Source organism: Pseudomonas viridiflava (assembly GCF_003702045.1).
Lineage (GTDB): Bacteria > Pseudomonadota > Gammaproteobacteria > Pseudomonadales > Pseudomonadaceae > Aquipseudomonas > Aquipseudomonas viridiflava_C.
Genome location: NZ_RBTP01000065.1, coordinates 170,497 through 228,167 on the forward strand (window position 1 = coordinate 170,497; position 57,671 = coordinate 228,167).

At 59.4% G+C, this 57,671-nt stretch carries 41 protein-coding genes, 1 tRNA gene and 1 pseudogene (2 of these 43 only partly in view); 22 read left to right on the plus strand and 21 right to left on the minus strand.

The features are described 5' to 3' along the window. The 4 genes from ALP40_RS19430 to ALP40_RS19445 form a co-directional block, all read left to right on the plus strand. Nucleotides 1-690, plus strand: the 3' portion of a protein-coding gene (locus tag ALP40_RS19430; RefSeq protein ID WP_122209813.1) for an aldo/keto reductase. Its footprint begins 381 nt before the window's first position; only the last 690 of its 1,071 coding nucleotides appear in the window; its start codon lies beyond the left edge, outside the window; the stop codon is at nt 688-690. A gap of 109 nt (nt 691-799) precedes the next feature. Continuing rightward, the gene (locus tag ALP40_RS19435) at nt 800-1,654 is read left to right on the plus strand and encodes an oxidoreductase (protein WP_122209814.1); all 855 of its coding nucleotides are present in this window, start codon (nt 800-802) and stop codon (nt 1,652-1,654) included. A 90-nt stretch (nt 1,655-1,744) separates the two neighbouring features. Continuing rightward, nucleotides 1,745-2,464 carry a haloacid dehalogenase type II gene (locus ALP40_RS19440; protein WP_122209815.1) on the plus strand — a complete coding sequence of 240 codons (720 nt, stop codon included), beginning with the start codon at nt 1,745-1,747 and terminating at the stop codon, nt 2,462-2,464. 80 nt (nt 2,465-2,544) lie between these two features. Further along, a complete protein-coding gene (locus ALP40_RS19445; protein WP_122209816.1) occupies nt 2,545-4,296 on the plus strand; it encodes an OPT family oligopeptide transporter in 1,752 nt (583 codons plus the stop codon). Between the two features lie 224 nt (nt 4,297-4,520). On the opposite strand, the gene ALP40_RS19455 is transcribed toward ALP40_RS19445, so the two are convergent. From ALP40_RS19455 to ALP40_RS19465, 3 genes are all read right to left on the minus strand, one after another. Next, complete coding sequence (locus ALP40_RS19455; protein WP_122209866.1) at nt 4,521-4,964, minus strand: NUDIX hydrolase; 444 nt, start codon at nt 4,962-4,964, stop codon at nt 4,521-4,523. 115 nt (nt 4,965-5,079) lie between these two features. Next, a complete protein-coding gene (locus ALP40_RS19460) occupies nt 5,080-6,204 on the minus strand; it encodes an alkene reductase (protein ID WP_122209818.1) in 1,125 nt (374 codons plus the stop codon). Between the two features lie 115 nt (nt 6,205-6,319). Continuing rightward, complete coding sequence (locus ALP40_RS19465; protein ID WP_122209819.1) at nt 6,320-6,997, minus strand: type 1 glutamine amidotransferase domain-containing protein; 678 nt, start codon at nt 6,995-6,997, stop codon at nt 6,320-6,322. Nucleotides 6,998-7,204: 207 nt separating this feature from the next. Here ALP40_RS19465 and ALP40_RS19470 point away from each other — a divergent pair, with 207 nt between their 5' ends. The 6 genes from ALP40_RS19470 (at nt 7,205) to ALP40_RS19495 (ending at nt 12,759) form a co-directional block, all read left to right on the plus strand. Then, nucleotides 7,205-7,789, plus strand: a complete 585-nt coding sequence (locus tag ALP40_RS19470) for a TetR/AcrR family transcriptional regulator (RefSeq protein WP_122209820.1) — start codon at nt 7,205-7,207, stop codon at nt 7,787-7,789. 102 nt (nt 7,790-7,891) lie between these two features. Beyond that, complete coding sequence (locus tag ALP40_RS19475) at nt 7,892-8,614, plus strand: GntR family transcriptional regulator (protein WP_122209821.1); 723 nt, start codon at nt 7,892-7,894, stop codon at nt 8,612-8,614. Beyond that, the gene (locus ALP40_RS19480) at nt 8,611-9,399 is read left to right on the plus strand and encodes an SDR family oxidoreductase (protein ID WP_122209822.1); all 789 of its coding nucleotides are present in this window, start codon (nt 8,611-8,613) and stop codon (nt 9,397-9,399) included. The genes ALP40_RS19475 and ALP40_RS19480 overlap by 4 nt, the downstream gene beginning before the upstream one ends. An 87-nt stretch (nt 9,400-9,486) precedes the next feature. Further along, nucleotides 9,487-10,419, plus strand: a complete 933-nt coding sequence (locus ALP40_RS19485; RefSeq protein WP_122209823.1) for a 3-keto-5-aminohexanoate cleavage protein — start codon at nt 9,487-9,489, stop codon at nt 10,417-10,419. Nucleotides 10,420-10,476: 57 nt separating this feature from the next. Beyond that, nucleotides 10,477-11,355 (plus strand): SMP-30/gluconolactonase/LRE family protein, encoded by an 879-nt coding sequence (locus tag ALP40_RS19490; protein ID WP_122209824.1) that lies wholly within the window; start codon nt 10,477-10,479, stop codon nt 11,353-11,355. 81 nt (nt 11,356-11,436) lie between these two features. Further along, nucleotides 11,437-12,759 (plus strand): MFS transporter, encoded by a 1,323-nt coding sequence (locus ALP40_RS19495; RefSeq protein WP_122209825.1) that lies wholly within the window; start codon nt 11,437-11,439, stop codon nt 12,757-12,759. A gap of 36 nt (nt 12,760-12,795) precedes the next feature. Here the strand turns inward: ALP40_RS19495 and ALP40_RS19500 are convergent, their stop codons facing one another. After that, the gene (locus ALP40_RS19500; protein ID WP_122209826.1) at nt 12,796-13,713 is read right to left on the minus strand and encodes a LysR substrate-binding domain-containing protein; all 918 of its coding nucleotides are present in this window, start codon (nt 13,711-13,713) and stop codon (nt 12,796-12,798) included. A gap of 318 nt (nt 13,714-14,031) precedes the next feature. Here ALP40_RS19500 and ALP40_RS19505 point away from each other — a divergent pair, with 318 nt between their 5' ends. From ALP40_RS19505 to pgm, 5 genes are all read left to right on the plus strand, one after another. Then, entirely contained in the window at nt 14,032-15,054 is a 1,023-nt protein-coding gene (locus tag ALP40_RS19505) for a zinc-dependent alcohol dehydrogenase family protein (RefSeq protein WP_122209827.1), read from the plus strand. 579 nt (nt 15,055-15,633) lie between these two features. Further along, nucleotides 15,634-17,136: a hypothetical protein gene (locus ALP40_RS19510; RefSeq protein WP_122209828.1), complete on the plus strand. Its 1,503-nt coding sequence runs from the start codon at nt 15,634-15,636 to the stop codon at nt 17,134-17,136. Between the two features lie 93 nt (nt 17,137-17,229). Further along, nucleotides 17,230-18,636, plus strand: a complete 1,407-nt coding sequence (locus ALP40_RS19515) for a PLP-dependent aminotransferase family protein (protein WP_122209829.1) — start codon at nt 17,230-17,232, stop codon at nt 18,634-18,636. A gap of 156 nt (nt 18,637-18,792) precedes the next feature. Beyond that, nucleotides 18,793-21,069, plus strand: coding sequence for an ATP-dependent DNA helicase (locus tag ALP40_RS19520; RefSeq protein WP_122209867.1), 2,277 nt, complete (start codon nt 18,793-18,795; stop codon nt 21,067-21,069). 106 nt (nt 21,070-21,175) lie between these two features. Continuing rightward, nucleotides 21,176-22,822, plus strand: a complete 1,647-nt coding sequence (gene pgm / locus ALP40_RS19525; RefSeq protein ID WP_122209830.1) for a phosphoglucomutase (alpha-D-glucose-1,6-bisphosphate-dependent) — start codon at nt 21,176-21,178, stop codon at nt 22,820-22,822. A gap of 55 nt (nt 22,823-22,877) precedes the next feature. Here the strand turns inward: pgm and ALP40_RS19530 are convergent, their stop codons facing one another. Continuing rightward, a complete protein-coding gene (locus ALP40_RS19530; RefSeq protein ID WP_122209831.1) occupies nt 22,878-23,153 on the minus strand; it encodes a peptidylprolyl isomerase in 276 nt (91 codons plus the stop codon). A gap of 111 nt (nt 23,154-23,264) precedes the next feature. On the opposite strand from ALP40_RS19530, the gene ALP40_RS19535 reads away from it, so the two are divergent. Beyond that, nucleotides 23,265-24,431 carry a PilT/PilU family type 4a pilus ATPase gene (locus tag ALP40_RS19535; protein ID WP_122209832.1) on the plus strand — a complete coding sequence of 389 codons (1,167 nt, stop codon included), beginning with the start codon at nt 23,265-23,267 and terminating at the stop codon, nt 24,429-24,431. A 12-nt stretch (nt 24,432-24,443) separates the two neighbouring features. On the opposite strand, the gene ALP40_RS19540 is transcribed toward ALP40_RS19535, so the two are convergent. From ALP40_RS19540 to ALP40_RS19585, 11 genes are all read right to left on the minus strand, one after another. Further along, nucleotides 24,444-25,202, minus strand: a complete 759-nt coding sequence (locus tag ALP40_RS19540; protein ID WP_122209833.1) for a 3-hydroxybutyrate dehydrogenase — start codon at nt 25,200-25,202, stop codon at nt 24,444-24,446. Between the two features lie 10 nt (nt 25,203-25,212). Continuing rightward, complete coding sequence (locus tag ALP40_RS19545; RefSeq protein ID WP_122209834.1) at nt 25,213-26,604, minus strand: GntP family permease; 1,392 nt, start codon at nt 26,602-26,604, stop codon at nt 25,213-25,215. A 253-nt stretch (nt 26,605-26,857) separates the two neighbouring features. After that, the gene (locus ALP40_RS19550; RefSeq protein ID WP_122209835.1) at nt 26,858-28,270 is read right to left on the minus strand and encodes a sigma-54-dependent Fis family transcriptional regulator; all 1,413 of its coding nucleotides are present in this window, start codon (nt 28,268-28,270) and stop codon (nt 26,858-26,860) included. 57 nt (nt 28,271-28,327) lie between these two features. Next, a complete protein-coding gene (locus ALP40_RS19555) occupies nt 28,328-29,911 on the minus strand; it encodes an ABC transporter ATP-binding protein (protein WP_122209836.1) in 1,584 nt (527 codons plus the stop codon). Between the two features lies 1 nt (nt 29,912). Continuing rightward, nucleotides 29,913-30,935, minus strand: coding sequence for an ABC transporter permease (locus tag ALP40_RS19560; protein ID WP_181113332.1), 1,023 nt, complete (start codon nt 30,933-30,935; stop codon nt 29,913-29,915). Continuing rightward, entirely contained in the window at nt 30,935-31,999 is a 1,065-nt protein-coding gene (locus tag ALP40_RS19565) for a microcin C ABC transporter permease YejB (RefSeq protein WP_122209838.1), read from the minus strand. Before ALP40_RS19565 ends, ALP40_RS19560 begins: the two co-directional genes overlap by 1 nt. Further along, on the minus strand, nt 32,000-33,862 hold the full coding sequence (locus tag ALP40_RS19570) for an extracellular solute-binding protein (RefSeq protein WP_122209839.1): 1,863 nt from the start codon (nt 33,860-33,862) through the stop codon (nt 32,000-32,002). 211 nt (nt 33,863-34,073) lie between these two features. Then, on the minus strand, nt 34,074-34,355 hold the full coding sequence (locus ALP40_RS19575; RefSeq protein WP_122209840.1) for a peptidylprolyl isomerase: 282 nt from the start codon (nt 34,353-34,355) through the stop codon (nt 34,074-34,076). An 83-nt stretch (nt 34,356-34,438) separates the two neighbouring features. Beyond that, nucleotides 34,439-35,521 (minus strand): 3-deoxy-7-phosphoheptulonate synthase, encoded by a 1,083-nt coding sequence (locus tag ALP40_RS19580; protein WP_122209841.1) that lies wholly within the window; start codon nt 35,519-35,521, stop codon nt 34,439-34,441. Nucleotides 35,522-35,849: 328 nt separating this feature from the next. Beyond that, nucleotides 35,850-35,996: a hypothetical protein gene (locus ALP40_RS25605; RefSeq protein WP_181113322.1), complete on the minus strand. Its 147-nt coding sequence runs from the start codon at nt 35,994-35,996 to the stop codon at nt 35,850-35,852. Nucleotides 35,997-36,193: 197 nt separating this feature from the next. Beyond that, nucleotides 36,194-36,424, minus strand: coding sequence for a DNA-binding protein (locus tag ALP40_RS19585; RefSeq protein ID WP_122209842.1), 231 nt, complete (start codon nt 36,422-36,424; stop codon nt 36,194-36,196). 82 nt (nt 36,425-36,506) lie between these two features. Here ALP40_RS19585 and ALP40_RS19590 point away from each other — a divergent pair, with 82 nt between their 5' ends. The 5 genes from ALP40_RS19590 to ALP40_RS19610 all read left to right on the plus strand — a co-directional run bounded on the left by ALP40_RS19590 (nt 36,507) and on the right by ALP40_RS19610 (nt 40,327). Beyond that, a complete protein-coding gene (locus ALP40_RS19590; RefSeq protein ID WP_122209843.1) occupies nt 36,507-36,866 on the plus strand; it encodes a helix-turn-helix domain-containing protein in 360 nt (119 codons plus the stop codon). A 255-nt stretch (nt 36,867-37,121) separates the two neighbouring features. Continuing rightward, complete coding sequence (gene uvrY, locus ALP40_RS19595) at nt 37,122-37,766, plus strand: UvrY/SirA/GacA family response regulator transcription factor (RefSeq protein ID WP_181113319.1); 645 nt, start codon at nt 37,122-37,124, stop codon at nt 37,764-37,766. Nucleotides 37,767-37,768: 2 nt separating this feature from the next. After that, nucleotides 37,769-39,592, plus strand: coding sequence for an excinuclease ABC subunit UvrC (gene uvrC, locus ALP40_RS19600; protein WP_122209845.1), 1,824 nt, complete (start codon nt 37,769-37,771; stop codon nt 39,590-39,592). A 32-nt stretch (nt 39,593-39,624) separates the two neighbouring features. Next, nucleotides 39,625-40,185 carry a CDP-diacylglycerol--glycerol-3-phosphate 3-phosphatidyltransferase gene (gene pgsA, locus ALP40_RS19605; RefSeq protein ID WP_122209846.1) on the plus strand — a complete coding sequence of 187 codons (561 nt, stop codon included), beginning with the start codon at nt 39,625-39,627 and terminating at the stop codon, nt 40,183-40,185. A 66-nt stretch (nt 40,186-40,251) separates the two neighbouring features. Further along, a tRNA-Gly gene (locus tag ALP40_RS19610) sits at nt 40,252-40,327 on the plus strand. A gap of 269 nt (nt 40,328-40,596) precedes the next feature. Here the strand turns inward: ALP40_RS19610 and ALP40_RS19615 are convergent. The 5 genes from ALP40_RS19615 to ALP40_RS19635 all read right to left on the minus strand — a co-directional run bounded on the left by ALP40_RS19615 (nt 40,597) and on the right by ALP40_RS19635 (nt 57,114). Further along, the gene (locus ALP40_RS19615; RefSeq protein ID WP_122209847.1) at nt 40,597-41,757 is read right to left on the minus strand and encodes an FAD-dependent monooxygenase; all 1,161 of its coding nucleotides are present in this window, start codon (nt 41,755-41,757) and stop codon (nt 40,597-40,599) included. Then, entirely contained in the window at nt 41,754-52,340 is a 10,587-nt protein-coding gene (locus ALP40_RS19620; RefSeq protein WP_122209848.1) for a non-ribosomal peptide synthetase, read from the minus strand. Before ALP40_RS19620 ends, ALP40_RS19615 begins: the two co-directional genes overlap by 4 nt. A 497-nt stretch (nt 52,341-52,837) precedes the next feature. Next, nucleotides 52,838-53,917: an alpha/beta fold hydrolase gene (locus ALP40_RS19625; protein WP_122209849.1), complete on the minus strand. Its 1,080-nt coding sequence runs from the start codon at nt 53,915-53,917 to the stop codon at nt 52,838-52,840. Nucleotides 53,918-54,180: 263 nt separating this feature from the next. After that, the gene (locus tag ALP40_RS19630; protein ID WP_122209850.1) at nt 54,181-56,484 is read right to left on the minus strand and encodes an FdhF/YdeP family oxidoreductase; all 2,304 of its coding nucleotides are present in this window, start codon (nt 56,482-56,484) and stop codon (nt 54,181-54,183) included. A 201-nt stretch (nt 56,485-56,685) separates the two neighbouring features. Then, the gene (locus ALP40_RS19635) at nt 56,686-57,114 is read right to left on the minus strand and encodes a VirK family protein (protein WP_122209868.1); all 429 of its coding nucleotides are present in this window, start codon (nt 57,112-57,114) and stop codon (nt 56,686-56,688) included. Between the two features lie 244 nt (nt 57,115-57,358). On the opposite strand from ALP40_RS19635, the pseudogene ALP40_RS26230 reads away from it, so the two are divergent. Beyond that, nucleotides 57,359-57,671 (plus strand): annotated as a pseudogene (locus tag ALP40_RS26230) (MCP four helix bundle domain-containing protein) (its annotated part continues 218 nt past the right edge of the window); the annotation flags it as partial.

The following is a 57,671-nucleotide window of genomic DNA, read 5'->3' on the forward strand; positions in this document are numbered from 1 at the left end:
CTGCACCTGCACGCCTGGGACTTCACCACATCGGCCGACGAAGTCATGCGGGCGCTGGATGATCTGGTTCGCGCGGGCAAAGTGCTCTACCTCGGTATTTGCAATACACCGGCATGGAAGGTCGCCGAATTGCAAACGCTCGCCACGCTGCGCGGCTGGTCGCCATTGGTTGCCCTGCAAATCGAATACAGCCTGGTCGAACGCAGCGTCGAGCACGAGTTGATCCCGATGGCCGAAGCGATGGGGCTTGGCGTGCTGCCGTGGTCGCCGTTGGGCGGCGGCATTCTGACCGGTAAATACAGCCGTGACGATTTGCAGCAGGCCAGCGAAGCGGGGGTGTCGGCCACCCGCAAAGGCGTGATCAGTTCGTCGGGCCATATGACCGAGCGCTCTTTGGCGATGGCCAGCGTCGTGGGTGAGATCGCCAAAGACATCGGCGCAACGGCCTCGCAGGTGGCGCTGGCCTGGACACTGAACAATCCGGCAGTTGTCGCTCCCATTCTGGGTGCAAGGACACTGGCACAGGCGCTGGATAATCTGGGCGCGCTGGACATCAAGCTGGGAGACGAACATATCGTCCGACTGGACCAGGCCAGCGCGCCCGAGCCCATTTTCCCGGAGCGCTTCGTGTCGCGCCCGATGGTTCAGCACCTGATCTTCGGCGGGGCCCGGCTGCAAAGCCGGGTTTGACAGGGCGTGCGCAGTTAATGATGTCGATCAGCATCAAAGGGATTGACGGTAATGATTTCGATCATCATCATAGCGGCATCTTCAGTCACTTGCCCGCGAAGGAAATCCCATGACGATCCCTAAACCCGTAGCGTTGGTGACCGGTGCTTCATCCGGCATTGGCGAAGCCACTGCCCATGCGCTCGTCGCGGCAGGCTATACCGTGTACGGCACCAGCCGGAAAGGGACTCAGAGCGGCCAGCGCAACTTTTCGATGCTGGCCCTCGACGTGACGGACGATGCTTCTGTCGAGACGGCGATAAAGGAACTACTGGTGCTGGAAGGGCGCATTGACCTGCTGGTCAACAACGCCGGTTTCGGCCTCGCACCGGCGGCAGCCGAAGAGAGTTCGATCGAGCAGGCCAAGGCTATCTTCGACACCAACTTTCTGGGGATTGTGCGTACCACTCGTGCGGTGGTACCGCACATGCGTCGGCAGGGCAATGGCAGGATTATCAACATCGGTTCCATTCTGGGCATCGTGCCGGTGCCGTTCGTGGCGTTGTATGCGGCCAGCAAGCATGCGGTGGAAGGGTATTCGGAGTCTCTGGATCACGAATTGCGCATCTTTGGCATCCGGGTCACGATCATCGAGCCGGGCTACACCAAAACATCATTCGAAACCAACAACCTTGAAGCCGACGCCAAGCTGGAGATTTATCAGGACGTGCGGGCGAGGGTGTCCAAAGCGGTCAAGCACGCCATGACCAATGCCGACAGCCCGGATGTAGTCGCCCAGGTGGTGCTCAAGGCTGCGAATGCCGAGCGTCCTAAATTGCGTTATACCGCCGGTAAAACGGCTGGCCAGTTTCAGTTCATGCGCCGCTTTGCGCCAGCGGGTTTTCTGGATGCGGCCATCCGCAAGAACCTGAAACTGGACGCAAAATTGCCGTCGCAGGCACGCACGTCTCACCAGCCAGGTTGATCCGGCTGGCATTGCCCGGTCAATCCATGTTCGCCAGACACGCGTTTACTCACTACAGTGGTTCCCGATGGCAACTTCAGGAGGAACCCGATGATGCTTCCAAAAGCGCTGGCGTTTGATGTCTTCGGAACAGTCGTTGACTGGCATTCGGGCATTGCCCGCGAAACCGCAGCGTTCCTGGCGAGCAACCTGCCTTCGGTCAGTTCAGGTGAGTTCGCGTTGCAGTGGAGAAAGCTTTACGCCCCGGCGATGCGCGAGTGCATCAATGAGGCAAGAGGCTTCGTGGTGCTGGACACTTTGCACCATGAGACGCTGCAACAGTTGTTGACCAGCCACGGTCTGGACGTCAGTCGCATTCAGTCCGAAGAGCTGTGGCGGCTCGCCCACGCCTGGCGTCGACTGGATCCCTGGCCCGATGTGCCTCAGGGGCTGGTACGACTGCGTGAGGCACGTCCTGTCGTGACCTTGTCCAACGCCAACGTGGAACTGATGATCGCGATGAACCGCTATAACGGTCTGCAGTGGGACGCATTGCTGGGGGCGGAATTTGCCCAGACCTACAAACCGGAGCCTGCCGCCTACCTGACGACAGTCGACGCACTGGGCTTGAAGCCACAGCAGTTGTGCCTGGTGGCCTGCCATCACAGCGATCTGGCGGCGGCCAGGGATTGCGGCCTGACGACGGCTTTTGTCCATCGGCCGATGGAGTACGGTGGAGCCCCCGCGCCCGATGCGGATTATGCCCAGGACTGGGACTATGAAGCTGACAGTTTCATCGATCTTGCGCAGCAGCTTTCCCCGGGAATGTGAACCTTGCACCGATACAGCGCTCACTTGTTAAGCCGCTGCGCCAAGTGATAGCGCTGTTTCACTGCTGATAAGGAATTCGCATGCCTCAAGCCTCGCCACCGCTCTCGACCACGACATCGCTGGCCGGACCTGTCGAGCGCGAGCTCAGTCTGCGTGCTGTCGTCACCGGCATCGTGCTCGGTATCCTCCTGACGCCCTCCAATGTCTACGCAGGACTCAAGATCGGCTGGTCGTTCAATATGTCGATCATTGCCTTGCTGATCGGTTACGGCATTTGGCAAGGCCTTGCGCGACGCTCGACCGGCCAATTGCCCTGGACCCTGCACGAAAGCAATATCAACCAGACCGTGGCGTCTGCTGCTGCGTCGATCATTTCAGGCGGGCTGGTCGCACCGATTCCGGCCTATACACTGCTGACCGGTCAGCAACTGGATGCACTTCCGATGATTGCCTGGGTGTTTTCGGTGAGCTTTCTCGGCATCTGGATTGCCTGGTATCTTCGCCCCTCGCTGCTCAACGACAAGGCGCTGAAGTTCCCCGAAGGGATGGCCACGCTGGAAACCCTGCTCCACATCTACAACCATGGTCACGAAGCCGCGACGCGTTTGAAAGTGTTGCTGAGCGCGGCGCTGCTGTCGGCATCGGTCAAGTGGGTCGACACTTTCATGTGGGCGTTGCCACGCTGGTCGCCCAACGCTCAATTGGAACGCCTGACCTTTACCGCTGACCCCTCGCTGTTGCTGGTGGGGTTCGGCGCAATCATCGGCATCCGGGTTGGATTGACCCTGTTGCTCGGTGCGCTGCTGGCATGGGGCGGGCTGGCACCCTGGTTGCTGGAACAAGGCCTGGTGCAACTCCCACCCGACAGCAGCGGCCCGCAGTTCGCCGCACTGGTGGAGTGGTTGCTGTGGCCGGGGGTGAGCCTGATGGTCTGCTCGACGCTGGCTTCGCTGGCGATTCGGCTGTGGGCGCTGCACAAAACGACCAAGGCTGATGGCGGAAAAACCTGGACCCTGCCCAAGCCCGGACCTGCAGCAGGTTTCGCGCTGGCAATCGTTCTGGTGGTTACCCTGCAAGCGCTGCTGTTTGGCATCAACCTGTGGATGGCGCTGCTGACCATTCCATTGGCCATATGCCTAGCGGCGGTGGCCGCACGGGTGGTCGGCGCAACGGGCATTCCACCCATCGGTGCCATCGGGCAGTTGTCCCAGTTGAGTTTCGGCATCGTGGCGCCAGGGCAGGTGCCGATCAACCTGATGAGCGCCAACACCGCAGGCGGATCGGCCGGGCAGTGCACTGACCTGATGAACGATTTCAAAGTAGGCCGTGCCATTGGCGCGACGCCGCGCAAACAATTGATTGCTCAGACGCTCGGGATCTTCGTGGGCAGCATCGTCGGCGTTTTCGCGTACCTGGCCCTGATCCCGGATCCGCAGAGCATGCTGCTCACCGAAGAATGGCCCGCGCCCGCAGTCGCCACCTGGAAAGCAGTGGCACAAACCCTGACTCACGGGCTGGACTCGCTTTCCACCAGCATTCGCTGGGCGATTTTCATAGGCGGGCTTGCCGGTCTGCTGCTGGGCATTCTCGACAGCGTGTTGCCTGCACGCCGCGCCAGATTCCTGCCCAGCACCGCTGCGTTGGGGCTGGCGTTCGTGTTGCCCGCGTCGGTATCGCTGATGATGGCGCTCGGCGCAATCGTGACCTGGCTGGTGAGCTGCCGCTGGGCGGGCCTGACCGAACGGTTTGCGATTACCGCGGCGGCGGGGCTGATTGCAGGGGAAAGTATTACCGGGGTAGGGGCGTCTTTGTGGCAGATGTTCAGTCAGTGAAGGGGGGCTGCACCAGCTTCTGCCTGGAGAGTGTGCAGGTCGAAGTGCGATTGGTGGGAGCGGACTTGTCCGCGAATGCTGCATTTCAGCCGCTAGACTTTGTGGGCAGTACCGGCCTTTTCGCGGAAAACGAAACGCTGCCCGTTCCGCCCCTCCAAAGTTTGCTTCGCGACAGCGCTACGTTATACGTACAAGCCTCAGCGTTTCGCATGATGTAACGCCCCTTAAAGCAGCGAAGCTGACTTGAGCATTTCCAATAGACCTTCGGGTACGAGTGGTGATTCGGCCGAAAAGCGAGACTCTGGATGCCACGCTGCTTTAAAGCATGATCCGTCGCTCTCGTGCCCATCCAGAAAAAGCTTTTCATAAACCGCCACATCATCGAACGTCGCATCGTAAACCTGGACTATCTCGTGCCCAGGCTTGCCCGCGTAAATGAAAAGGCTTTCCAGCGTACCGATCAACCTTAGTTTGCCGATCGTCAGCCCCAGTTCTTCCTGAACCTCTCGCACGATAGCGTCGCTACTGCGTTCACCAAATTCAATGCCTCCGCCAATGGGCCGAAAGAAAGTCTGCTCTTTGACGGCGTCGTAGAACTCGTTGACCAGTATTTTTCCTTTGTGGCTGAAGAGGCAGATCGCGATAGGGCGGACGCGTGGTACTGACATAAAAGTTAAGTCCCTTTGAATTAAAGCGCGTAGGGTGCTTAGCGTTATACCAAGCTGAGCACCCTGAACCGTAGAGACCGCCATCATACTGCCTCGGTATGATCAGCTCAGCCAATCAACCGCGGTACACAGGATAATCCGTATACCCCTCGGCACCGCCGCCATATACCGTTTCCGGGTTCAATGCATTCAGCGGCCAGTCATTTTTAATGCGCGCAGGCAGATCGGGGTTGGCCATGAACGGGCGGCCGAACGCCACGAAGTCTGCGAGACCCGATTCCAGCAATTTTGCACCCGACTCAGCGTTGTAGCGACCGGCGTAGATGATCGCGCCCTTGAAGGTGTCGCGCACTGCGCGGCGGAAGGTTTCCGGCATGGCAGGGGCGTTGTCCCAGTCGGCTTCGGCGATGGACAGGTAGGCGATGCCCACGTCCTGAAGCACCTTGATCGCTTCGATGTAGGTGGTGTGTGGATCTTCCTCGACCATGCCCAGGTAGGTGCGGGCCTCGTCGGTGGTCGTGAACAGAGGTGCAAAGCGCACACCGACTTTTTCCTTGCCGATGCATTCGGCGACACCCGCTACCACTTCGCGCAGAAAACGCAGACGGTTTTGCAGGGAGCCGCCGTATTGGTCCGTGCGCAGGTTGCTGTGCGCGGAGATGAACTGGTTAACCAGATAGCCGTTGGCGCAATGCAACTCGATCCCGTCAAACCCTGCCTCCATCGCGTTGCGGGCAGCTTGAATATAGAGCTGGATCAGTTCCTGGACCTCGTCGGTGGTCAGCGCTCGTGGCGCGGAAGGTGGAACTAGTTCGCCTGCGCCGGGGGCCGTTTCGATGAACACGCTGACGCGGTCTGTGGCCACTGCGGAAGCCGACACCGGCGCGTCGCCATTTGGCTGGAGCGCGGTGTGGGACACACGGCCGACGTGCCAGAGCTGAGCAAAGATCACGCCGTTTTTAGCATGCACGGCGTCGGTGACTTTGCGCCATCCGGCGATCTGCTCGGCTGTATGAATCCCCGGTGTCCACGCATAACCCTGGCCACGCGGTTCGATCTGTGTACCTTCAGTGACCAGAAAGCCGGCACCCGCGCGCTGTTGGTAGTACTCGGCCATCAGGTCATTGGCGACGTTGCCCGGTTGCGTACTGCGCTGACGGGTCAGCGGCGGCAGAACGATACGGTTTTTCAGTGTGTGAGAACCCAGTGTAGCGGGGGTGAAGTAGCTGCTGTTGGTCATGGGTGTACCTTGAATATTGAGTTAATTAGACCAGTCGACTAAAGGCCTGATAAAAATAAAACCGTGTGACAGGCACACGGTTTTCATGAGCTGCTTAGCGATGAAGATGAAGCGCTCAGCCAAGCATTTTCAGCAGCTTTTCAGCCACAGCTGCGGAGCTGGCGGGGTTCTGGCCGGTCACCAGTTGTCCGTCCGCGACAACATGCACCTGCCAGTCAGAGACTTTGGAGTAACGCCCACCCAGACGTTGAAACTCGTCTTCGATCAGAAACGGTACGACGTCGGTCAAACCGACCGCAGCCTCTTCGGCGTTGGTGAAACCGGTGACTTCACGGTGCTGGATAAGCGGTTTGCCGTCAGCGGCAACTACATGACGCAACACACCGGGTGCGTGGCAGACAAAACCATGTGGCTTGTTGCTGCGATCAAAAGCTTCGATCAAGGCAATCGAATGCTTGTCTTCAGCCAGGTCCCACAGCGGACCGTGGCCGCCTGGGTAGAACACCGCATCGAAGTCATCAGCGCTGACATCAGCCAGACGTCCGGTATTGGCGAGTGCCTGCTGCGCGGCTGTATCGTTGCGGAAACGGTCGGTTTCGGCGGTCTGCGCATCCGGTTCGTCGCTTTTTGGATCGAGCGGCGGTTGGCCACCGGCTGGCGATACCAGCGTGACGTCTGCGCCAGCGTCCTGGAAGGCGAAGTAGGGGGCGGCGAATTCTTCCAGCCAGAAGCCGGTTTTCTTGCCGGTGTTGCCGAGCTGATCGTGTGAGGTCAAAACCATCAAGATTTTCATAGCGCACCCTGTCATTGGTTGAGCGTCAGTGGCATGCAATGAATTTGCATGTCCCGACTGCCTGTGGAATAGGTTGACGGGGCGCAGCATAGTTTCAGAATAGACCAGTCGTCTAGTATTTTTTTCAACCAAGGGTTTTTCGTGGGCGGATGTGGCAAACTCTCGGTCCTTCGAATACGACTGGTCTATTGCCTGGTAATCGCCCCCATGAAACCGACCTACGATGACACCCGCCAACACCTGCTGGACACTGGCCATCGAATGATGGCCGAACGAGGCTTCACCAGCGTCGGCCTGAACGAACTCCTGCAAGCGGCAGGCGTGCCAAAGGGTTCGTTCTACCACTACTTCAAGTCCAAGGAGCTGTATGGCCAGGCCTTGCTGGAGGATTACTTCGTCGGTTATCTGGCTGACATGGAGCGACGCCTGACACTGCCCAAGCTGAATGCCTACGAGCGACTGTTGGATTACTGGCAGGGTTGGCAGGATCGCTGCGTGCCTGATGGGCATGGCGATGAGTGCCTGGTGGTCAAGCTCAGCGCCGAAGTCTCCGACCTGTCCGAAACCATGCGCCTTACCTTGCGTGATGGCACAGAGCGGGTGGTGTCGCGCATTACTGCTTGCATCGAGCAGGGCCAGGTCGAGCAATGCCTGCCGACAGGTGATGCGCGTGAGTTGGCGGAAACGCTCTATCAGCTTTGGCTGGGGGCCAGCCTGTTGAACAAGTTGCAACGCACCGGGGAGTCGTTGGGCAGGGCAATGGCGACGACGAAGCGGTTTTTGGGTGTTTGAGTGTCGGTGACTTCATTGCCAAAACTCGGCCAAAAACAATTTGACATATGTTATTTGTGATCACATATTGAGCGCATAAGAACGCCAATATGAGCCAGAGCCATGACAGACAGTCCGACCCTCCTGCCCAGCATGCGTCAGGTTTCTCGCGACACCTTGCAGGATCAGATCTATCGTCAGATCCGCGAAGCGCTAATGAGTGGCCGCTTCCAGCCGGGCCAGAAGGTGACCATTCGGGGGCTCGCTGAAGCGCTGGGCTCAAGCCCGATGCCGGTACGTGAAGCGCTCAATCGCCTCGGCGCAGAGAATGCCTTCGAAGTCACCGAAACCTCACGTCTGCGTGTGCGCATGATGACGCCCGAGCGACTGCGCGAGATACGCGACGCCCGGGTTGCGCTTGAAGGCCTCCTGGCCGAGAAAGCAGTCCTCCTGCTCAAGGACATCGACCTCAAAGAAATCACCCACCTGTGTGACCAGATGCAGCAAGCCGCCGACAGCGTCGATGTGGCCCGCTATCTGTGGACCAACTTTGCCTTCCACCGGCGCATCTATGCGGTTGCGAAAGCAGAGCTGACCATCGCCGCCGTGGAGAACTTCTGGCTGCACATGGGGCCGTGTTTTGCGCTTGTCGCACCCGATAAGGTGCATCTTCAGCGTTCGATGGAGGCGCACAACCGCATCGTCGAAGCGCTTGCCGCACGCGATGGAGCTGCCGCCCGAGCAGCCGTCACCGACGACATCATGCAGGCCGCCGATTCCCTGGCGCGCCTGATCGTCAAGAACGGCCGTTCAAGGTCGTCTGTCTCTGGAGCGAAAAAGGCATGAGCGTTCTCAATCGATTGATTCCCTATACCGGCCTGCGCGTACTGATCTCTGGCGGTGCCGCCGGTATTGGCGAAGTACTGGCGGCGGCTTACATGGAAGCCGGTGCAAAGGTGCATGTGTGTGATGTCAGTGAAGCCGCGCTCGCGTCGTTTCGTGAGCGGTATCCGCACAGTGTGGCCACCCCTGCAGACGTGGGTGATCCGACGCAGATCGAAGCGGTGTTCAAAGTCCAGCAAGACCGGTTCGGCGGCCTCGATGTGCTGATCAACAACGCCGGGATCGCAGGTCCTACTGCAGGTATCGATGCGGTCACCGATGAAGAATGGCAGCGCACTGTCGACATCAACCTCACCGGACAATACCGCTTTGCTCATCACGCGGTTCCCCTGCTCAAGGCATCGCCCAATGCGCACCTGATCCACATCGCGTCAGTGGCCGGCCGCCTCGGTTACGCCTGGCGCACACCGTATGCGGCGACCAAATGGGCCATTGTCGGCTTGATGAAATCTTTGGCATCCGAGTTGGGGCAGAGCGACATCCGCGTCAATGCCTTGCTGCCCGGTATCGTCGAAGGCCCGCGCATGGACGGTGTGATTCGTGCCCGCGCCGAACAGATGAAGGTGCCTGAAGCTGAAATGCGTGAGGAGTACCTGAAAAAAATATCGCTCAGGCGCATGGTCACCGCTGAAGACGTCGCGGCTATGGCGCTGTTTTTGTGTTCGCCCGCCGCGCGCAACGTGACCGGCCAGGCCATCAGCGTGGATGGCAACGTCGAGTACCTCTAGACGGCCTTAACGACAACGACGGTTACACGTATTCCCGTCGCGTAACCGCTGCCACTTTTTCGCCAATAACAAGAACGGAGAAGACTCATGTCCAAAAAACGTCCGGTGATCATCACCTGCGCCGTCACGGGCGCCATCCATACGCCTTCGATGTCGCCGCATTTGCCGATCACGCCGCAGGAAATTGCCGACGCCGCCATCGGCGCCGCCGAAGCGGGGGCATCGATCGTTCACCTGCATGCTCGCGATCCTCATGACGGCAGGCCCAGCCAGGACGTGGACCTGTTCCGCCAGTTTTTGCCGCACATCAAAGCCAAGAGCGATGTCATCATCAACATCACCACCGGCGGCGCGCCGACGATGGGGGTGGAAGAGCGTCTGCAGCCTGTTGCTCAACTCAAGCCCGAGTTGGCGTCCCTGAACATGGGGTCGATGAACTTCGGCCTGTACGAGATGCTTGATCGTTTCACTGAGTTCAAGCATGACTGGGAGCGGCCGTACCTCGCCGAGAGCGACGACCGGATTTTCCGAAATACTTTCCGCGACATCGCTCATATTCTCGATACCTGCGCTGAGAATCGCACTCGCTTTGAAATTGAATGCTACGACATTGGCCATCTGTATACCGCTGCGCACTTTCTTGAGCGTGGCTTGCTCAAGGCGCCGATTTTCATTCAGTCCGTATTCGGCCTGCGAGGAGGCATCGGCGGTCATCCTGAAGACCTCGCGCATATGCGCCGTACGGCAGACCGCCTGTTTGGCGATGCGTATCAGTGGTCGATTCTGGGCGCCGGTCGTAACCAGATTCCTCTGGGCACGATGGGCCTGTCGATGGGCAGTCATGTGCGTGTAGGTCTTGAAGACTCGCTGTGGGATGGGCCGGGCAAACTGGCAGCATCAAACGCCGATCAGGTCAGGCGCATCCGTACCGTGATTGAAGCCTTGGGCGGGCGCGTGGCGACGCCGGATGAGGCGCGGGAAATGCTCGATCTGAAGGGTAAGGACCACGTCGACTTCTAACACCTGTTTTCACGTGCCAAACGTGCCATCTCAATAACAACAAGACAGAGGTGAAACATGCGTATCGAAATCGTCGTCGACGTGAAGACCACGTTGGGCGAAGGTCCGGTCTGGGATGTCGAACAGCAACGCCTTTACTGGATTGACAGTTTCGACGGCCGGATTCTGCGCTGCACCGAGGATGGGCGAGAACTGCGCGCCTGGGACGTCGGGCAGAAAATCGGCTCGATGGCGCTGCGCCAGAAGGGCGATGCCGCCATCGTCGCCTTGCAGAACGGGCTCTACAGCCTGGACTTGCCAACCGGCGATCTTGAACTGATCGTCGACCCGGAGCCTGGGCAACCGAACAATCGGCTCAATGATGGCAAAGTCGATCGTCAGGGCCGATTCATCGTCGGCTCGATGGATACGCAGGAAGATCAGGCCAGCGCCAAGCTCTACCGTCTCGATCCTGATCTTAGCCTGCACACCCTGGACGAAGGCATCATCGTCTCCAACGGCCCGTGCTGGAGCCCGAACGGAGAGACCTTCTATTTCGCCGACACCTGGTCTGGAGAACTCTGGGCTTACGACTACGACAATTCGACCGGAACGGTCGCCAACCGTAGAACCTTCGCCAAGGTCGATACCTGCGGTGGCGGCGCTGCGGATGGCTGCACCGTGGATGCCGAAGGTTGCCTGTGGCAGGCGCTGGTCTACGCCGGAAAGCTGGTGCGTTACACGCCGGATGGGCAGGTGGATCGCATCGTCGATATGCCCGTGAAGAAGGTCACCAGCCTGACTTTCGGCGGGCCGAATCTGGACACGTTGTTCGTCACCTCAATGGCCAAACCGCCGCTGCCGCGCTTTCCAGAAGACGGCCAGCAACGGGGTGCCTTGTTCGCCATCACCGGGCTGGGTGTGCAAGGCATTGCCGAAAAGCGCTTCGCCAGCTGATCGACCCGAAATCGGACCTGACCGTTAAGGACAACTGAACTCTCTTTACAGAGCGTGCATGGCACGCCTGGAGATTCTCCCGTGCAAAATAATAAAAAAGCATCGCTGGGCCAGATCCACCGTTTCTCTTGGGTATCTTTATTGGTGTGCTGGATGATCTGGATCCTCAACGCCTATGATCGCGAGATCGTCCTGCGCTTGGGGCCGACCATTTCCAAGCACTTCGACTTGTCGGCGGATCAGTGGGGCACTTTGGCCACTGTCGTCATGCTGGCCCTGGCCGTTCTGGATATTCCCGGATCCATCTGGAGCGACCGCTATGGCGGCGGTTGGAAACGGGCGCGCTTTCAGGTTCCGTTGGTGCTGGGCTACACCGCGCTTTCTTTCCTTTCAGGCTTCAAAGCGCTCAGTGGAAGCCTGGCCAGCTTCGTCGCTTTGCGGGTGGGTGTGAACCTGGGGGCAGGGTGGGGCGAGCCTGTCGGCGTCAGTAACACCGCAGAATGGTGGCCCGTGGAGCGCCGAGGTTTTGCTCTGGGCGCTCACCACACCGGTTATCCTATCGGCGCAATGCTCAGCGGTATTGTCGCCAGCTTCGTGATCACCACGTTCGGTGAAGACAACTGGCGCTACGTGTTCTTTTTCGCCTTCGTGGTCGCGCTGCCCTTGATGATTTTCTGGTCGCGCTACTCGACTGCCGAACGCATCACTCAGTTGTACGCGGACATCGCCGCCAAAGGCATGACCCCACCGGACAGCACGCCATCGACCAACGTCAAAGGCCAGGCCTGGGAAACGTTCAAGGCAACGCTCGCCAATCGCAACATTGCCCTCACCGCCGGCAACACGATGCTGACGCAAGTGGTGTACATGGGCGTGAACATTGTCCTGCCTGCTTACCTGTACAACATACTTCACCTGTCGCTGGCCGAGTCGGCAGGGATGAGCGTGGTGTTCACCCTGACGGGCATCCTGGGTCAACTGGTCTGGCCGTCGCTGTCTGACATCATCGGTCGCCGGGTGACGCTGCTCATCTGCGGCGTCTGGATGGCGGCCAGCGTGGGGGCGTTCTACTTCGCCAGCACCACGCTGATCGTTATCGTCGTGCAGCTGCTGTTCGGTCTGGTTGCCAACGCAGTCTGGCCGATCTACTACGCAGTGGCGTCCGACTCCGCACAGCCTTCAGCGACATCGACCGCTAACGGCATCATCACCACCGCGATGTTCATCGGTGGCGGCATCGCACCGATATTGATGGGTACGCTGATCAGCATGGGCGGTGGCTGGACCAGTCTTCAAGGCTATACGGTGTGTTTCTTTGTCATGGCAGGCTGCGCGCTCGGCGGGGCGTTCTTGCAGTTGTTTTCTCATCGCAGGCAAGTGTTGGTGGCCCAGGCAGGTCTCTGAGGGTTTTGGTCCCGATGGCGAGGGCTGTCGGGACTTTCATTGCAGACTGTCTGGATCCCCGAAAAACATCTGAATCCGCGACCTCAACCACCGTTCCCCCGGATCATTATCCTGCGCGCCACGCCAGGCCATGTGCAGTTCAAACGTACGCGTTTCAATCGGCAGTTCTTCCGCCCGCACGCCACCCGCCGCCGTCAGCACTTGCGCGGCGTAGTCCGGGACGGTGGCGATGATGTCGGTGCCGGTCAGCAGTGTCGCCAGACCGTTGAATTGCGGAACAGCCAGCACGACGTGACGTTTGCGGTCCAGTTGCTCCAGATGCTCGTCGATGAACCCGCTCAGGTCGCCGGCGAAGGACACCAGCGCGTGGGGGCGTGCACAGAAGTCGTCGAGGCTCAGTGGGCCGGGAATCGAGTCGGCGCGCAGCAGTTGTGGCTTGCTACGGCGCAAGACTTTGCGCTTGGCGTTGGCAGGCAGGTCTTGCGTATAGCTGACGCCCACCGAGATTTCGCCCGAGGCCAGCAGTGGCGGCATCAGGATGTAGTTGACGCGTCGGATCACCAGTACGATGCCCGGCGCTTCGGAACGCAGGCGCTTGAGCAGGGTGGGCAGCAGAGCGAACTCGACGTCGTCGGACAGGCCGATACGGAATACCGAGGTGCTGGTGGCCGGGTCGAACTCCGAGGCGCGGCTGACGGCGGTGGAGATGGAGTCCAGCGCCGGAGAGAGCAACCCGAAGATTTCCGTAGCGCGAGCGGTAGGCTCCATGCTGCGGCCGGTGCGCACGAACAGCGGATCGTCGAACAGCCCGCGCAAGCGCGACAGGGCGGCGCTGATGGCCGGTTGGCCGAGGAACAGTTTCTCCGCCGCTCGCGTCACGCTTCGCTCATGCATCAGGGTTTCAAAGACGATGAGCAGATTGAGGTCGACGCGACGCAGGTCGTTGCGATTCATACGAAGGGTCTCGGGCCATGTGTCGAATGGAAGCGGGGGCAGGGTGCGATAGTACGAGCAAACGTCGATTTCACGAATCAAAAATTAACAGAAGGATGATTGACCTGCGTTAAATGTGCGCACGGGTTGCAATGTTTCGTCGACATGCGAACAATGGCCGCCATCTTCGAATCGCCGCACAAGCGTTGTCTGGCAAGCTGTGCAGCCTTTCAGGGACAATCGATGACAGGCATGTCGACTATTAATAGCCACTGATAGTGTTACCGGCAATGCCCGGATAGAGTTTGTGGCATCAAGGTTTACGAGGCGAGGTTCTCAATGTCCCGCATGATCCGTTTTAACCAGTTTGGCCCGGCCGAGGTGCTCAAGATCGAAGAGCACCCCGACGCGTTGCCTGCACCCGGTGAGGTGCAAGTGCGCGTCCAGGCAATCGGCGTCAGCTGGTATGACGTTCTCTGGCGACAAAATCTGGCTTCTACCCAGGCCCGGCTACCGGCAGGTCTGGGGTATGAAATGGCCGGCGTGGTGACCGCGCTGGGCGAAGGTGTCGTTGATTTGAGCGTAGGCGACAAGGTGGCCAGTTTTCCGGCAGCCGACGCCAACGACCATCCCGTGTATGGCGAGTCCATTGTGTTACCACGCAAGGCGCTGGTCCGTTATCCGGACGTGCTGACCGCGGTTCAGGCGAGCGTGCATTACACGCCTTATCTGGTGGCCTATTTCGCTTATGTCGATCTGGCGCGCGTCAAGCCCGGCCAGTCGGTGCTGGTGACCGACGCCAGTCATTGTTCCGGACCGTCGTTCGTGCAGTTGGGCAAGGCATTGGGTGTGCGCGTCATCGCGGCCACCAAGACCGACGATGCTCGCGAGTATCTGCTGTCGCTGGGCGCCGACAAGGTGGTGGTCACCGAAGAGCAGGACTTGCTCATGGCGATCAACAAATACACCGATAACCGTGGAGTCGATGCAGTATTCGATGGCTTGGGCGGCCCGCAGATGTCACTGATGGGCGATGTGTTGGCACCGCGTGGTAGCCTGGTGTTGTACGGGCTGCAGGGCGGCAACCAGACCCCATTCCCGGCGTGTGCCGCTTTTCAGAAGAACATTCAGTTCTATGTGCACTGCCTGGGCAACTTCACTGGCAAGCCTGAACTGGGCATCACTCAGGATGCGGAGGCGTTGCAGCGGGCGTTGCGCGATATCAATCAGTTGACCGCCGATCAAGTGCTGACCCCGCTGCAAACCCGCAGTTTTGCGTTCGAGCAGGTGGTGCAGGCGCATCGTTACATGGACACTTGCCCAATTGGCGGGCGCGCCGTTCTGGAGATCGAGTCGGCTTGACCGATTGATTGTCCCGGCCAGCCATACTGCTGTTGTTCATGCTAAAGCCTTCCTCGCGGAAGGCTTTTTTGTTTGCCCCGTGATGCGCATGCTCATACAAGAAATATCACTAACGTACAGCGCCTGATGCGGCGTGAAGTATTTCTGCGGGACATGGATGCGCTCGCTGCGTGCGGTGAGTAATCATGTTTAATCGTTCTCTCAGAAAGCCTCTTGGGCAACTAACTTTTCCTACGCTTAGTGTCGAGTTTAAGAAGTTATCGTGCTTGCGTGGCGTGAAAGTGCCCGCACAGCGTGGCCCTCAGGTTGTGGGAATGTGCTTTAAAAAGAGAGGCAGGTCGCGGGTGCTTCAACTGCATTAAATAAACGTAATGTTTAATAATCAGGAGGCTGCAGGCGAGCTGCACTTATTTTTATTGATTATCTGTACCTTGTAATTGTTTCAAGGATACTGATAATAGTTGGGTAATGATTACTCAGGGAATGAGTCGTGGTCGATTATATATTCGGTCGTCAGTCCGTTTTTAGAGGCCGTATCCATACGGCGTTCTACAACGGTGAGCGGGCAGGGAGCATGCAATGAGCGCCATTCACGAACAGGCAATGAACTATGTCTATCAGCAGGTGCTGCAGCGTCTGCTGGGTTACTTTTCGCGCGCGGAGCGAACAGCGCTGCAATTGCTGATTCAGCGATTGATCGTGGCGGCGGGGGGCATAGAGCGAATCTCCAGCTTCAAGGTGCTGGTGCCCTTCGGCGGCGGCAAGGACAGTGCCTACACCCTTGCGTTCGTCAGGGCTGCACAGTTGAGTATCGCGTGCAGAGCGCCCGGCACGTTCAACCTGAGGGTGGCCAGCCGACGTCACGCGGGCATGACGCCTGCGGTCATGGACAACATCAATCGCAGTTACGGTGCGCTGTTTCTCTACGATGATCCCCGGGTCGAAATGCTGGTGTTTGACAACAAATACATTCAGCCTTTTGAGCCGGACCTGCCGTTCTCCAGTGCCGGTCGTGAGCAGAGCAGGTCCGACATGCTACTGGCCGGTCATCTGTCGGCGGGTGATGCGCGAACGACGTTTTGCAACAGCTGCTACCTGGGCCTGGCCGAATTCATCGGGCGGGCGTCGTCTTGGGGCAAGGGCGTAGATGCACTGGTCAGCGGGGACTCGCGCAAGGAGCAGAAACAGTACATCGGTTGGTTGATGCGTCTGGCCCAGGGCTTTGGTCATAACACCGGGCACTGGAAGAGTCATCGCTTCAACAGTGCGCTCAGAACGCTCGACCACTTGGCCAGTGCTTTTCACCACGAGCTTTACGGCGAAGCCGAGCCTGTCGAGAAGCCGGTCAAGCCGATCGTCTCGCCCATCAGGTCCAGCCTGCCGGCGTTAATCGGTATCGCCGATCTGGTGAGTTGCAAAGCCGACGAGCACTGGGCGCTGCTGACCGAGTTCCTGGATTTTCGGTTCGACGACCTGTCGTTCAACTTCAGCGAGTCGGACTGTGCCAATCCAATGCTCATGGCGCACATGCGTGGGTTGAGCGCGCAGTACGTTCAAGGTCGCAGCTATGCGGACGGGATCGTCGAGTATCTGGCGCTGGCGACATCGCTGATGCGAACCAAACAGATGCCAGCGCGCCTGGTCGATCAGGCCATGAACGCCTACGCCGGTCATGACCGGATTGAAGCGCGGCGTCAATTGGCGACGACGTTTGCCCAGGAAGGCTATGGCCTCAGCGAAACCCAACTGATCTGCATGCTGTTCTCGCCCTTTGTGAACGAGGGGCGTGGACTGGAAGATTACCTGCGCCGTAATCATCCCGGAATGCTCATCGCTTTGCCTGACCTGCACCGGGTTTTGTCGGGCGCGACGGCATCGGACCAAGTCATGCACTGGTTGACGGACAACAGTGGCCTGGCCCTTGAAGGCTTGCGCAGCCTCTATATCAAGCGTCGTGTGGACTTCAGCGATGGACAGTCGATCATCGCCCGCATACGGGCTGCCGACCCTGACAAGCGCAAGGTCACGACAGTCAATCCGGTAACGGGTGAATCGGTCGTGCAGATTGTGTCCGGGCGTTGAATTCGCTGACCGCCATAACCAGGTTCGGCGCATGGCATCGGGCATGCGATCACTGCCTGGAACCCTCCTTTGGCCGAGCCAGGTAGACCTTGGATGAAAAGCAAAACGGATTTCGCTTATCAGGCGGTGTACCGCTATCTGTTGCGCCTGGTCACGGAGTCCGAGGCGACATCGTCCATCAAACTGCCTTCGCTTCGGCAACTGGCGCGGCGTCTTGGAGTGTCGATATCGACGGTGCAGAGCGCTTATTCGTTACTGGAAAAAGAAGGCCGTGTCTGTTCGGTTCCGAAATCAGGCTATTACTCGGTCGCTGATCAGAGCAGCGGTGACGCTCAGGCTTGGGCACAGGAAGACGACCCGCTTCTTGAAAGGCTCTGCCGAAGCAGTCTGCGAGCCGGAATGTACAGGCTGGGGCACGATGAGCCGACAGTCGTACAGAAAGCGGACGACGCGTTGCGGGCGATGGAGCGGGGCACGGCGCGGATCTACTCGGCACAGGGCAATGACAGCGCTCAGCCGTTTGGCAGCCATGAATTGCGAACGGCCTTGGCAGCCCGCTATACGCACAGTACCGAGCAGGACTGGCATGCCGATGAGGTATTCATCGGCCCGGATCTGCCTGCGATGCTTGACGCTGTCATTGAAGCACTGTCCTTGCGCTCGACCCCTGTGCTGGTCGAGTCGCCTTGCGCATGGTCGCTGCTACGGCGGTTTCAAGCGTACGGCATCCGTATCATCGAGATACCACTGGACGCCCTCGGCTGCATTGATCTGACGCTTCTCGATCAATTGCTCCTGGAGCAACGCATCACCCTGGCGCTGCTGTCATCGGTGCTCAATCCTGTTCGTGGCAGCGTCAGGCCCGCCGGCAACACACGGTCGATGGCTGAGCGGTTGAATCGGTCGGGTGTGTGGGTGCTGGAAAATGACAGCCACACCGACTTGCTGTTTGCGCCTCAACCTGTCCGGTTACGAGACTTCATCGATCCGGAACGCCTCATCACCCTCGGTTCATTCGCCAAGACCCTTGGGCCTGAGGCCCCGTACGGCTATTTGCTGTGCCGGGGAGGCAGGATCCAATGGCAGCGCTATTTTCTTCTGCGTGCTTTCGAGTTGTCGCCGCTGCGTCAAAAAGCAATTGCCAGGCTCCATAGCAGTGGGCGCTTTGATGTGCACCTGGGCGATCTTGTCGCTGCGCTTGTCCGACACATGCGGGACATGACTCACGCGCTGGATTGTCATCTGGGCCAAACGTTGCGCTACGACGTGCCAGCAGGTGGTAGCGGGATCTGGGCCGAGAGTCGTTACCCGGTGGACATGCGTCGCGCCACCGACAGTCTGCTGCGCGAACGGATCGTCATGATGCCCGGCGAGCTGTTCAGCACCCAGGGCTGGTATCGACAATCGCTGCGCATTAGTTTTACGTTCGACCGCCGCTACGCCATTGACCCGCTGCTGGCAGCGCTGCGGGAAGCGTTTGAGCAGGCCGTCCTCCCATGATGGCGCAAGCCGGTGCCCGTCGATCCATTTGTGTTTGCCAGATTCTGTATGACGCGGTTAACTGGACGCCTGTCCAGTATTTGCAATCAATGGCTTCTTCGCGCAGTGACCTCTCTCATTCCCGCCCGCACCGAATCAATGCCTGCCTGCGGCCTGATGCCTGCGAAACGGTATACGGTCGCCGTCAGGTCATTGTGCGAATTCACTGCCAAGGTGGGCGATCTCGACCTGCGCTTCACGCCATCGCCCACGGCACAGGAAGGTATCGCCGGGCATCGCACGGTCGCCTCCCGTCGCGGAGCGGATTATCAGGCTGAACTGAGCCTCAGCGGTGACTACCACGAGCTGACCGTCAGGGGCAGGGCGGACGGCTATGACGCTGCTCGCAACCAGTTGGAGGAAGTAAAGACCTACCGTGGCGAGCTGGACGCCATGCCGACCAACCATCGCCAGCTGCATTGGGCGCAAGTGAAGGTGTATGGCTGGCTGCTCTGCCAGCAGCTTGATCTGCAGGACGTCACGCTGGCGCTGGTCTATTTCAACATCGTCACTGAGCAGGAAACCCTGATTCGCGAGCACTTCGATGCCGAGACGCTGCAAGGTTTTTTCGAGCAGCAGTGCACCCTGTTCCTGAACTGGGCGCGACAGGAACTCGCCCATAGCCAGGCGCTGCATCAGTCGCTGGGTACGCTTGCCTTTCCCCATTCCGCGTTTCGCACGGGCCAACGAACCCTGGCCGAGTCGGTCTACAAGGCCGTGAGCACCGGTTGCTGCCTGATGGCGCAGGCTCCGACCGGCATCGGCAAGACCGTCGGTACGCTGTTCCCGCTGCTCAAGGCCGTGCCGGTCCAGAAGCTGGACAAGATTTTTTTCCTGACCGCCAAGACACCCGGTCGACGGCTGGCGCTGAATGCCCTGCAGGTCATTGGCGACAGTGCGCCCGCGCTTGCGTTGCGGGTGCTGGAGCTGGTGGCGCGGGACAAAGCCTGCGAGTATCCGGACAAAGCCTGTAACGGCGATTCCTGTCCTCTGGCCAAAGGATTTTATGATCGTCTGCCTGCCGCACGTTCGGCGGCGCTGCAATCGCCCTGGCTGGATCAGGCCGGTGTGCGCGACGTCGCACTGCAGCATCAGGTCTGCCCGTATTACCTGAGTCAGGAACTGGCGCGTTGGGCCGATGTGGTGGTGGCCGACTACAACTATTATTTTGACTTGAGCGCGCTGCTGTTCGGTCTTGGCCAGTTAAATCAGTGGCGTGTCGCAACGCTGGTCGATGAGGCCCATAACATGGTCGAGCGCGCACGGCAGATGTACAGCGCCACGCTCGATCAAGGCACCGTCAAGACGTTGATCCATACGGCGCCGGAGCCGGTGAAGAAAGCCTTGCAGCGCGTGAGCCGACAGTGGACGGCGCTGCACAAGGAACAGGTCGGTGAATATCAAGCCTACGCGCGGCTGCCTGACAAGTTCCTCAACAGCCTCAACCTTTGCATTTCCACCATCGGCGATCATTTCAATGATCATCCACATGCGGTGGACGTCGCCTTGCAGGGCTTTTATCTGGAGGCCATTGGCTTTGTGCGAATTGCCGAGCTGTTCGACGAACACTTTCTGTTCGACATCGCCAAACGGGACGTCGGCAGCAAAGGCAGCCTGTCGCGTCTGAGTCTGCGCAATGTGGTGCCAGCTCGTTTTATTCAGCCGCGTCTGACGGCAGCGCGCAGCACCGTGCTGTTCTCCGCCACGCTCAACCCCAGTCACTACTATCGTGATCTGCTTGGCCTGCCTGCCAACACAGTGTGGATCGATGTGGAATCACCTTTCCATCACGAGCAACTGGACGTACATATCGTCAGCCGCATCTCCACGCGCTACACCCATCGACAGGCGTCACTGGCACCTATCGTCGAGCTGATGGCTGAGCAGTTTCAGGGCCGACCGGGCAATTACCTCGCCTTCTTCAGCAGTTTTGATTACCTGCAGCAGGTCGCCGAGCTGATGGCGCGCGCTCATCCGCACATCGCGCTCTGGCAGCAGGCGAGGGGGATGGGCGAGAGCGAGCGGCATGCCTTTCTTGAACGCTTCACTCTGAGCAGCCAAGGCATCGGTTTCGCGGTACTGGGTGGGGCTTTCGGCGAGGGGATCGACCTGCCGGGTGCCCGCTTGATTGGCGCGTTCATCGCGACGCTGGGGCTCCCTCAGCTCAATCCTGTCAATGAACAGTTCAAACAGCGCATGGCGACCTTGTTTGGCGCTGGCTACGATTACACCTACCTGTATCCCGGCGTGCAAAAAGTCATACAGGCAGCGGGGCGCGTGATCCGCAGTCAAAGCGATCGCGGTGTGGTGATGCTGATCGATGACCGTTTCGCCGAGCGCAAGGTGACGCAGTTGTTTCCCGCGTGGTGGCGACCCGTTGAGTCAACGACTTAAGGATCGATATGCAAGCACCGCTGTCGAACTGCCAGTAAACTGCCGCATCGCTTGCGGTTGGTTCGGTTTTTTCTGTCCGAATTCCTTTTTTATCCACGGAGGTTGTATGAGTCTCAGTCCTTTCGCCGGCAAGCTGGCACCTGCGCAGTTACTGGTCGATATCCCGAGACTGGTCACGGCTTACTACACCGGCCAGCCCGACGCTTCGGTTGCCACACAGCGTGTGTCGTTCGGCACCTCGGGGCATCGCGGTACGTCTTTCGAACTGAGTTTCAACGAGTGGCATGTTCTGGCCATCAGCCAGGCGATCTGTCTGTACCGTCAGGCCAAGGGCATCGATGGCCCGCTGTTTCTGGGTGCAGACACCCACGCACTGTCCACGCCTGCTGCGGCAACGGCGCTTGAAGTGCTGGCGGCCAATGGCGTACAGGTGATGATTTCTCAAGGCGACGAATACACGCCCACACCTGCGGTTTCGCACGCGATCATCTGCTACAACCGTGGCCGTACCTCGGGCCTTGCAGACGGCATCGTGATCACCCCGTCGCACAATCCGCCACAGAGCGGCGGCTTCAAGTACAACCCGCCCAACGGCGGCCCGGCCGACAGCGACGTCACCAAGTGGATCGAGAACAAGGCCAACGAATTGCTGGCCGAAAAAGTGCTGGGCGTTTCTCGCATGAGCCACGAAAAGGCGTTGCGCGCCGACACCACTCACCGCCACGACTACGTCAATACTTACGTGGCGGACCTGAAGAGTGTCATAGACATAGATGCAATCCGTGAGGCGGGTCTGCGTCTGGGCGTCGATCCGCTGGGGGGCGCCGGGGTCAACTACTGGACCGCGATTGGCGAGCATTACGGCCTGAATCTGGACGTGGTGAACCCGTTCGTCGACCCGACCTTCCGCTTCATGAGCGTCGACTGGGACGGCCAGATTCGTATGGACCCGTCGTCCAGCCACGCCATGCAGAGCCTGATTGGCCTGAAAGATCGTTATCAGGTCGCCTTTGCCTGCGACCCGGACCACGACCGCCACGGTATCGTGACTCCGACCGGCGGCTTGATGACGCCCAACAGCTACCTGGCGGTGTCCATCGATTACCTGTTCCAGAATCGTCCGCAGTGGCGCGCTGATGCTGCGGTGGGCAAGACCGTGGTCAGCAGCGGCATGATTGACCGTGTTGCTGCGCGTCTGGGCCGTCGCTTGTACGAAGTGCCGGTAGGCTTCAAGTATTTCGCTGACGGTCTGTACGAAGGTTCGTTGGGCTTCGGCGGTGAGGAAAGTGCAGGGGCTTCGTTCCTGCGTCGCGACGGTACGGTCTGGACCACCGACAAGGACGGTCTGATCCCTGCTTTGCTGGCGGCTGAAATCACTGCGCGCACCGGCCGTGACCCGAGCGAGCATTACCAGACCATGACCGAGCAGTTGGGCAAGCCTTATTCGACCCGGGTCGATGCCAAGGCAAACCCGCAGCAAAAGGCCCTGCTGAGCAAGCTCTCGCCGGAGCAGGTTACGTCCACTGAACTGGCGGGCGAGTCGATTCAGAATGTGCTGAGCAACGCGCCGGGCAACGATCAGGCCTTTGGCGGCGTGAAGGTCATGACCGAAAACGGCTGGTTCGCGGCGCGCCCTTCGGGTACCGAAGACATCTACAAGATCTACGCCGAAAGTTTCGTGGGCGAAGATCACCTGAAGCGTCTGGTGGAAGAGGCGCAGGTGTTGGTGGACAGCGCAATTTCCGCTAAGTAAGCAATCAGGCGACACTGACGGCTCGCCTGCGTGTTGCGCAGGCGGGCCGTTTTCGTCAATCCCTGTAAAACACTTGCACCAAGTGGTAGCCGAACTTGCTTTTGATCGGCCCGTGAACAATGCGCAGCGGCTTCTTGAAAATCACCTGATCGATAGCCCCGACCATTTGCCCTGGCCGAACCTCGCCCAGATCGCCGCCGCGTTTGCCGGACGGGCAGCTAGAATGCTTCTTGGCCAGCACATCGAACGCCTCGCCCTTGGCGATACGCTGCTTGAGCTGTTCGGCCTCTTCGGCAGTTTTCACCAGGATATGGCGGGCCTGTGCTTTCATGTCTCGATATCCAGCAACTGTAAAAGCCTGCCATTATGCCTGTCCTTGCAGCATCTGGCGCTCAGGCGACAGGCAAACGTTTTTCCACTCTGATTTCGTACGGTAGTGATTATGGATTTCCCGGCGTTGTTGAAGATTCTGGCCAGTCAGGACGGATCGGACCTGTACCTTTCCACTGGAGCGCCGCCCTGCGCCAAGTTCAACGGCGTGCTCAAGCCGCTGGGGACCGAAACCCTCAAGCCGGGCGACGTGGCCAAGATCGCTCAAGAGCTGATGGATGAAGAGCAGAAACTTGAATTTCTGCGCGAACTGGAAATGAATTTGGCCGTGTCACTTGCCGGCATCGGGCGTTTCCGGATCAACATCTTCATGCAGCGCAACGAAGTGTCGATCGTAGCCCGTAACATCAAGCTGGACATCCCGCGATTCGAAGACCTGCATCTGCCGCCGATCCTGCTTGACGTGATCATGGAAAAGCACGGTCTGGTGCTGTTCGTCGGCGCCACCGGATCGGGTAAATCCACGTCGCTGGCGGCATTGATCGACTACCGCAACCGCAATGCCAGCGGGCATATCATCACGATCGAAGACCCGGTCGAGTTCATCCACCGGCACAAGAAGTCCATTGTCAATCAGCGCGAAGTGGGCGTCGATACCCGCAGCTTCAGGGCCGCGCTGAAAAACACCCTGCGTCAGGCGCCGGACGTGATTCTGATCGGTGAAATCCGCGACCGCGAGACAATGGAACACGCGCTCGCGTTTGCCGACACCGGACACTTGGCCATCTCGACCCTGCACGCCAACAACGCCAATCAGGCGCTGGACCGGATCATCAACTTCTTCCCGGAAGAGCGCCGCCCGCAACTGCTGCATGACCTGGGCAACAACCTCAAGGCGTTCGTGTCTCAGCGCCTGGTCAAAACCCCGGACGGCAAGCGCCGTGCGGCAGTCGAGGTGATGATGGGCACGCCGACCATTCGTGATCTGATCCAGCGCAACCAGTTGACCGAGCTTAAAGGCATCATGGAGAAGTCCGGCAGCCTGGGCATGCAGACCTTCGACACCGCGCTGTTCAATCTGGCCGTGGAAGGCGCGATCAGCGAGGAAGAAGCCCTGAAGCATGCGGACTCGCAAAACAACGTTCGCCTACGCCTCAAACTACACGGCGAGGGCGGGGCGACCACCCTGACGACAGCGCCAGCCGCGCCTACTGCGGCGAGCAAACCCGACATGGCTCAATGGGGGTTGGTCGACGACGAACCCCCGTCCCAAAGTTGATCGGCAACGCCGTTACTGGGCGAGCCAGCCGCCATCGACATTCCAGGCGGCGCCCCTTACCTGGACGGCCGCATCGCTGCATAGGAACAACGCCAGTTCACCCAGTTGCTTGGGTGTCACGAAATCCAGCGATGGCTGCTTTTCGGCCAGCAGGTCGTATCGCGCCTGTTCGGTGCCGCCCCGGGCGTCGATCTGCTGCTGCACCAAGGGCGTCAGCACCCAGCCTGGGCAGATGGCGTTACAAGTGATCTGAGTGGACGCCGTCTCCAGCGCCACAACTTTGGTCAGGCCGATCACGCCATGCTTGGCGGCTACGTATGCGGCTTTACCCTCGGAGCCGACCAGACCGTGTACCGAAGCAATATTGATGATTCGCCCCCAGGCTTTTTTGCTCATGCCTGGCAGGGAGAGGCGCGTGGTATGAAACACCGAAGACAGGTTGATGGCGATGATCGAATCCCAGCGTTCCACGGGGAAGTCCTCAATGCTGCTCACGTGCTGGACACCCGCGTTGTTGACCAGAATGTCGACACCGCCAAACTCCCGCTCGGCGTAAGCGATCATATCGGCGATCTGGGCCGGATCACTCACATCGGCCGGATGGTGACCCACTTTGGTGCCAGCCTCTTCGACCTGCCTGATCACGTCGGCCGTATCGCCAAACCCGTTGAGAATCACATCGGCACCGGCCTTGGCCAGTTCCAGCGCGATACCCAGACCGATGCCGCTGGTAGAGCCTGTCACCAGCGCGGTTTTGCCTTGCAGATTCATAGTCGATTCCTTACACGATACCGGTGGCATAGAACGTTGCTATGACGACGAACACCGCCAGTGTCTTGATCAATGTGATGCCGAAAATGTCTTTGTATGCTTCGCGGTGGGTCAGTCCGGTCACGGCCAGCAAGGTGATCACTGCCCCGTTGTGCGGCAGGGTATCCATGCCGCCACTGGCCATCGATGCCACTCGGTGCAGGACTTCCAGCGGAATGTTGGCGGCGTTGGCGGCGGCGATGAATTGCTGTGACATGGCCGCCAGGGCGATGCTCATGCCGCCAGACGCGGAGCCTGTGATGCCGGCGAGCAGCGTGACGGTAATCGCCTCGTTGACCAGCGGATTGGGGATACTCTTCAGGCCGTTCGCCAGCACCAGAAAGCCCGGCAGCGACGCAATGACTGCTCCGAAACCGTATTCGGAGGCTGTGTTCATGGCCGCCAGCAACGCGCCACTGACCGCGCTTTTGGTGCCCTCGGCCAGCTTGCTTTGAATGGCGCGAAAGCCGAACGCCAGCACCATCAGAATGCCCACCAGCAGGGCAGCTTCCACGGCCCAGATGGCGGTGACCTTGGCGACTTCGGTCTGCACCGGCGTCGCCATGCCCGGCAGCTCCAGGGTATGGGTCTTGCCGTACCACTGGGGGATCCACCCGGTAAACAGCAGGTTCATGACGCCAACCGCTACCAGCGGCGACAGCGCGAGCCAGGGGTTGGGCAGTTTGAGGTCCGACGCGGTTTCCGGTTCGTTGCGCAGTTCGGTGCCGTAGCCTTCTCCGGCACGTTGCGCCTTGTTGCGCTGGCGTTGCAGATAGAGCATGCCGACGCAAAACACGAAGATCGTACCGATAAGCCCCAGCCAGGGTGCTGCCCAGGCGGTGGTGTTGAAGAAGGTGGTCGGGATGATGTTCTGGATTTGTGGCGTGCCGGGCAGAGCGTCCATCGTGAACGAGAAGGCGCCCAGCGCAATGGTGGCCGGGATCAGACGTTTGGGAATATCGCTCTGCCTGAACATTTCAGCGGCGAACGGATAGACCGCGAACACCACGACGAACAGCGACACACCGCCGTAGGTCAGCAGTGCGCACACCAGCACGATTACCAGCATGGCCTGGCGCGTACCCAGCACGCCGATGGCGGCGGCAACGATCGAGCGTGAGAACCCGGAAAGCTCGATCAGCTTGCCGAATACGGCGCCGAGCAGGAACACCGGAAAGTACAGCTTGATGAAGCCGACCATTTTGTCCATGAACACGCCGGTGAATGCCGGAGCCACTGCCGACGGATCGGTCAGCAGGACTGCACCCAGCGCCGCGATGGGTGCAAAAAGGATGACGCTGTAGCCGCGGTACGCGGCCACCATCAGCAGCGCCAGGGCTGCCAGTGCGATGAGAACGCTCATCAGGTGACTCCTGTTGTTATTGTTTTGATGAAAGTCGGGGTTGCTTTTGGATCCACCAAGCGGATTTCATGCCACTTATGCAAGCCATTGAAAAATATGACTTTTTATCAAATGGCAATTGGGTGGTCGAGTTTTTTGTCTAAAAAGAGAGACAGGGCGTGTGGAATGGATATTTCCATCAGTGCAAATGAGGCCAGGAGGCTATAAGGATAGGCGGTTTTTGCTCATTCTCACTAAAGAGATGATCGTCTCTTTATGGAGACTCGGCGATACCCAGCGTGGCCATCTTCTTGTACAGCGTGGATCGGCCCAGGCCCAGTTGACTGGCAGCCAGCACCACACTGCCAGCGCATTGTCGCAAGGTGGTTTCGATCAGGTGCCGATCAAACCGCTGGCGTGCCTCGCTGAAGGTTTCCTGTTGAAGGGGAATGTCCATACTCGCCACAGGTGCTGTCACCGGCATCAATGTTCCGATGGCCGCCTGAAGGTCACTGGCAGACAGCAACGATTCGTCGCTCAGCAATGCGGCGCGCTCCAGCACATTGCGCAGCTCGCGGATATTGCCGGGCCACGCGTGTCGGGCGAGCACGCCCAGCGCGTCGCTTTCCAGCTCGTGATGGCTGCGCAGCTCCTCCAGAATCGCCTCGCTGAGCGCGGGCAGATCTTCCAGGCGTTCGCGCAGGGGAGGCACCTTGATCGGCAGCACGTTCAGCCGATAGTAGAGGTCGGCACGAAAATCGCCACGCTGAATGGCTGCTTCCAGGTCGGTTGAGGTGGCCGCAATCAGGCGCACATCACTTTGAAAAACCTCGTTGGAGCCGACGGGCTCGTATTCCTTTTCCTGCAACACCCGCAGCAGCTTGCTTTGCAAGGCCAGCGGCATGTCGCCGATTTCGTCGAGAAATAACGTTCCGCCCTGGGCGATCTTGAGTTTGCCGGGACGTCCCTTGCGTTCAGCACCGGTGAATGCCCCTGGCGCGGTGCCGAAGAACTCCGCTTCCAGCAGTGTTTCCGGGATCGCGGCGCTGTTGATGCTGACGAATGGCATGTTGGCCCTGGGCGAAGCGTTGTGGATCGCGTGGGCCAGCAACTCCTTGCCAGTTCCGGTTTCGCCCAACAACAGCACGGTTGACTGGGTGCTGGCGCTGCGTCTGGCGCGTCGTTTGACCTCCAGGGATGCCTCGCTGGTGCCGATGAAGTGCGCGAAGCTGTATTTGGCCTGGCGCGCCTTGAGCAGCGAGCGGGTGGTCGCCAGTTCCTGCTGCATGCTCAGGTAACGGGTGAGCAGGGGAGACAGCGTCTGCAATTGATCGAACAGCGCAAAACCAATGGCACCGATGAGCTCGCCTGTGTCGTCATGGATGGGCAGGCGCATGACCACCAGCGGATCTTTGGCAGTGTCCATCATGTCCAGCAGAATCGGCTGCCCGTTGCTCGCAACCTGACGCAGCAGGCTGCCGGGAATCACGTTTTCACAGGGTTGGCCGATGGCCAGCGATGGGTCCTGTAGCCCGAAACGCCGTGCATAACGTTCGTTGATCCAGACGATACGGGCGTCCTTGTCGACGATGATGGTGCCTTCACTGGATTGCTCGATGATCTCGAACAGTGATCGAATCGCCAGTCGCCGGATGCTTTGATAGTCGTTGAGGTTGTTGTCGTTCATGGGGTGTTCCGTCAGGAAGCGGGCGTCTGGCCGCACAGACTGCCCTTTTTTTCGCGATCAGATGAAGCCTGGATGCGCTGCCGCCAGCAGCTCCCGGGTGTAGGGATGCTGTGGCGAGTCGAAAACCGTGTGGCTGGGCCCTCGCTCAACCACCTTGCCATCCTTGACCACGATTACATCATGGGCCAAGGCCTTGACCACCGCCAGATCGTGGCTGATGAACAGATAGGTCAGCCCGTGCTTTTGCTGTAGCTCGCGCAACAGAGCGACCACCTGTTTTTGTACGGTGCGGTCGAGCGCGGACGTGGGTTCGTCGAGCAGGATCAGTGCCGGTTTGAGTACCAGTGCGCGGGCGATGGCAATACGTTGGCGCTGCCCTCCGGAAAATTCATGGGGGTAGCGATGACGGGTTTGCGGGTCGATGCCGACTTCTTCCAGCGCGCGGATGACCTCCACTTCACACTGTAGTGAATCCAGACCGCCATGCACCTCAAGACCCTCAGCAATGATCTGCGCCACAGACATGCGCGGGCTGAGGCTGCCGTAAGGGTCCTGAAACACCACCTGCATCTGTTTGCGCCAAGGGCGCATCTGCTTCTGGGTCAGTCCATCCAGCGCGTTGCCGCGAAAGCGAATGCTGCCACGTGAGTCCAGCAGCCGCAGAATGGCCTGGCCCAGCGTCGACTTTCCGGAGCCCGATTCACCCACGATGCCCAGGGTCTTGCCGCCTTCGATGCTCAGGCTGATGTCATCGACCGCTTTCAGGTATTCCTTGTGCCGCCGCAGAATACCGCCAGTGAGCGAGAACCAGACTTTCAGGTGATCGACTTCCAGCACCTTCTCCCGGGTATCACGCGCCAATGGCTCGCCCGCAGGCTCGGCATCCAGCAACAGACGGCTGTAAGGGTGCTGCGGTGTCTTGAACAGAGTCTGGCAGTCGGCCTGCTCGACGATTTCACCGGCCCGCATCACGCACACCCGCTGCGCGATGCTGTGCACCAGATTCAGGTCATGGCTGATCAGTAGCAGCGACATGCCCAGACGCTGCTGCAATTCCTTGAGCAGCAGCAGGATTTTGCGCTGCACGGTAACGTCCAGCGCGGTGGTGGGTTCGTCGGCAATCAGCAGTTCCGGCTCGCAGGCCAGCGCCATCGCAATCATCACTCGCTGTCGCTGGCCTCCCGAAAGCTCGTGGGGATATGCTTTCAGGCGTTTATGCGGCTGTTGAATGCCGACCAGCTCCAGCAGCTCGATGATCCGTTTCTGCGCTTCACGTCCGCCCATGCCACGGTGCAGCAACAGGGTTTCACCGATCTGCTTGGCCACCGTGTGCAGAGGATTCAGCGAGGTCATCGGCTCCTGAAAGATCATCGCGATGCGATTGCCGCGCAGTGCCCGCAGGGTGCTGTCATCCGCGCCGATCAGTGGTTGGCCACGATAGGTAATACTGCCCGTCGTCACGGTGCCGCTCTTGGGCAGCAGTTGCAGGATGGAGTGGGCGGTCACCGACTTGCCCGAGCCCGACTCGCCTACCAGCGCCAGGCACTCGCCGGGCCGGATATCCAGGCTCAGGTTGCTGACCACGGTCTGCCCGCTGAACGCGACGCTCAGGTCGCGGATTTCGATCAGGTTGTCTTGCATGTCAGGACCTCGGGTCGAAGGCATCACGCAACGCCTCGCCAATGAACACCAGCAGCGTGAGAATCAGGGCGAGGGCAAAGAAGGCCGTCAGGCCGAGCCAGGGAGCCTGCAGGTTCTGTTTGCCTTGAGCGATCAGCTCGCCCAGCGACGCACTGCCAGCGGGCATGCCGAATCCCAGGAAGTCCAGCGCTGTCAGGGTCGAGATGGCGCCGGTAAGAATGAACGGCAGGTAGCTGAGGGTGGCATTCATGGCGTTGGGCAGGATGTGGCGAACGATGACGGTCCTGTCGCTCAGCCCGAGCGCTCGCGCGGCTTTGACGTATTCAAGATTGCGCCCGCGCAGAAACTCGGCGCGTACCACGTCGACCAGCGTCAGCCAGGAAAACAGCGCCATGATGCCCAGCAACCACCAGAAGTCCGGTTCGACAAAGCCTGACAGGATGATCAGCAGGTACAGCACCGGCAGGCCTGACCAGACCTCCAGCAGGCGCTGACCGAGCAGGTCCACCCAGCCGCCGTAGTAACCCTGAAGCGCACCCGCCGTGATGCCGATCAGTGCACTGATGAAGGTCAGGGCCAGAGCAAACAGGATCGATACCCGCGCCCCGAAAATGACTCTGGCCATGACATCGCGGGCCTGATCATCGGTGCCCAGCCAATTGGTGGCGGACGGCGGGCTCGGCGCCGGGATGGTCAACTCGTAGTTGGGCGTGTCGTCGCTGAACGGTATCGGGGGGAAGAGCATCCAGCCGTCGCCCTTGTCGATCAGTGCATGTACGTAGTCACTGCGGTAGTCCGGCTGGAACGGCAATTCGCCGCCGAACTGCTGCTCGGTGTAACGCTTGAATACCGGGAAATACAACGAGTGCTGATAGCTGACAACCAGTGGCTTGTCATTGGCGATCAGCTCGCCGCCCAGCGTGAGGGCGAAGAGGGCGCAGAACAGCCACAGCGACCACCAGCCGCGGCGGTTGCTACGAAAACGTTCAAGCCGACGCCGGGCCAGGGGAGAAAGGCTGCGCATCATGCCGTCCTCGCGCTGAAATCGATTCTGGGGTCGACGAGGGTGTAGCAGACATCACCGACCAATTTGATCAGCAGCCCGAACAGGGTAAAGATGAACAGCGAGCCGAATACCACCGGGTAATCCCGTGAAACGGCGGCTTCGTAACTCATGCGGCCCAGCCCGTCGAGGGAGAAAATGACCTCGATCAGCAGCGATCCTGCGAAGAAAACGCTGATAAACGCCTGAGGGATGCCAGATACCACCAGCAGCATCGCGTTGCGAAACACATGCCCGTACAGCACGCGTTGCTCGCTCATGCCCTTGGCTCTGGCGGTGACCACGTATTGCCGTGTGATCTCGTTGAGAAAGGAATGTTTGGTCAGCAGGGTCAGGGACGCAAAGCCGCCGATGACTAGGGCTGAAACGGGTAGCACCAGATGCCAGAAGTAATCGGCGATCTTGCCCAGCGTTGATAACTGGTCGAAGTTGTCCGACACCAGTCCCCGAACCGGGAACCAGCTCAGGGAAGTGCCTCCGCAGAAGACCACGATCAACAGCATGGCGAACAGAAAGGCCGGTGTGGCGTAACCGATGATGATCGCCGTGCTGCTCCAGATGTCGAACTGGCTGCCATGCTTGACGGCCTTGCGAATGCCCAGCGGGATCGACACCAGGTAGGTCAGCAGCGTCGCCCATAGCCCGAGGGAAATGGACACCGGCATTTTCTGCAGAATCAGGTCCGTGACGGTCGTACCACGAAAAAAGCTGTTGCCGAAGTCCAGTTGCGCATAGTTCTTGAGCATAAGCCACAGCCGTTCATGCAGCGGTTTGTCGAAACCGTACTGGCGCTCGATCTCCTTGATCAGCTTCGGGTCCAGCCCTCGGGACGCTCTGGACTGCCCCGCACCCGCCGATTCGGTCGCACTGGCGCCCGCCGTGGTGCCGCCGATGCCCTGCAGGCGGGCGATGGCCTGCTCGACAGGGCCTCCCGGCGCTGCCTGAACGATAAAGAAGTTGACCAGCAAAATGCACAGCAATGTGGGGATGATCAGCAGCAGACGCCGCAGAATGTAGCCGAGCATCTACTTCATCTCCGAAACAAGGGCTGAAGCACCGCGCTTGGCTGCGAATTGCTCATTGGTCAGCGGTGTCGGACTGACCTCCCACCAGGTTTCGATGGCTTCGTTGTTGCTGGCCTGGATTTTTGGAATCCCGAAACGGTTCCACCACACGGTCGAAGAACCCGGCGGGTAATAGTTGGGAATCCAGTAATAATTCCACTGCAGCACCCGATCCAGGCAGTGCGCGTAGTCCGTCATTGTCTGCTTGTTGTCAGCCTTGAGCAGGCCCGCGATCAGCGCGTCCACGGCCGGATCCTGCAACGCCATGTAGTTGCTCGACCCAGGGTCCATTGCCACTTTGGAGCCGAAGCTGTTGTACAACTCCGAACCCGGCGAGGTGGACACCGGGTAACCGGTGACGATCATGTCGTAGTCACGGGCCATGACCCGGTTCAGGTACTGAGCAGCGTCTATCCGTCGAATGTCGAAGTGGATGCCGATCTGCGCCAGATTGCGCTTGTAAGGCAGCAGCATGCGTTCGAACCCGGTCTGGCCGTTGAGAAAGGTAAAGCTGAAAGGCTGGCCCTGAGCATTCACCAGCTCGTCGCCCTTGGGCGTCCAGCCGGCTTCTTTCATCAGGGCCAGCGCTTGCAACTGCTTGTCGCGGATGAAACCAGTGCCGTCGGTCTTGGGGGTCTTGTAGACCGTGTCGAAGACTTGGTCGGGCACCTGACCGCGCAACGGCTCAAGAATCTTGAGTTCTGCGGGCGTTGGCAACGCAGTGGCCGCCAGGTCGGAATTGGAAAAGTAGCTGTCCTGACGGATGTACAGATTGCGCATCATCTGCCGGTTGGTCCATTCGAAATCCCAGAGCAGCGACAGCGCCTGACGCACCCTGCGGTCCTGAAACATCGGTCGGCTCAGATTGAACACGAAGCCCTGCGAACTCTGTATCGCGCCTTTGGCCAGGTGCGCTTTCTGCAATCTCCCGTCGCTCAACTGTGGGCTGTCGTAACGGATCGAATAGCCGGTGGCGGAGAACTCCCGGTTGTAGTCGTAGGCACCGCCCTTGAGTACTTGGCGTGCAACATCGATGTCGCCAAAGTATTCGATGCTGAACGTGTCGAAGTTGTACAGACCACGGCTGACCGGCAGATCCACGCCCCACCAGTCGGGGTTGCGCTTGAACGTGATGGTGCGCCCCGGATCGACGTGCGCGATTGTGTACGGGCCGCTGCCGGGTGGCACTTCGAAGCCTGCGCCGCTGGCGAAATCGCGAGTTTTCCACCAGTGCTCGGGAAACACCGGCAGCGAGGCGAGGTCAAGGGGCAGCGTACGGCTGTCGGTGTGTTTGAAGTCGAAACGAATCCGGGTGGGCGATTCCACTTCCAGGCCTTTGACTGCCTCGAACTGGGTGCGGTACTGCATGCTGCCTTGGGTCATCAGCAGCTCATAGGTGTATTTCACATCCTCGGCGGTAATGGCTGTTCCGTCGGCAAAGCGCGCCTTAGGGTTGAGGTAGAAGCGCAAGGACAGCCCATCGACGCTGCGCTCCATCTTTTCGGCCACCAGCCCGTAAACGGTGTAAGGCTCGTCCATCGAGCGAACCGCCAGCGGCGAGTACAGCATGCCATTGATCTGAGACACGCCCATGCCTTTGTCGGTGAACGGCATCAGGTGATCGAATTGGCCAATTTCGATAGCCGAGCGACGCATGCTGCCGCCTTTCGGGGCCTCGGGGTTCACGTAATCGAAATGTTTGAAGTCGGCGGGGTAGCGCGCAGCCTCGCCGTAGACAGTGAGGGCGTGTTGCGGTGCGGCGAACAGGGAGCAAGAAGCCAGGGCCAGCGTTACCGCGAGCAGTGAAGAAAAAGCAAAACGCATTACTCGAATCCCGATTGACCGTAGAAGCGCCCGGCGTCGCATAGCAGACAGCGGTATCTTCTACAGATAAATGCACGATTCGCCAAGCTGACCGCAACCCGTCGTGGCGGTCCGGGAGTGACTTGAGGCCATTGGTGCAACAAGCGACAAACAAAAACGGCCCATCCGAAGATGAGCCGTTCAGTGACCGATGTGTGACCGGGCGACAGGATCAGTCCTGGCGGCTGGTCACTTCCAGCAAGTGGTAGCCGAACTGAGTCTTGACCGGACCTTGAACGGTGTTGACCGGAGCGCTGAACACGACAGTGTCGAATTCCTTGACCATCTGGCCTGGACCGAACGAACCCAGATCACCGCCTTGACGGCTGGACGGGCAGGTGGAGTTGGCTTTGGCAACTTCAGCGAAATCAGCGCCGCCTTCGATCTGCGTCTTCAGTTCGTTGCACTTGTCTTCGCTCGAAACAAGGATGTGGCGGGCAGTGGCTTTAGCCATGACGGAAAATCTCCTGTTTAAAAAAAGAAATAGCCTACCGGAATCAGTGCGGCATTTCCCGACAAAGTTCCTCTGCGTTGCCGTTATCTGTAACGCAACCGATCAACCGCCCGGCGCAGCAACTGCTCCGTTCCCGTCCAGCCCAGGCAGCCATCGGTCACTGAGACGCCGTATTCCAGTGTTCCGCTCAAGGGTTGGCAGCCATCGAACAGATGACTTTCGATCATCATGCCGATCAGCGAGGTGTCGCCTTGTAAACGCTGATCCAGCACGTTGTCGAACACCTGAGGCTGGCGCAGCGGGTCCTTGCCACTGTTGGCGTGGCTGCAATCGACCATGATACGTGCCGCAATCCGGTTCTTCGCCAGGCTGGTCTGGACCTTGGCAATGCTCTGGCTGTCGTGATTGGGGCCGCCGTGCCCGCCGCGCAACACAATATGCGTGTCCGGATTGCCCTGAGTCTCGATGATGGCCGGGTTGCCGTGGCTGTCCATGCCGAAATGACGATGCGGGTGAGCCGCCGAGCGGATAGCGTCACTGGCAACCGCCACGCCGCCGTCCGTACCATTCTTGAAGCCGACCGCCATAGGCAGGCCGCTGGCCATTTCCCGATGAATCTGCGACTCGGTGGTGCGTGCACCGATGGCGACCCAACTGAGCAGGTCGTCGAAATAGCCAGCGGCCATTGGCTGAAGGATTTCCGTGGCAACAGGCAGGCCCATGTACAGCATTTCGCGCATCAGTTCCCGCGAGAGCTTGAGCCCCACCGCCATATCATCGCTGCCATCCAGGCGAGGGTCGTAGGCCAGGCCTTTCCAGCCGATCGTCGTGCGGGGCTTCTCGACGTAGGCGCGCATCACCAGCAGCATCTGGTCGCTGACCTCGGCAGCCAGATTGGCCAGGCGTTCTGCGTACTCGAGTGCCGATTGCGGATCGTGGAGAGAACAGGGGCCGACGATGACCAGCAGGCGCGTGTCATCACCTTCAAGAATGGCCCTGACAGCGCGGCGATGGGCGGATACCTGTTCAGTCAGAGAGGTGCTTAGCGGCAGGCTGGCCTTGAGTTCAAGCGCACTGGGCAGGCGGGTCGATACGGGTGTTCTGTGCGGCAGCGTGATCGAGTGGCTGGACAGATCGGACGGGTTTACGGCAACGGACGAATTCATGGTCTGGCTTCCTGGGCTGGCGGGTGGTGTTCCCGCTCAGAGCCCTACTGGGGTGTTCGACAAAGGGCCGGTTCGGCCATGAGTGTGCAATTGCCACCGGGCAGTGACCGATCGGAGGCGGCAGGCTGTCCCGAACGGAGGCGGCTAAATCGCCAGGCGAAGTCGATGTCGTTGCGGTAATAAGTGGCGTTGTTCATGTCGTGTTCCTCGATTCGATTCAATGTGATTTTTTTGAAGGCCTTAAAAAACAAAACCCCCGGTCGGGTAGCCGACCGGGGGTAGAGAATTCTCTGGTTGGCGTCCCCTTGGAGTGGGCGCCGGATGGGTATCAGGCGCGCCAGTGGCTAAACCAATACCCGTAATAAGCGTTGAGCTGGAGATGCCCTGTGGCCGATGCAGCCTGTACAGCCACACCGTTCGCCGAGCGACGAGCGCTGGCCTGGGCGATGACCTGTGTTGGGGCTGATGTCAGCATGGTGTATCTCCGTTGAATGAGCAGGAGCTTACTTCAGGCAAGGCCGCCGATTCAATTGGAAAATTCAATTAACAGGATTAGGAAAGCCGCTGCCGTAGAGCTGCTGACAAAAACTGTCGGAAAAAGCTGTTTCGTCAGTCCGCCTGTGCCATTGGACGACAAGGAATTGGATTGATCGATACTCGGAAAAAATTTCTTCAATCGGTCGCCGGCTCAGACTCTTCGTGCTCGGAAGGAATGCTGCCGATCTTCATTCCCAGCAAAACCGCCACTTTATGCGCTTCGCCACGTTTCCCCTTCTTGCGTCCTGCCAGCACTTGGTAGGTCGTTGCAGGATCAATGCTGTTCTCCCGAGCGAATTCTTGAACAGATTTACCCTGTTGTTCGAGCCAGGCCTTGGCTTGTGCAGCAGTACGTATTCCGGGCATAGTTCAAAACCGTTCAAATCAGTTTAATTTTAGCTGGATTCTACCATTCGTAAGGATGGGGTCAACAGGGTTATGCATTCAAATGAGTGGAATTGGGTACCGACTAAGAAAAGAAAGAGAACGTCTGGGGCTGTCTCAGCGTGCCTTCGGTGAAATCGGTGGTGTGGAAGCGAACGCTCAAGGGAAGTATGAAAGTGGCGATCGTGCCCCCAAGGCCGACTACCTGGCCGCGGTAGCAGCCAAAGGTGTCGATGTACTCTACGTGCTGACCGGGACGCCCACACCGATCCCGGTCGACAACCTCAGTGTTGCCGAAGAAAAGGTGCTAGGCAGCTACCGTGTGCTTGACAAGGAAGACCAGGATGCGATCAGGCGACTGACCACAACGATGGCGGAACTGTCTGCCTCCTACACGACGACTGACAAGCCGTCCGACAGTTGAAGGCGTCGGGTTTCCTGCCGGCATGTCTCGTATCGCGGGCTTTATTGTCTGCGTATAAGGTGCCAGTGGCGGTTGAAAGGGGCCGGCGCGGTGTTGATCAGGCCAGCTCAATCGCGGGCGCATGCCAGGCGGCGCATGGCTCTGGTGTGCACGCTGAAAGGGTTTATGCGAAAACGGTAACATCCCCTAGGTCTGGCTCGCCGTTTTTTGTTATGGTGAATGGCATTCGTTATGACCGTTGCGCGAGGTGTCTGCTTGATTAGGGTGCTAGTTGTCGATGACCATGATCTTGTTCGGACAGGCATCACACGCATGTTGGCCGATATAGACGGTCTGCAGGTGGTCGGACAGGCTGATTCCGGCGAAGAAGCCTTGAAGAAGGCGCGGGAATTCAAGCCCGATGTCGTCCTCATGGACGTCAAGATGCCGGGCATTGGTGGTCTTGAGGCCACTCGCAAGTTATTGCGCAGTCACCCGGACATCAAGGTTGTGGCCGTCACCGTGTGTGAGGAGGACCCGTTTCCGACTCGCCTGCTCCAGGCTGGAGCGGCCGGTTACATGACCAAAGGTGCAGGCCTTGCCGAAATGGTCCAGGCGATTCGTCTGGTCTTTGCCGGTCAGCGCTACATCAGTCCGCAGATCGCTCAGCAGTTGGCGCTGAAGTCCTTTCAGCCACAGGTCAACAATTCGCCGTTCGACCTGTTGTCCGAACGTGAAATCCAGATAGCGCTCATGATTGCCGGTTGTCAGAAGGTCCAGACCATCTCCGACAAATTGTGCCTGTCGCCAAAAACCGTGAACACTTACCGCTACCGAATCTTTGAAAAGCTTTCCATCAGCAGTGATGTCGAATTGGCGTTACTGGCAGTTCGTCACGGCATGGTGGACGCCAGCGCCTGAACATGAACCAGACTTTTGATCCAAGTGCTTTCCTGGCGACCTGCAGCGGTCGTCCGGGCGTTTATCGCATGTTCGATGCAGAAGCGAAGCTTTTGTACGTCGGCAAAGCCAAGAACCTGAAGAAGCGCCTTGCCAGCTATTTCCGCAAGACCGGGCATGCACCCAAGACGGGCGCGTTGGTGGCCCGCATTGCGCAGATCGAAACCACCATCACGGGCAATGAAACCGAAGCCTTGTTGCTTGAGCAGACGCTGATCAAGGAATGGCGGCCGCCTTACAACATTCTTCTGCGTGATGATAAGTCGTACCCGTATGTCTTCCTTTCAGATGGCAAGTTTCCGCGCCTGAGCATTCATCGTGGCGCCAAGAAAGCCAAAGGCCGTTACTTCGGGCCTTACCCCAGCGCAGGTGCCATCCGGGAAAGTCTGAGCCTGCTGCAGAAGACGTTCCTGGTGCGTCAGTGTGAGGATAGCTATTTCAAGAACCGTAATCGGCCTTGCCTTCAGTACCAGATCAAGCGTTGCAAGGGGCCTTGCGTCGACCTGGTCGAGCCTGAGGTTTACGCCGAAGACGTCCGTCACTCCGTGATGTTCCTCGAAGGGCGCAGCAATGCGTTGAGCGATGAGTTGAACGCTGCGATGGAAAAGGCAGCAATGGCCCTCGATTTCGAGCGAGCGGCCGAGCTCCGTGATCAGGTTGCATTGCTGCGTCGGGTGCAGGATCAGCAGAGCATGGAAGGCGGTACAGGCGACGTCGATGTGGTGGCCGCCTTCGTCAATCCGGGCGGCGCCTGTGTGCATCTGATCTCCGTACGCGGCGGTCGGGTGCTGGGCAGCAAGAATTTCTTCCCGCAGGTGGGGATTGAAGAGGAGGTTGGCGAAGTGATGTCAGCCTTCCTGGCCCAGTACTTTCTTGGCGGTGTTGATCGCGAACTGCCCAGCGAAGTCATCGTCAATGTCGTCAATGAAGATTTTCCGGCCCTGATCGACGCAATCGAAGAGTCGCGTGGTCGTGAAATGACCATCAGTCATCGCGTTCGCGGCACCCGTGCCCGCTGGCAACAACTGGCCGTGACCAATGCCGAACAGGCTTTGGCCGCGCGCCTTGCCAATCGTCAGCACGTAGCATCGCGCTTCGAGGCGCTGGCCAAGGTGCTGAACCTTGACGAACCACCGGTGCGCCTCGAATGCTATGACATCAGCCACTCGAGTGGTGAAGCAACCGTGGCGTCCTGTGTGGTGTTCGGGCCGGAAGGGCCGATCAAGTCGGACTATCGCCGGTTCAACATTGAGGGCGTCACGGCAGGCGACGATTATGCGGCGATGCATCAGGCCCTGACCCGGCGTTACAGCCGGATCAAGGACGGGGAGGGCAAATTGCCTGACGTTCTGCTCGTGGACGGCGGTAAAGGACAGATGGCGATGGCCCGTGACGTGCTTAACGAACTGGCCATACCTGACCTGATCCTGCTCGGCGTTGCCAAGGGCACCACGCGCAAGGCCGGTTTCGAGACGCTTTACCTGAATGATGCGGCCCACGAGTTCACGTTGCCTGGCGATTCACCGGCGTTGCACCTCATCCAGCAGATTCGCGACGAGGCCCACCGTTTTGCAATCACCGGACACCGTGCCCGACGCGGCAAGACCCGCCGCACGTCGACGCTTGAAGGCGTTGCAGGGGTGGGGCCGACACGGCGTCGTGACCTGCTCAAACACTTCGGTGGCTTGCAGGAATTGTCCCGTGCAAGCATCGATGAAATAGCAAAAGCACCGGGAATCAGTAAAAAGCTGGCAGAGTCGATTTATGCAAACCTGCACAGCGAGTAGAATGCCCGCTCACCTCGTAGCCAGTTGTGCCGATGAATATCCCTAATCTGATTACCGTACTACGCGTTTTACTGATTCCGATCTTCATTTTGTTGTTCTACATGCCCTATCACTGGAGCTACATGGCCGCCAGCGCGGTGTTCGCTTTTGCAGCGGCGACCGACTGGCTGGATGGGTATCTGGCACGTCGTCTGGAGCAGAGCACGCCGTTCGGGGCGTTTCTCGACCCGGTAGCCGACAAGCTCATGGTGGCCGTTGCCCTGGTATTACTGGTCCAGGCCCATGCGAACTTGTGGCTGACGTTGCCGGCAGCGGTGATCATCGGTCGCGAAATCGTCATTTCAGCGCTGCGTGAGTGGATGGCCGAAATCGGTGCCAGGGCTCAGGTGGCCGTGTCGAACATGGGCAAATGGAAAACGGCGGCTCAAATGCTGGCGCTGGTGATCCTGCTGGGCAACCCTCCGGCGGTCACGTTCTGGGTCATTTTGGGCTACGCGTTGCTGCTGGTGGCAGCGGGGCTGACATTGTGGTCGATGGTCCAATACCTGAGGGCTGCCTGGCCGCACTTGAAGACCACGGCTGAAAAGAAATAAGTTTTTGAATCAAGGGCTTGACGGGAATATTTGAAACGCTAGAATGGCGCCCGTCAACACGACAATGCGGGAATAGCTCAGTTGGTAGAGCACGACCTTGCCAAGGTCGGGGTCGCGAGTTCGAGTCTCGTTTCCCGCTCCAAATATGGCATTAAAGAGCCTTACAGCTCTTTACATGCAGCTTTTAACGAAGCAAACCGAAAAGGACCTCAGGGTCCTTTTTTCGTTACTGCCTTTCCACACATTGTCATCACCATGTCCCGCAGTGGCCAGTGCAGCAACAAGCCTCCGGTATCGCCTGCAACTATTCGTCAGCGCGATCCCCATCTCTTTGCCGTGCGACTGTCCAGCATTTGATGCAGGCATTTCGGCGACGGCCACGCTGCTTGTGCGTAACCGTTGCCGCTCACCTCACGTGCTGGGCCTGAACGACAGAATGTCGATATTCTTCTTGCGCAGGCTGCTCTGGGGCGTCAGGCGCATGTACCAGTCGCGAACCCAGCAGGCCACATTCGACTCCGCCTGTTCGATGCCGCTCATGAAGCGCGCCGCGTTGACGATTCCGTTGGCGCGAGGATGTCGATACGCCTCGTACTCTGTCAGTGCGGTGCGCAGGTCGGACGTTCTTGCCAGGCGGTCAGCCAGCACGACGGCGTCTTCAATGGCTTGCGCCGCCCCTTGACCGAGGCTGGGCAACATCGGATGAGCCGCATCCCCCAGCAACGCCACATGTCCGTCGCAGAACTGCTCTACCGGCTGACGATCCCTGGCATGCATTTTCAATATGATGTCCTCGGGTGTCGCCTCGATGGCGGCGCTGACTTCCGGTGCCCAGCCGGCATAGGCATCGAGCACTTCCTGTTTATTGATGCTCAGGGCGTCCTGCGCAGCGTTTTCACGGTTGCAGGTTGCCCACCAATACGCACGGCCGTCGCCCACGTCACAGAGCCCGAAGCGCTTGCCACGTCCCCAGTAGTGGGCCACATAGCCTTCGGTCATCACCGGATGGCTGAAGGGCGTAACGGCCAGCCAGGCGACATAGCCTGAGGATCGTATGGGTGTTTCGCCCAGCATCTGTCGGCGGATCACCGAATTGAGGCCGTCTGCACCAATCAGCAGGTCAGCCTCAAGAAGGCTGTCGTCTTCGAAACGCACCGTCACGCCTTGAGTGTGGTTGAGATAACCTGTGCAGCGCACGCCCGTTATCAGCGTGTCGGGCGCAAGTTGCTGCGCCAGCGCACGCAGCAGCAAGGGTCTCTGGATGCTGATACTGGGGTGGCCCAGTTGCTCGCCGATCTCATGAATCGGGATGCTGGCAATGGGGGCGCCGCCCGGTTTCTTGAAAAAGAACTGGCGAATTTCCTGACCGGCCTCTTCGATAGGAACATGGGCACCGATGGATTTCAGCGCTGCCATCGCATTGGCCATGATCGACAGGCCGGTGCCGCCGGTGCGTAGCGTTTCAGCCGCTTCGAAGACTTTGACCTGCCATCCCGCACGTTGCAGCGCAATGGCCACCGTCAGGCCGCCGACGCCGGCACCCGCCACGATGGCTGTTCTGAGTTGCGTCATACTGTTTTCACCTGTGTCGAGCCCTTCAAGGCTGACGGAGCTGTCGATGCGGCTCCGTTGCCGGGTTTTACGGTCAGCGCCGCATCCATCTGCGACCTAATGAAGGTGCCAACCCGTTGGATATGCGGTTCGCGCATCATGGTCAGGTGGTCGCCCTCAACGGCGATGCGCTGTACCCGAGGGGAAAGGGCGCGCCATCCTCGGTACGGATCGCCAAAGGCGGTACCCACCATTTCATGCGGGCCTTGCAGGACATCGGGCAGTTCTACGTCGGCGGCGAATAGCGTCACGGGCAAGTCTCGCGGCGGGAAGCTGTAGTCCAGCATCCCTTGCCAGTTGGCGTGGAACACGCTGAACAACTGGTCCAGGGCCGTTACGGTGATGGTTTCATCGAAAATGCCCAGATTGATGCCGTGCTGTCGGATCGCCGCGAAAGCCTGCGAATCGCTCGAGGAGGAGAAATCCAGCGCCTTATAGTCGTAATCCTTCTGACCATCGCCGCTGAGCAATTCCCACATGAACCAGTTGATGAACTCGGAGCGTTCTATCTCCACCTGGCCTTGATTGAGACGCACGATGGTGTCGAGTAGGAATACGTTATGCACCAGCCGTCCGCGACGCTGCAACTCGCTCCCCAGCTCATACGCCACCACGCCACCATACGACCAGCCACCGATATTCAGCGGACCTTGCGGCACCACCTGCTCGATGGCATCCGCGTAGTACGTCGCCTGGTCGAGCACCGACGCGATCGGAGCCCGGGCATCCCAGGTTCCCGGCGCCTGGAGCGCATGGAGATTGACTTGATCTTTCAGCACGCGGGCCAGGGCGGCATAGCACAGCACGTGGCCGCCGATAGGGTGGACCATAAACACCGCAGGCTTGCCTGCGGCGTTCTTGAAATCCACCAGCGCCCCGGTCGCGCCGTGTCCGGCTTCGGTTCCTTGCAGGACCTGAGCGAATTCGGCGATGGTCGGTGCCTGAATGAAGTCGGACAACGAAGGCTCCAGGCCTTGATGCATGACCAGTTTCGCGACCAGTTGCACCGCCTTGAGCGAGTTGCCGCCCACCTCGAAGAAGTTGTCATGGACGCTGATGTCTTCCAGGCCCAGAGCTTCCTGCCAATAAGCCTGCAATAGGTCCTCTGTGGCGTTTCGAGGCGCGGTGAAGGGCCGCAGCAGGGTGTTTTCAATCACTACCTTTTGTAGCTGCAGACGGTCGATCTTGCCCGTGGGACCCAGCGGCAGTTGTTCGATGCTGACCAGTGTGCTGGGCACCATGTAATCGGGCAGCGCCAGGCGCATCTCTGCCTTGAGTTGATCCAGATCCGGCGTGCGTCCCGGCATGGCCTGTACAAAGCCCACCAGATAACGGCTGCCATCGTTTGCGGGCTTGTCGATAACGGCGACTTGCCGAATGTCGGCGCCGAAACGGGCGGAGCCCAGCATCGCGACCTCGATCTCGCCCAGCTCGACGCGATAGCCGCGAATCTTGACTTGCGCATCACCACGGCCCTGATAGACCAGATCTCCCCACGGCAGGTAAAACCCTATGTCTCCAGTTTCGTAAAGCCTGCAGGTCTGGCCTTCCAGTTGCCGATAGACAAAGCGCTCGTCGGTGAGATCGGATCGATCCCAATAACCGTTTGCCAGGCAAGGGCCTTCGATGAACAGTTCACCGATGACGCCCACCTGGCAGGCATTGCCTGCCGCGTCCAGAACATGCAGGCGCACGCCGTCTATCGGGGTGCCGATGGACGGCATGTTCGGCCAGGTGTCGGTGGCGCCTTCAAGCTTCAGGCGTGTGGCCACATGGGTTTCGGTCGGCCCGTAGTGGTTTTCCACCTGACAGGCTTCAAGTCCATCGATCAGGTTGCGGATTTCACTGGTGATCTTGAGCTGTTCACCCGCCACGTTGATCCGGCGCAGCGACAGGGGAACGATCCCCAATTGCATGGCCACTTCAGCCAGTCCCTGAAAGGCGACATAGGGCAGGAACAGACGATTGATCTGCTGCACATCAATCAACTTCAACAGCTGAATGAAGTCATAGCGCAACGCTTCCTCAATCATTACCAGCTCAGCGCCACAGGTCAGGGTCGAGAGTATTTCCTGGAACGATACGTCGAACGAGATGGATGAGTATTGCAGCGTTTTCAACGAGACGGCCGGATCGATGTCCTGAGCCTGTTCGCGGTTCTGCCACAGGATCAGATGGGTCAAGGCACGGTGCGGCATGGCCACGCCTTTGGGACGACCTGTTGAGCCCGACGTGTACAGCACATACGCGTTGTCGTCGGCTTCAATGCCCGCCGCGAGTACAGCGACCCGTTCATGGGCGCGCCTTGTATCGGTGTCGAATCCTGCGACCACGCTGTCCCAGTGGCGGCTGTGTGTCTGCTCCGCCAGCGACGTGGCCAGATGCTCGGAGGCGTCGGCGAACAGCACCAGGCTGGGCTGAGAATCGTCGAGAATCAGCCGGATGCGATCAGGCGGGAAGCTCAGATCGATGGGCACGTAGGCGGCCCCGGATTGTATGACCCCGAGCAGAGCGACGATCAGCTCGGGCGAGCGGGGCATCATGATCGCCACCCGGTCGCCCTGACCGATGTTGTGTCGATGCAGCCAGCTTGTCATCTGCGCGCTGGCGTCGCTTAGTTGGCGGTACGACCATCGGGTCTCGCCGAAACTCAAGGCGGTTTTTGCGTCATGGCGGGCGAAGCTGTCCCGCAACAGACTCGCCAGGTTGCCATGAGCCGCTGTGACGCCCGGAACTGGCGAGGGCTGCTCAAGAACAGGTGACCATGCGGGTATGCAAGGGCCGGCCTGGGGGGCTTCCATCATTAATGCCAGTGTGCGCAGCAGGTACTCGGTGTACGCCTCGACCTGGCTCTCGGCGACGCGTGCCGTGCGGTAGTCCATCTTCAACATCAGCGAACCATTGGCCGGATGACGACCCAGGGTGGTCAGCAGGTCATAGTTGCTGGCTTCGGTCGTTTCCCAGTCAATGAGGATGTCCTCGTGCTGCGCCAGCACGTCCTTGAGCACATAGAAATCGACATAATTGAACACCACGTTCAGCGCTACGTCGGTTTCGCGGTGGATCAAGGCGAACGGATAACGCCGATGCGTGAAGACCGCTTGTTCCTGGGTAATCGATGCACGGACCAGTTCAATCCAGCTCTTGCCCAGCGTGTTGAAGCGCACAGGCAGCGTGTTGAGAAAAAGGCCCAGAACCGAGGCTGTGTCTTCAAACTCCGGCCGACCGTGGCTGATGACGCCGCACAGCACTTCTTTCTGGTTGGACATGATGGCTTGGGCAAAGCCGTGAGCGGTCAGCAAGACCGAGCGTAACGGCAGGTCCTGCGCCTGGCAGAACGCCTCAAGCCGGGCCAGGTCGGCGGCCGGCAGTTCACGGTAGGCCGTGCGGTGCGGAACCGGATCGGGCGCAACCGCATGAGCCCAACTGGTCATCGACGCAGCGGGCGCTTCACGCAAGTATTCGCTCCAGAACAGGCGATGTTCGTCCGCTGCCATCGCCTCCCGCTCCAGGGCGACGAAGTCGGCTGGCGTGGTGGACAAAGCGGGCAAAGAGGCGGTTTCCGGTGTCGATGTGTAGAGCGTGATGAGGTCGTGCATCAGCGCGGCCACGCTCCAGCCATCGAGAATGGCATGGTGGAAACTGAAAACCAGATCGATGTCGTCCTCCGCGACGAACACGCAGAACCGGTATAACGGGGCCTGATTCCATTCCTGATGAGCACGTTTGCGCTCTTCGACGTACGCGGCAACGGCCTGTGTCCGCTCGGTAGGGCTCATGGCGGTGACGTCGATGACTTGCACCGGCGACACCACCGTGGCATGCACGCGGGCCATCGGTGTTGCGGCGTGCCCCATGTCAAAGGACATGCGCAACGCCGGATGACGCCGGATCAGCACATCGCAGGCTCGCTCCCATGACGCGGCGTCCCAGCGAAGGCGCAACCGATAGCGAAAGATGTCGTGATATATCGCCGATTCGGGGTGCATCATCGAGTGGTAGATCATGCCGACCTGGAGCTGAGAAGCCGCGAACACGTCATCGAATACGCCCTCGCTGATCCGTCGAACGTCTTCTGATACCTGCGCAAAAGGCTTCACATGAGCGATAGCTTGCACAGGCAATGAGAACGCCTGCTGCGCGTTCAGTAGTTCAGCCAGTCGAGCGATGGTCGGGTTCTGGTAAATCTGCGCGAGCGTGAGCGCCATGCCTTGCTCACGCGCCCTGATCTGAAGATGGATGACCTTCAGAGAGTCGCCACCGAGCATGAAGTAGTTGTCATGAATGCCCGGCACATCTCGTTTCAGGTTGTCTTTCCAGAGCTGTGCCAGTGCTCGTTCAAGTGCCGTGCGCGGCGCTGTGGTGTCGCTGCTGCCCAAGGTCTCTGCCGGCTCGGGCAAGGCCTTGCGGTCCAGCTTGCCGTTTGCATTGAGTGGAAAGCGCTCAACCTGAATGAGATGCCTTGGCACCATATAGTCGGGAACCTGCTGGCGCAGGTGGTTTTGCAACGACTGGCTAGAAAGCTCTTGCGCATGGGTACTCACCAGATAGCCGACCAGATAGGCATCGCCTTCGGTCTCCTGGCGAGCGATCACCACGGCATCCCTGATCCCTTCGCAGGCCAGCAGTTGCGCTTCGATTTCGCCGAGCTCAATGCGCAGGCCACGGATCTTCACCTGGAAGTCGTTGCGGCCCAAGTACTCAAGTGTGCCATCGCCCAGCCAGCGGCCCAGGTCGCCTGTCCTGTAAAGACGGGATGCCGGATCATCGCTGAAGGGGTCGCTCAAGAACCGCTCCGCCGTCAGTTGCGCGCGGTTCAGATAACCCCGGGCGACTTGAACGCCGCCAATGTAAATCTCCCCCGCAACACCTGCGGGAACGGGCTGCTGGTGGACGTCGAGCAGGTAAATGCGAGTATTGGCAACCGGTCGGCCAATCGGAGTGTTGTCGGGCGTGTCGGCACCCGAGCAGTCCCATGCGGTGACGTCGATAGCCGCTTCGGTCGGGCCGTACAGGTTGTGCAGTGCAATGTCCGGCAGTTGCGCCTTGAAGCGACGCACCAGATGCCCGGGTAACGCCTCACCACTGCACAGCACGCGACGCAGGTCACTGAACCCCTCGCTGTCGCCATGCTCCAGAAAGACATCGAGCATCGACGGCACGAAGTGCATCAGGGTAATGCGCTGTTCACGAATCACCTGAGCGAGATAAGCCGGGTCCTGATGGCCGCCTGGCCGGGCCATGTGTAATTGGGCGCCGGTCAGTAGGGGCAGGAAGAACTCCCAGACCGAAACATCGAAGCTGTATGGGGTTTTTTGCAGAACACGGTCCGTTTTGTTCACCGTGTAGTGGTCACGCGCCCAAAGCAGGCGGTTGACCACGCCACGGTGCTCATTCATCACGCCCTTGGGCGTACCTGTGGAGCCGGAGGTGTACAGCACGTAGGCCAGGTGAGAGGAGGTCAGGCCCGGCACATGCGGGTTGGTCACCGATTGTCCTTGGGTTGACTGGCTGTCCAGGTCGATCACCGGAACCGATGCGCCGGATAACAGGCTCAGTGTCGCGCGTTGAACCAGGACTGCGACGGGCGCGCTGTCCTGCAGCATGTAGGCAATCCGGTCGGCAGGATAGGCCGGATCGAAGGGCACATAACCGCCGCCTGCTTTCAATATGGCCAGCAGGCCAATGACCATTGATTCGCTACGTTCGGCACAGATCGCCACGCGAGTATCGGGCTTCACGCCGATGTCGAGCAAGTGATGCGCCAGCTGGTTGGCCTGATTGTTGAGTTCGCGATAACTCAGGCGTCTTTCTCCGTGCACCACGGCGACCGCGTCTGGCGTGCGTTCGACCTGCGCTTCAAACAGCCCGTGAAGGGTTTGTTCAAGCGGGTAATCGAATTCGGTGGCGTTGAAGTCGACAAGCAGTCGATTGTGCTCCTGTTCCGGCAGCACAGACAGGCTGTGCAGGGGCGCCTGAGGTGCATGCTCCAGTGCGGCCGCCAGCCTTTCCAGCGTGACCTGCATGTAATCGCAGACACGCTGCGCGCCAATGTCGGCAATGGTCTGGGCGTTGAGAATGAAGTCTTCGCCCCGATCATCCACGTTCAGCGTCAGCAGGTAATTACTGCGTTCCTCAACGTTCAGTACGTCAATGCCCGCCCATACGGTGCCTGCCTCATGATTCAAGGCTTCGCTGTCACTGTGTCGGTAGTTGAGCAGGGCGCTGAACAGGGGCAAGTCGCCCGGCACACCGCTGCAGCGCTGCGCCAGTGCCAGCGAAGCGTGTTCATGCTCAAGCATGGCTGACAATCGGGCATGAGTGGCCTGAACGCCCGCGCGAGCGCCTTGCTGACCGACATCAATACGTATGGGCAGGGTGTTGATGAACATCCCTAGCGCCCGGTCCGTCCCCGCCGCGCCGCTCATTCGGCCTAGCAGGACCGTACCGAAGACGACGGCGTCGCGTCCCGAAAAGCCTGCCACGACCAAGGCCCAGGCCAGGTGCATCAGGCTGGCGGCACTCACCCCGGACAGCCGGGCCTGCTTGCGCAGGCGTTGGTTCAAGTCGTGATCAATGTGGTGATGCACCTCTTCGATTCCGCTTCCGTCGCCTCGTACCTGGTGAAGGCCGAGCGGCAGGGTAGGCTCGTCGATGTCGCCGAGCATGCTGCTAAAGAAGGCCTTGTGGGTTTCGATGCTGACACCCAGACGAGCCTGAGCCACGTAGTTACGGTAAGGCACCGAGGCGGGCAGTTCATGGCCTTCATGACCCATCAGCGCTCGTATTTCGTCACGCATCACATCCAGTGCCGTGTGATCGAGTACCAGGTGATGGCACAGCAGCAGCGAGACATAGCGCTGGCGAGGGGCGTCATAGGCACTGACCAGCCGCATTAGCGGGGCCTGTCTCAGGTCCAGGCGAGCATGCCGAGGGTCATGGCGTTGCTGCAATTGCGTCGAGATATCACCCTGTTCCGGATCAAGCTCAAGGGTTTCCACAGCCAGGCTTGCGTTGCGCCACACCACTTGCACCGGTTCTTCCAGCCCTTCCCACAGCAGGGAAGTACGAAGGATATCGTGGCGCTGAATCAGTTGTTGCAGTGCCTGACTGAAGGCGTCCAGACGGGCCTGGTCATGAAAGGCAAAGACTGATTTAAGGACATAGGGATCGCCGCGTTCGGCGTGAAGGTGGTGGTAAAGAATGCCTTCCTGCAGCGGAGCCAGGGCATAGATGTCCTGCACATTGGCCACACCCCCAGGGATACTGGCCGTGATCCGGTCGATGGACGTTTGATCCAGGTTCACCAATGGCAGCATGTCCGGTGTAATGCGTGCGCAGTTCTCAGGTATCAGATTGGCCGGTATGACGAGTTCGGTTACATCGCCCACGGCACGGGCCAGTGCCGCCAGGGTAGGTTGGCCGAACAGCACACGCATATCGGCGCTCAAATTGATGTGTCGCATGCGCTCGATCAGCTTGACGGCCAGCAACGAGTGGCCGCCCAGTTCGAAAAAGTAGTCGTCACGCCCCACCTGATCGATGCCTAGCAAGTCTTGCCAGATATCGGCAATCGCGCGTTCGATAGCACCTTGCGGCGCTTGGTAATCGCGGCTGACGAGCGCCGACTGATCAGGGTCGGGAAGGGCCTTGCGATCCAGTTTGCCGTTGGCCGTCAGTGGCAGAGACTCAAGACGGACATAAGCTGCGGGCACCATGTGGTCCGGCAGATGCGACTGCAAATGTTCTCGCAGTACGTTGAGGGCCACGTCACCGTTGGCCGTGAAGTACGCGACCAGACGCCGATCGCCTGCGGCGTCTTCACGGGCCATGAGCACGGCTTCCTTCACCGCCTCATGCTCGGCCAGACGGGCCTCTATCTCACCCAGCTCGATACGGAAGCCCCGGATTTTTACCTGTTCATCATTGCGTCCCAGGTACTGAAGGCTGCCGTCGGCCGACCACTGCACCAGATCGCCGCTGCGGTACAGCCGCGCGCCGGGCTGTTCGCTGAACGGGTTGGGGAGAAAGCGTTCTTCATTGAGTTCAGGCCGGTTCAAGTAGCCACGGGTTATGCCTGCGCCGCCGACATACAACTCACCGGCGACGCCCACTGGCACAGGCTCGCGTCGGGCATCCAGTACGTAAAGCTGCAAGTCCGGAATCCGCTGGCCAATCGGGCTGATACCGGCGCGATCGGCGTCGGCGGCCTGCAACGGATACCACGTCACATGCACCGTGGTTTCGGTGATGCCGTACATGTTCACCAGTTGCGTCCCGGCGTTGCCCGATCTTGCGTACCAAGGCTTGAGAGTTGCAGTGTCCAGCGCTTCTCCGCCGAAGACCACCTGCCGAAGAGAATGCGCCTGCTGGCTTTCGGCCTGCGCGGCGATCAGTTGTCGGAACGCACCGGGCGTCTGGTTGAGCACCGTGACGCCAGCCTCGCAGATCAAGGCATAGCATTGCCGGGGTGAGCGGCTGACCAGTTGCGGCACGATCAGTAACTGCCCGCCGTGAATCAGCGCGCCCCAGATTTCCCAGACCGAGAAGTCGAAAGCAAAGGAATGGAACAGCGCCCAGACATCGGTGCTGTTAAAGCCAAACCATGCATCGGTGGCCGAAAACAGACGGATCACGTTGCGATGCTCGACCTGCACGCCTTTGGGCAAACCCGTGGAACCTGAGGTGTAGATCACATACGCCAATCGGTCCGGGGTCAGGCTTGCAACGTGCGGATTCTGGGCCGGTTGTGTGCAGAGAGCGGCGGCGTCCAGATCGATGACGGGCAGTGAATCCAGTGACAGCACGTCGACCGTCGCAGCGTGCACCAGCACCGCAGCCGGGGCGCTGTCTTGCAGCAGATAGGCCAGCCGTTCGGCGGGGTAGGCGGGGTCCAGCGGCACGTAGCCCGCGCCCGCCTTGAGAATCCCCAGCAGACCGATAATCATCTGTGGCCCGCGCTCGACGCAGATTGCGACCCGATCATCCGGGCCGATGCCCCGTTCGATCAAGTGATGCGCCAACTGGTTGGCTTTGAGGTTCAGCTCGGCGTAAGTCAGCGCGTTGCCGGTGTGATCGCTGACGGCGCAGGCGTCTGGCCGGCGTTCTGCCTGTTGCTCGAAGCGGGTATGGATGAGCTCGTCTTGGGCGTACAGGGTGTCGGTGACGTTAAAGGTCTGCAGCACCTGTTGGCGTTCGGCCATCGGCATGATCGGGAAGTGCGAAACCGGTGTGTCTTGTTGTTGGACCACCTCGGCAAGCATTGAAAGAATGCGCGTCTGGATGTGCTGCACATCTTGGAGCGTGAAGAACGCCGTGTTGAAGTTGAAGTCCAGATAAACGTCTTTGTTCGGGTGATAGTCACACACGAAAATCGCCAGCGGCAGGCGCTCATACCCGTTGTATTGCGGGAACACGTCGGTCTTGCTGTCCCCGAATACCGTATCGCCGTCAAGACTCTCAAACGACAATGACAGGTCAAACAATTGCCGCCGACCTGTCTGGCCCAGTTTCAGAATCCGGTTCAGTTCGGCGATCGGAAATCGTTGATGCCGGTAGCCACGGCGCAGCCTGGCAGACGTCGTGCGCATCAGGTCCAGAAAGGAACCCTGGGGATCCACGTCGAGACGAACGGGATTCAGGGACGAGAACATTCCCGCCGTGCGCTTCTGGTAAGCCGTTGTCCGGTTGTGGACGGGCATGCCGATCACGAGGGAGTCCACGCCGGTGGTGCGGCAGAAATAGGTGCTGATGATGCTCATGAAAACATGGGCGAGTGACAGGTCTTTGCTGCTTGCAAACCGCGCCAGATCATCGAACAGAGCCCTTGGAATCATCATCTGGCTCAGCGCGCTCGGCGCTATGCACCTGTCGCCGCCTGCAACACGCGGTTGCAACAGCGGTGGCGGCAGTTCGGCATACAGATCCTGCCAGAATGCCTTGTCACGTTCGAAGCGGCTCGACGCCAGATAGGCTTGATCTTCTGCCAGAAAGGACAGATAGGCGTTCCCTTGGGGGGGATTGTGATCGTCACGCAGCAGGCCGTTGTAAGCGTCTGCTACTGCGTGAAGCAGCACATGCACCGTGACCCCGTCACAGATCAGGTGGTGGTAGCGATGCAGCCAGTAATGGCGATCCGGCCCGCAGCTCACCAGCCTGGCTTCCCACAGCACCTCGCCCAGCAGGCTGAACGGCTGACGGAAAGCCTCTTGCAGGTAAGCCTTTACGGGTTCTTCGCAAGCCTGTTCGCCCGAAAACTCGACAACGCTCAGCTTCGCTTTGACGTCGGGCAGCACACGCTGGCGTACGTTCCCACCCTGCATACTGAACACCAGGCGCAAGGACTCATGGCGATCCACGACCATCTGGAGCGCTTGCTCAAACAACGCAAGGTCCAGTTCACCCTTGATCTCAAGGACCATGCCGATGTTGTAGTAGGGCAGCTCAGGGTTCGCGATCTGGTCAAACCATATGCCTTGCTGAGGGGACGTCAGTTCGAAGTCCTGGTTTTCATCGTCGAACATTGGCAAGTCAGCGGAGGTCATGTTGGCACCTGCATTCAAGTCACCTTGGGCTTGTCGACAGCGGGCATATCGGCTGTCGACACATAGAGTAGGGGGCGGCGTCGTCTCTACGGGGAAGGCTTCAGCGGCCGAGGTCACCCGTGTGACGTACCGGCGAAGCGGATCTGCAGTCGTGCATTGAAGTCGGCGGATGCCAACGCGCAGGATCAGCCAGGACCGAAGACGATCGGTGGGCCGTTATTAGGCGTTTGCGCAGGGGATAAATCTGTACAGGAAAGTCAGGACATCCTGCTTGGTCGGTACGGCGGAGCGCGGGTATCAAGACTGCTGAGCGGTGCGCTGACTGCAGAATGAGTCAGGCCGAACCGCTTCCCTGCGGTTGCGAAGGGGCCCGTGTACGTCCTACAAGCAGACGTTTGGGCGCTCTGGTCACGTCGAGCATGGGCCTGAATAAAGGTGTTAATGCTGAGGAGCGCAACGCCACGTTTAGGCCATGCCGGGCAAGCGAACACTGATCCCTATTTGCCTGCCAAGTGCGGCTTTTCGGTCTGCTGCATGAACTGCTCCAGTTCCTTGCTGTAGAACTTCGCCATGCTGGTCGTGCCATGACCCCGGGTGTCGGCACTGGCCGGGATCAGCAACAGCCTGGCGTTCTTGACCTCTTTTAACGAGGCTTCGAGCAACCCGGTTTCTGGAGGGTTGCGTTCGTCGTCTGCCGCGTTTATCGCCAGTACCGGCGCCTGGATTTTATTCAAACCCTTGGACGCGTCGTAATCGGCGGAGGACTGCCATTGATAAATGAAGTCGTTGGCGTCGGACGTCTGTGGCGAGTTCAGCCGGTCATCCACGTACTTGTCAGCCAGCGCCCGGGACGGCGCCACTGCCTGATAGGCCAGATTGCCGCCGCTGGTGCCGATGCTGAACATTGCGTTGGCCAGGCTCAGGGACGGCGGCTGGGTGGTGTAGTTGCCTTTGTTCCAGGCCGGATCCTGCTTGATCGACTCCACGAGCAGTCGGCGCATCATCCAGTTGCGTGACGACATTGCAGTGGGTTGTGAGGCCATTGGCACGAGCGCATCCATCATGTTCGGCCAGGTCTGACCCCACATCCAGGTTTGCATGCCCCCCATTGAGTTGCCGATGACCAGCCTCAGGTGCTTGATGCCAAGCCCTTCAGTCACCAGTCGATACTGCGCTTGAACCATGTCGGCGTAGTTATAGTTCGGAAAGCTGGCGCGCAGGCCGTCCGAGGGTTTGGTCGATTGCCCGACCCCAATACCATCGGTGGAAATGATGTAGTACTTGCTCGCACTCAGGGGCTGGCCTTCGCCGAATAACTCACCTCCGAAATCCTTGGCCAAAACGTCGCTGCCGGGCCGGTAAGTGCCGTGCAGAAACAGAATGGCAGGGTTTTTCGGATCGCCGAGCGTGACGTAGTGCAGTTTCAGGTGGGTGAGTTTTTCACCCGTATGGAAGGTGAACTCCGGGGCGACCCAGTCGCCTTCTTTCGCTGCCGGAAGGGGCGCAGCATGGACGCCGGAAGTGAGGCAAAGCAAAAACATCAGCCCTGTGGCCGTCCGCAAATGGGAGCGCTGCATGAAAGGTGTCCTGTCTGGTTTTTTATTGTCAGGTCGTCTGCGTGCGGGACGGATATTCCTCTTGTGATCGTATTTTGTGAAGTTATTTTTTTCTTAACAACTCTTAACATGCTTGAGGGTTCGGCAAAGAAAAAAGGACCTTCGGTCCTTGTCTTGTTTGTGCCATGTCATGAGGGGTGAGATTGCACGTCGAGTTGCTTTTTCGGGCTGTCTGCAGCGTTGCTCGAACATCACAAAATGCTCGAACAACGGCAGATATCTTCCTACCGAAGTGCCGGGCTCAACCGCACCGGCACTGATTTAGCCGCTGGCACCTTGCTGCGCTCGGCGTGGTGCCAGATCGGGATCAGCGCGTTGCACTCCGGGTAGTAAGCCCCGGCGCAACCTTGCGGTATGTCGTAAGCGATGATTTCGAACGGACCGACCTGTCGCTTGATTTCAGGCTCCACGGCGGTGGTCAGCATTACCCGCTCGCCAGCCTTGAAGCCCAGTCGCTCAATGTCGTTGCAATGCATGAAGATCACCTCGCGGGTGCCGCTCACGCCCCTGAAACGATCGTCGTAGCCGTAGATGGTGGTGTTGAACTGGTCGTTGCTGCGCAGCGTCATCAGTTGCAGCACGTCACGAGCAGCCCCTGGAAGGCTGATGTCATCGTTCTCGACCAGCGTTGCTGGCGTGATGAACTGCGCCTTACCGCTTTCGGTGTTCCATTTGCGTTGAGCAGCGGCAAGCGGACGATGGAACCCGCCGGGTTCGGCCATACGGGTTTCCATGTCATGGAAGATCTCAGGGTAAATTGTGCCGATTGCGGACCGGATCCTGGCGTAGTCGTCAGCCCATGCCTGCCAGTCAATCGTTTGGCTGCCGGACAGGGTGGCCATCGCCAGACCTGCAACGATAGCGGCCTCGGCTCGCACGTGTGGCCCGACCGGCTCGGCGCTGCCTTTCCAGCCATGTATGCAACCGGTGCTGTCTTCGGTGGTGTAGGTTTGCTCGACGCCGTTCTGCCGGTCGATCTCGATACGGCCCAGGCAGGGCAGCAGCCACGCGTTGTGAGCGGCCACCAGGTGCGTGCGATTGAGTTTGGTCGCGATCTGAACGCTCAGGTCCAGCCCTCGCCAGGCCGGTTCCATGCGAGAGGTGTCGGGGATGGCTCGCAAAAAGTTGCCACCCAAACCCACGAAGCCACGCACGCGTCCGTCCAGAATCCCTTCGCAGGCGTCCACCGTAGCGAGGCCTTTCTGGTCGGGAACCTTGAAGCCAAACTGTTGCTCGATCAGATCTGCAGGGACTTTCTTCGGGTCTTCGGTGATGCCGACGGTTCGCTGGCCCTGCACGTTGGAGTGGCCGCGCACCGGGCAGATACCGGCACCCGGCTTACCGATATTGCCGCGCATCAGCATCAGATTGACCAGCATCTGTACGTTGGTCACGCCGCGACGGTGTTGGGTGAGGCCCATTCCGTAGACGAACATCACGCGCTGACTGCGGGCATAAACAGTGGCCGCCGCTTCCAGCGCCCCCCGTGTCAGGCCGCTCTGGCGCTCCAGGTCAGGCCACGTACAGTGGCGTACGTAGTCGGTAAAGGCTTCGAAGCCCTGCGTATGGCTGGCGATGAAGGCATGGTCCAGTACGGCGGGCATGCCTTTCGCGCAAGCCTCGTCTTCCATGTCCAGCAACGCCTTTGCAATACCGGTGATGGCGGCCGTGTCACCGCCGGTTGTCACCTGATGGTATTGCGTACTGATAACGGTGGAGCCAGGAATCAGCATCTCGCTGGGCGACTGTGGATTGACGAACCGTTCAAGCCCACGCTCGCGCAACGGATTGAAGGTGATGATCGGCACGTCGCGCTGACGGGCCTCTTGCAGCTGGTGAAGCATGCGCGGACTGTTGCTGCCAACGTTCTGGCCGAAGAAAAACAGGCAGTCGGTGTGTTCGAAATCGTCCAGCGTCACGGTGCCGACGGGCACGCCGATACTTTCCTGCAAACCGACCGAGGTGCTTTCGTGGCACATGTTGGAGCTGTCGGGCAGGTTGTTGGAGCCGTAGGCGCGGGCGAACAACTGGTACATGAACGACGTTTCCAGCGATGCTCGCCCGGAGGCGTAAAACACCACGCTGTCCGGCGCCATGCCCTTGAGCTGTTCGCCGATCTCCCGGTAAGCCTCTTCCCAAGACGTTTCCAGGTAGCGGTCGCTTTGGGCGTCGTAGCGCAGAGGATGGGTCAGGCGGCCATGCTGTTCCAGGTCGTAATCCGGCCATTCACGCAGTTCAGTAAGCGTGTGCGCGGCAAAAAAAGTCGGGTCAGTCTTCTTTGAGGTCAGTTCCCAGGCGGTGGCTTTCGCGCCGTTTTCACAGAACTCAAGTGCCCGAGGGTGTCCGGGCTTGGCCCAGGCGCAACTGACGCAGGCGAAACCATCCGGTTTATTCTGTTTAAACAAGGCGACAGGTGCCTTTGCCAGCGTCTGCTCGCGCCACAGAATCTGCGCCACTGACTTCGCCGACCCCCAACCGCCGCTGGCGTTGGTATAGGGTTTGAAACGGGTTTTGGGGTAAATCAGCATCGGTCGCTCCCAGGCGTTCAGCAGGCTGCTTGATAAGGCTGGGACGAGGTGGGTTGTCGAAAGGTTCAGCGCATTTCGAGACGGGGACGTCGGTAAGCAACGCTCAACGGGTTCAAGGAGCGAGCAACTGACTGGCAGGTCTGTACGTCAGTCGCAACGTCCTCGGCAGGCCCTTACGAGAGCCTGCGTCGGACGCCCATTCTACTTCGCGGTGAAGAAGCTCAAGCCCTTGCCAACCGCACAGTCATAACTCACGGGCTGTCCAGTCTGCTGGTAACCGGGAACACTGAGTGTGGTCATGCTGAAATCGGCCTTGCCGTCAGGCCGTACTCGGTAACGGATGAATTGCTCGATGGGCTTGTTATCACGATCGAGCGTGAAATGGGTGTCGGAGAACGCAAGCATGCCATCAGGCGTGACCCGGTACGCATCGATGCGTTTGCCACCCTGAGTCTTGGATGGCTCGGCGCCCTTGATTGAGGACGTGCACTGGCCGAGGTCGATCACCACCGAGACAGACTCCCCTGTGTTCAAGGCTTTGATGATGGAAGGCTGGTCGCGAAGGGCATCGCCGGCAAAAGCGAAGGCGGGCAGTGACAGGGCAAGGAATGCAGCGCAGTAACGTTTCATGGCGGTGGATCTCCAGCAATGCAGACTGGTCGTACCGTCACTGCGATGCAGGGTTTTGCCGAGTGACAGGGACCAGTCATGTCCGGGGTTATTGGGCAGCCAGAACCCTACCATAAGGTTTTTTCCCGGTGGGCCTCCTGTCGAGGTGGCCTGCATGAAAGTTTGCGTGGTTATCCTTTTCAGGCCTCTGCCGATACAAAGGATGGTGGCAATATGGCAGCCGTCTTGAGGAAGAGGATTCGAAATGCTGAGACAGCTGAAAATCGCAGTCAGAACGGCTGTCTGCTTTACGCTGATGGTGGTCCTGGTTATCGGGCTCGGTGTTTTCAGCCTCCAACAGCTGCGCAGCATTCGCGAACAATCCCTTGAGATCGAGAACGACTCACTGCCAGGGATTGCGCTGGGCGATGACATCTCGCTGGCGTTCGAGAAAACCCGCACCACGGCGATGAAAATGCTGTCGACGCATACGGCTCAGCAGGTCGAACAGGTGCATTCGGAACTGCTGGAAAAAAAGGCCGGCTTTCAGAAGGCCATGCAGGCCTACGCCCCATTGA

What these genes read in the sequence shown, in the direction of transcription:
- ALP40_RS19585 (WP_122209842.1), bottom strand. Translation starts at nt 36,424, where the DNA reads ATGCCCGGAATACGTACTGCTGCACAAGCCAAGGCCTGGCTCGAACAA.
- pgm (WP_122209830.1), top strand. Translation starts at nt 21,176, where the DNA reads ATGAGTCTCAGTCCTTTCGCCGGCAAGCTGGCACCTGCGCAGTTACTG.
- ALP40_RS19515 (WP_122209829.1), top strand. Translation starts at nt 17,230, where the DNA reads ATGAAAAGCAAAACGGATTTCGCTTATCAGGCGGTGTACCGCTATCTG.
- ALP40_RS19555 (WP_122209836.1), bottom strand. Translation starts at nt 29,911, where the DNA reads ATGCAAGACAACCTGATCGAAATCCGCGACCTGAGCGTCGCGTTCAGC.
- ALP40_RS19480 (WP_122209822.1), top strand. Translation starts at nt 8,611, where the DNA reads ATGAGCGTTCTCAATCGATTGATTCCCTATACCGGCCTGCGCGTACTG.
- uvrC (WP_122209845.1), top strand. Translation starts at nt 37,769, where the DNA reads ATGAACCAGACTTTTGATCCAAGTGCTTTCCTGGCGACCTGCAGCGGT.
- ALP40_RS19475 (WP_122209821.1), top strand. Translation starts at nt 7,892, where the DNA reads ATGACAGACAGTCCGACCCTCCTGCCCAGCATGCGTCAGGTTTCTCGC.
- ALP40_RS19620 (WP_122209848.1), bottom strand. Translation starts at nt 52,340, where the DNA reads ATGACCTCCGCTGACTTGCCAATGTTCGACGATGAAAACCAGGACTTC.
- ALP40_RS19460 (WP_122209818.1), bottom strand. Translation starts at nt 6,204, where the DNA reads ATGACCAACAGCAGCTACTTCACCCCCGCTACACTGGGTTCTCACACA.
- ALP40_RS19615 (WP_122209847.1), bottom strand. Translation starts at nt 41,757, where the DNA reads ATGACGCAACTCAGAACAGCCATCGTGGCGGGTGCCGGCGTCGGCGGC.
- ALP40_RS19540 (WP_122209833.1), bottom strand. Translation starts at nt 25,202, where the DNA reads ATGAATCTGCAAGGCAAAACCGCGCTGGTGACAGGCTCTACCAGCGGC.
- ALP40_RS19440 (WP_122209815.1), top strand. Translation starts at nt 1,745, where the DNA reads ATGATGCTTCCAAAAGCGCTGGCGTTTGATGTCTTCGGAACAGTCGTT.
- ALP40_RS19590 (WP_122209843.1), top strand. Translation starts at nt 36,507, where the DNA reads ATGAGTGGAATTGGGTACCGACTAAGAAAAGAAAGAGAACGTCTGGGG.
- ALP40_RS19470 (WP_122209820.1), top strand. Translation starts at nt 7,205, where the DNA reads ATGAAACCGACCTACGATGACACCCGCCAACACCTGCTGGACACTGGC.
- ALP40_RS19625 (WP_122209849.1), bottom strand. Translation starts at nt 53,917, where the DNA reads ATGCAGCGCTCCCATTTGCGGACGGCCACAGGGCTGATGTTTTTGCTT.
- ALP40_RS19505 (WP_122209827.1), top strand. Translation starts at nt 14,032, where the DNA reads ATGTCCCGCATGATCCGTTTTAACCAGTTTGGCCCGGCCGAGGTGCTC.
- pgsA (WP_122209846.1), top strand. Translation starts at nt 39,625, where the DNA reads ATGAATATCCCTAATCTGATTACCGTACTACGCGTTTTACTGATTCCG.
- ALP40_RS19445 (WP_122209816.1), top strand. Translation starts at nt 2,545, where the DNA reads ATGCCTCAAGCCTCGCCACCGCTCTCGACCACGACATCGCTGGCCGGA.
- ALP40_RS25605 (WP_181113322.1), bottom strand. Translation starts at nt 35,996, where the DNA reads ATGCTGACATCAGCCCCAACACAGGTCATCGCCCAGGCCAGCGCTCGT.
- ALP40_RS19435 (WP_122209814.1), top strand. Translation starts at nt 800, where the DNA reads ATGACGATCCCTAAACCCGTAGCGTTGGTGACCGGTGCTTCATCCGGC.
- ALP40_RS19580 (WP_122209841.1), bottom strand. Translation starts at nt 35,521, where the DNA reads ATGAATTCGTCCGTTGCCGTAAACCCGTCCGATCTGTCCAGCCACTCG.
- ALP40_RS19565 (WP_122209838.1), bottom strand. Translation starts at nt 31,999, where the DNA reads ATGCTCGGCTACATTCTGCGGCGTCTGCTGCTGATCATCCCCACATTG.
- ALP40_RS19520 (WP_122209867.1), top strand. Translation starts at nt 18,793, where the DNA reads ATGCCTGCGAAACGGTATACGGTCGCCGTCAGGTCATTGTGCGAATTC.
- ALP40_RS19535 (WP_122209832.1), top strand. Translation starts at nt 23,265, where the DNA reads ATGGATTTCCCGGCGTTGTTGAAGATTCTGGCCAGTCAGGACGGATCG.
- ALP40_RS19500 (WP_122209826.1), bottom strand. Translation starts at nt 13,713, where the DNA reads ATGAATCGCAACGACCTGCGTCGCGTCGACCTCAATCTGCTCATCGTC.
- ALP40_RS19570 (WP_122209839.1), bottom strand. Translation starts at nt 33,862, where the DNA reads ATGCGTTTTGCTTTTTCTTCACTGCTCGCGGTAACGCTGGCCCTGGCT.
- ALP40_RS19465 (WP_122209819.1), bottom strand. Translation starts at nt 6,997, where the DNA reads ATGAAAATCTTGATGGTTTTGACCTCACACGATCAGCTCGGCAACACC.
- ALP40_RS19510 (WP_122209828.1), top strand. Translation starts at nt 15,634, where the DNA reads ATGAGCGCCATTCACGAACAGGCAATGAACTATGTCTATCAGCAGGTG.
- ALP40_RS19485 (WP_122209823.1), top strand. Translation starts at nt 9,487, where the DNA reads ATGTCCAAAAAACGTCCGGTGATCATCACCTGCGCCGTCACGGGCGCC.
- ALP40_RS19560 (WP_181113332.1), bottom strand. Translation starts at nt 30,935, where the DNA reads ATGCGCAGCCTTTCTCCCCTGGCCCGGCGTCGGCTTGAACGTTTTCGT.
- ALP40_RS19530 (WP_122209831.1), bottom strand. Translation starts at nt 23,153, where the DNA reads ATGAAAGCACAGGCCCGCCATATCCTGGTGAAAACTGCCGAAGAGGCC.
- ALP40_RS19455 (WP_122209866.1), bottom strand. Translation starts at nt 4,964, where the DNA reads ATGTCAGTACCACGCGTCCGCCCTATCGCGATCTGCCTCTTCAGCCAC.
- ALP40_RS19490 (WP_122209824.1), top strand. Translation starts at nt 10,477, where the DNA reads ATGCGTATCGAAATCGTCGTCGACGTGAAGACCACGTTGGGCGAAGGT.
- ALP40_RS19575 (WP_122209840.1), bottom strand. Translation starts at nt 34,355, where the DNA reads ATGGCTAAAGCCACTGCCCGCCACATCCTTGTTTCGAGCGAAGACAAG.
- ALP40_RS19635 (WP_122209868.1), bottom strand. Translation starts at nt 57,114, where the DNA reads ATGAAACGTTACTGCGCTGCATTCCTTGCCCTGTCACTGCCCGCCTTC.
- ALP40_RS19550 (WP_122209835.1), bottom strand. Translation starts at nt 28,270, where the DNA reads ATGAACGACAACAACCTCAACGACTATCAAAGCATCCGGCGACTGGCG.
- ALP40_RS19630 (WP_122209850.1), bottom strand. Translation starts at nt 56,484, where the DNA reads ATGCTGATTTACCCCAAAACCCGTTTCAAACCCTATACCAACGCCAGC.
- ALP40_RS19545 (WP_122209834.1), bottom strand. Translation starts at nt 26,604, where the DNA reads ATGAGCGTTCTCATCGCACTGGCAGCCCTGGCGCTGCTGATGGTGGCC.